General features: G+C 67.7%; 56 protein-coding genes and 2 pseudogenes (2 of these 58 cut by a window edge). 29 read left to right on the top strand and 29 right to left on the bottom strand.

Going from position 1 to position 56,090, the window contains the following annotated elements; genetic code table 11:
* Together LL236_RS10385 and LL236_RS10380 are read left to right on the top strand one after the other, a co-directional pair.
* Positions 1–113, top strand: the 3' portion of a protein-coding gene (locus LL236_RS10385; protein WP_228178669.1) for a hypothetical protein. The gene continues 106 nt to the left of window position 1, outside the view; the window shows 113 of its 219 coding nt (coding positions 107–219); the start codon falls outside the window, past its left edge; its stop codon occupies positions 111–113.
* Complete coding sequence (locus LL236_RS10380; protein ID WP_308017260.1) at positions 110–388, top strand: DUF4386 family protein; 279 nt, start codon at positions 110–112, stop codon at positions 386–388. The genes LL236_RS10385 and LL236_RS10380 overlap by 4 nt, the downstream gene beginning before the upstream one ends.
* Positions 389–425: 37 nt before the next feature.
* Here the strand turns inward: LL236_RS10380 and LL236_RS10375 are convergent, their stop codons facing one another.
* The 3 genes from LL236_RS10375 to LL236_RS10365 all read right to left on the bottom strand — a co-directional run bounded on the left by LL236_RS10375 (position 426) and on the right by LL236_RS10365 (position 5,292).
* Positions 426–1,043, bottom strand: coding sequence for a GyrI-like domain-containing protein (locus tag LL236_RS10375; protein WP_228178668.1), 618 nt, complete (start codon positions 1,041–1,043; stop codon positions 426–428).
* Complete coding sequence (locus LL236_RS10370; RefSeq protein WP_228178681.1) at positions 1,040–2,632, bottom strand: MFS transporter; 1,593 nt, start codon at positions 2,630–2,632, stop codon at positions 1,040–1,042. The genes LL236_RS10375 and LL236_RS10370 overlap by 4 nt, the downstream gene beginning before the upstream one ends.
* 674 nt (positions 2,633–3,306) lie before the next feature.
* Positions 3,307–5,292: an NHL repeat-containing protein gene (locus tag LL236_RS10365; RefSeq protein WP_228178667.1), complete on the bottom strand. Its 1,986-nt coding sequence runs from the start codon at positions 5,290–5,292 to the stop codon at positions 3,307–3,309.
* 253 nt (positions 5,293–5,545) lie between these two features.
* Between LL236_RS10365 and LL236_RS10360 the strand changes: the two genes are divergently transcribed.
* Positions 5,546–5,998 (top strand): hypothetical protein, encoded by a 453-nt coding sequence (locus LL236_RS10360; protein WP_228178666.1) that lies wholly within the window; start codon positions 5,546–5,548, stop codon positions 5,996–5,998.
* Between the two features lie 430 nt (positions 5,999–6,428).
* On the opposite strand, the gene LL236_RS10350 is transcribed toward LL236_RS10360, so the two are convergent.
* Positions 6,429–6,854 carry a TIGR02611 family protein gene (locus LL236_RS10350; protein WP_228178665.1) on the bottom strand — a complete coding sequence of 142 codons (426 nt, stop codon included), beginning with the start codon at positions 6,852–6,854 and terminating at the stop codon, positions 6,429–6,431.
* Between the two features lie 55 nt (positions 6,855–6,909).
* The gene (locus tag LL236_RS10345; protein WP_228178664.1) at positions 6,910–7,602 is read right to left on the bottom strand and encodes an HNH endonuclease family protein; all 693 of its coding nucleotides are present in this window, start codon (positions 7,600–7,602) and stop codon (positions 6,910–6,912) included.
* Positions 7,603–7,734: 132 nt separating this feature from the next.
* On the opposite strand from LL236_RS10345, the gene LL236_RS10340 reads away from it, so the two are divergent.
* Positions 7,735–8,418 (top strand): YoaK family protein, encoded by a 684-nt coding sequence (locus LL236_RS10340; protein WP_228178663.1) that lies wholly within the window; start codon positions 7,735–7,737, stop codon positions 8,416–8,418.
* A 15-nt stretch (positions 8,419–8,433) separates the two neighbouring features.
* Here LL236_RS10340 and LL236_RS10335 read toward each other — a convergent pair whose 3' ends face one another.
* Together LL236_RS10335 and LL236_RS10330 are read right to left on the bottom strand one after the other, a co-directional pair.
* Complete coding sequence (locus LL236_RS10335; RefSeq protein ID WP_374198026.1) at positions 8,434–9,612, bottom strand: PQQ-dependent sugar dehydrogenase; 1,179 nt, start codon at positions 9,610–9,612, stop codon at positions 8,434–8,436.
* Complete coding sequence (locus tag LL236_RS10330; RefSeq protein WP_228178661.1) at positions 9,609–9,794, bottom strand: hypothetical protein; 186 nt, start codon at positions 9,792–9,794, stop codon at positions 9,609–9,611. The genes LL236_RS10335 and LL236_RS10330 overlap by 4 nt, the downstream gene beginning before the upstream one ends.
* Before the next feature lie 132 nt (positions 9,795–9,926).
* Here LL236_RS10330 and LL236_RS10325 point away from each other — a divergent pair, with 132 nt between their 5' ends.
* On the top strand, positions 9,927–11,165 hold the full coding sequence (locus tag LL236_RS10325; RefSeq protein ID WP_228178660.1) for an FxLYD domain-containing protein: 1,239 nt from the start codon (positions 9,927–9,929) through the stop codon (positions 11,163–11,165).
* Between the two features lie 43 nt (positions 11,166–11,208).
* On the opposite strand, the pseudogene LL236_RS15145 reads toward LL236_RS10325, so the two are convergent.
* Positions 11,209–11,888: pseudogene (locus tag LL236_RS15145) on the bottom strand (hypothetical protein).
* Between the two features lie 81 nt (positions 11,889–11,969).
* Entirely contained in the window at positions 11,970–12,431 is a 462-nt protein-coding gene (locus tag LL236_RS10315; protein ID WP_228178659.1) for a hypothetical protein, read from the bottom strand.
* Between the two features lie 123 nt (positions 12,432–12,554).
* Here LL236_RS10315 and LL236_RS10310 point away from each other — a divergent pair, with 123 nt between their 5' ends.
* From LL236_RS10310 to LL236_RS10295, 5 genes and pseudogenes are all read left to right on the top strand, one after another.
* Complete coding sequence (locus LL236_RS10310; protein WP_228178658.1) at positions 12,555–13,124, top strand: GNAT family N-acetyltransferase; 570 nt, start codon at positions 12,555–12,557, stop codon at positions 13,122–13,124.
* Positions 13,125–13,152: 28 nt separating this feature from the next.
* Positions 13,153–14,193 carry an LLM class flavin-dependent oxidoreductase gene (locus tag LL236_RS10305; protein WP_228178657.1) on the top strand — a complete coding sequence of 347 codons (1,041 nt, stop codon included), beginning with the start codon at positions 13,153–13,155 and terminating at the stop codon, positions 14,191–14,193.
* Between the two features lie 66 nt (positions 14,194–14,259).
* A pseudogene (locus LL236_RS15030) lies at positions 14,260–14,664 on the top strand (NAD-dependent epimerase/dehydratase family protein); the annotation flags it as partial.
* The gene (locus LL236_RS15025; RefSeq protein ID WP_308017259.1) at positions 14,663–14,992 is read left to right on the top strand and encodes a hypothetical protein; all 330 of its coding nucleotides are present in this window, start codon (positions 14,663–14,665) and stop codon (positions 14,990–14,992) included. The pseudogene LL236_RS15030 and the gene LL236_RS15025, both read left to right, overlap by 2 nt.
* 111 nt (positions 14,993–15,103) lie before the next feature.
* A complete protein-coding gene (locus tag LL236_RS10295) occupies positions 15,104–17,170 on the top strand; it encodes an ATP-binding protein (protein WP_228178656.1) in 2,067 nt (688 codons plus the stop codon).
* Here LL236_RS10295 and LL236_RS10290 read toward each other — a convergent pair.
* Entirely contained in the window at positions 17,167–17,733 is a 567-nt protein-coding gene (locus LL236_RS10290) for a ribonuclease H family protein (RefSeq protein WP_228178655.1), read from the bottom strand. The two genes, LL236_RS10295 and LL236_RS10290, sit on opposite strands and share 4 nt — an antisense overlap.
* A 63-nt stretch (positions 17,734–17,796) precedes the next feature.
* Positions 17,797–18,480 carry a hypothetical protein gene (locus LL236_RS10285; RefSeq protein ID WP_228178654.1) on the bottom strand — a complete coding sequence of 228 codons (684 nt, stop codon included), beginning with the start codon at positions 18,478–18,480 and terminating at the stop codon, positions 17,797–17,799.
* A 129-nt stretch (positions 18,481–18,609) separates the two neighbouring features.
* Between LL236_RS10285 and LL236_RS10280 the strand changes: the two genes are divergently transcribed.
* Positions 18,610–19,083: a hypothetical protein gene (locus tag LL236_RS10280; RefSeq protein WP_228178653.1), complete on the top strand. Its 474-nt coding sequence runs from the start codon at positions 18,610–18,612 to the stop codon at positions 19,081–19,083.
* A 27-nt stretch (positions 19,084–19,110) separates the two neighbouring features.
* On the opposite strand, the gene LL236_RS10275 is transcribed toward LL236_RS10280, so the two are convergent.
* The 3 genes from LL236_RS10275 to LL236_RS10265 form a co-directional block, all read right to left on the bottom strand.
* On the bottom strand, positions 19,111–21,714 hold the full coding sequence (locus LL236_RS10275; protein ID WP_228178652.1) for a LuxR C-terminal-related transcriptional regulator: 2,604 nt from the start codon (positions 21,712–21,714) through the stop codon (positions 19,111–19,113).
* Positions 21,715–21,722: 8 nt separating this feature from the next.
* A complete protein-coding gene (gene pgi / locus LL236_RS10270; protein ID WP_228178651.1) occupies positions 21,723–23,423 on the bottom strand; it encodes a glucose-6-phosphate isomerase in 1,701 nt (566 codons plus the stop codon).
* 76 nt (positions 23,424–23,499) lie between these two features.
* Positions 23,500–25,065 (bottom strand): carbohydrate-binding protein, encoded by a 1,566-nt coding sequence (locus tag LL236_RS10265; protein ID WP_228178650.1) that lies wholly within the window; start codon positions 25,063–25,065, stop codon positions 23,500–23,502.
* A 134-nt stretch (positions 25,066–25,199) separates the two neighbouring features.
* On the opposite strand from LL236_RS10265, the gene LL236_RS10260 reads away from it, so the two are divergent.
* Positions 25,200–26,147, top strand: a complete 948-nt coding sequence (locus LL236_RS10260; protein WP_228178649.1) for an aldo/keto reductase — start codon at positions 25,200–25,202, stop codon at positions 26,145–26,147.
* A 134-nt stretch (positions 26,148–26,281) separates the two neighbouring features.
* Here LL236_RS10260 and LL236_RS10255 read toward each other — a convergent pair whose 3' ends face one another.
* The 4 genes from LL236_RS10255 to trhO all read right to left on the bottom strand — a co-directional run bounded on the left by LL236_RS10255 (position 26,282) and on the right by trhO (position 30,791).
* A complete protein-coding gene (locus LL236_RS10255) occupies positions 26,282–27,781 on the bottom strand; it encodes a DEAD/DEAH box helicase (protein ID WP_228178648.1) in 1,500 nt (499 codons plus the stop codon).
* Positions 27,782–28,038: 257 nt separating this feature from the next.
* Positions 28,039–29,133 carry a fatty acid desaturase family protein gene (locus LL236_RS10250; RefSeq protein ID WP_374198025.1) on the bottom strand — a complete coding sequence of 365 codons (1,095 nt, stop codon included), beginning with the start codon at positions 29,131–29,133 and terminating at the stop codon, positions 28,039–28,041.
* 384 nt (positions 29,134–29,517) lie between these two features.
* Entirely contained in the window at positions 29,518–29,721 is a 204-nt protein-coding gene (locus tag LL236_RS10245; protein ID WP_228178646.1) for a cold-shock protein, read from the bottom strand.
* Positions 29,722–29,855: 134 nt separating this feature from the next.
* A complete protein-coding gene (gene trhO, locus LL236_RS10240) occupies positions 29,856–30,791 on the bottom strand; it encodes an oxygen-dependent tRNA uridine(34) hydroxylase TrhO (RefSeq protein WP_228178645.1) in 936 nt (311 codons plus the stop codon).
* A gap of 48 nt (positions 30,792–30,839) precedes the next feature.
* On the opposite strand from trhO, the gene LL236_RS10235 reads away from it, so the two are divergent.
* Entirely contained in the window at positions 30,840–31,265 is a 426-nt protein-coding gene (locus LL236_RS10235) for a DUF3054 domain-containing protein (protein ID WP_228178644.1), read from the top strand.
* Positions 31,266–31,284: 19 nt separating this feature from the next.
* Entirely contained in the window at positions 31,285–31,932 is a 648-nt protein-coding gene (locus LL236_RS10230) for an LON peptidase substrate-binding domain-containing protein (protein ID WP_228178643.1), read from the top strand.
* Between the two features lie 40 nt (positions 31,933–31,972).
* On the opposite strand, the gene LL236_RS10225 is transcribed toward LL236_RS10230, so the two are convergent.
* The 4 genes from LL236_RS10225 to LL236_RS10210 form a co-directional block, all read right to left on the bottom strand.
* Positions 31,973–32,470, bottom strand: a complete 498-nt coding sequence (locus tag LL236_RS10225) for a DUF427 domain-containing protein (RefSeq protein ID WP_228178642.1) — start codon at positions 32,468–32,470, stop codon at positions 31,973–31,975.
* Positions 32,471–32,705: 235 nt separating this feature from the next.
* On the bottom strand, positions 32,706–33,629 hold the full coding sequence (locus LL236_RS10220) for a response regulator transcription factor (RefSeq protein ID WP_228178641.1): 924 nt from the start codon (positions 33,627–33,629) through the stop codon (positions 32,706–32,708).
* An 87-nt stretch (positions 33,630–33,716) separates the two neighbouring features.
* Entirely contained in the window at positions 33,717–34,766 is a 1,050-nt protein-coding gene (locus LL236_RS10215; RefSeq protein ID WP_228178640.1) for a zinc-dependent alcohol dehydrogenase family protein, read from the bottom strand.
* Positions 34,767–34,807: 41 nt separating this feature from the next.
* Positions 34,808–35,185: a hypothetical protein gene (locus tag LL236_RS10210; protein ID WP_228178639.1), complete on the bottom strand. Its 378-nt coding sequence runs from the start codon at positions 35,183–35,185 to the stop codon at positions 34,808–34,810.
* 115 nt (positions 35,186–35,300) lie between these two features.
* Between LL236_RS10210 and LL236_RS10205 the strand changes: the two genes are divergently transcribed.
* From LL236_RS10205 to LL236_RS10190, 4 genes are all read left to right on the top strand, one after another.
* Positions 35,301–36,386 (top strand): AAA family ATPase, encoded by a 1,086-nt coding sequence (locus LL236_RS10205; protein WP_228178638.1) that lies wholly within the window; start codon positions 35,301–35,303, stop codon positions 36,384–36,386.
* A gap of 85 nt (positions 36,387–36,471) precedes the next feature.
* Complete coding sequence (locus LL236_RS10200; protein WP_228178637.1) at positions 36,472–38,289, top strand: pyruvate kinase; 1,818 nt, start codon at positions 36,472–36,474, stop codon at positions 38,287–38,289.
* Positions 38,290–38,346: 57 nt separating this feature from the next.
* On the top strand, positions 38,347–38,670 hold the full coding sequence (locus LL236_RS10195; RefSeq protein WP_228178636.1) for a hypothetical protein: 324 nt from the start codon (positions 38,347–38,349) through the stop codon (positions 38,668–38,670).
* Between the two features lie 79 nt (positions 38,671–38,749).
* Entirely contained in the window at positions 38,750–39,325 is a 576-nt protein-coding gene (locus LL236_RS10190) for a beta-class carbonic anhydrase (RefSeq protein ID WP_228178635.1), read from the top strand.
* Between the two features lie 31 nt (positions 39,326–39,356).
* On the opposite strand, the gene LL236_RS10185 is transcribed toward LL236_RS10190, so the two are convergent.
* Positions 39,357–39,794 carry a YchJ family protein gene (locus tag LL236_RS10185; RefSeq protein WP_228178634.1) on the bottom strand — a complete coding sequence of 146 codons (438 nt, stop codon included), beginning with the start codon at positions 39,792–39,794 and terminating at the stop codon, positions 39,357–39,359.
* 75 nt (positions 39,795–39,869) lie between these two features.
* Here LL236_RS10185 and LL236_RS10180 point away from each other — a divergent pair, with 75 nt between their 5' ends.
* The 3 genes from LL236_RS10180 to LL236_RS10170 are packed head-to-tail and all read left to right on the top strand — an operon-like array spanning position 39,870 to position 42,699.
* The gene (locus LL236_RS10180; protein WP_228178633.1) at positions 39,870–41,342 is read left to right on the top strand and encodes a ferredoxin reductase family protein; all 1,473 of its coding nucleotides are present in this window, start codon (positions 39,870–39,872) and stop codon (positions 41,340–41,342) included.
* A 23-nt stretch (positions 41,343–41,365) separates the two neighbouring features.
* Positions 41,366–41,893, top strand: a complete 528-nt coding sequence (locus LL236_RS10175) for an FMN-binding protein (protein WP_228178632.1) — start codon at positions 41,366–41,368, stop codon at positions 41,891–41,893.
* Entirely contained in the window at positions 41,890–42,699 is an 810-nt protein-coding gene (locus LL236_RS10170) for an FAD:protein FMN transferase (protein WP_228178631.1), read from the top strand. The genes LL236_RS10175 and LL236_RS10170 overlap by 4 nt, the downstream gene beginning before the upstream one ends.
* Here LL236_RS10170 and LL236_RS10165 read toward each other — a convergent pair.
* On the bottom strand, positions 42,674–43,660 hold the full coding sequence (locus LL236_RS10165; RefSeq protein ID WP_228178630.1) for a sensor histidine kinase: 987 nt from the start codon (positions 43,658–43,660) through the stop codon (positions 42,674–42,676). The genes LL236_RS10170 and LL236_RS10165 overlap by 26 nt on opposite strands.
* Complete coding sequence (locus tag LL236_RS10160) at positions 43,657–44,334, bottom strand: response regulator transcription factor (RefSeq protein WP_228178629.1); 678 nt, start codon at positions 44,332–44,334, stop codon at positions 43,657–43,659. The genes LL236_RS10165 and LL236_RS10160 overlap by 4 nt, the downstream gene beginning before the upstream one ends.
* A 135-nt stretch (positions 44,335–44,469) precedes the next feature.
* On the opposite strand from LL236_RS10160, the gene LL236_RS10155 reads away from it, so the two are divergent.
* From LL236_RS10155 to LL236_RS10145, 3 genes are read left to right on the top strand one after another with little or no spacing between them, the layout of a single operon-like run.
* The gene (locus LL236_RS10155) at positions 44,470–45,018 is read left to right on the top strand and encodes a hypothetical protein (RefSeq protein ID WP_228178628.1); all 549 of its coding nucleotides are present in this window, start codon (positions 44,470–44,472) and stop codon (positions 45,016–45,018) included.
* Between the two features lie 41 nt (positions 45,019–45,059).
* Positions 45,060–45,812: a hypothetical protein gene (locus tag LL236_RS10150; protein ID WP_228178627.1), complete on the top strand. Its 753-nt coding sequence runs from the start codon at positions 45,060–45,062 to the stop codon at positions 45,810–45,812.
* Between the two features lie 50 nt (positions 45,813–45,862).
* Complete coding sequence (locus LL236_RS10145; RefSeq protein ID WP_228178626.1) at positions 45,863–46,789, top strand: 5'-3' exonuclease; 927 nt, start codon at positions 45,863–45,865, stop codon at positions 46,787–46,789.
* Here LL236_RS10145 and LL236_RS10140 read toward each other — a convergent pair.
* The 4 genes from LL236_RS10140 to trpD all read right to left on the bottom strand — a co-directional run bounded on the left by LL236_RS10140 (position 46,761) and on the right by trpD (position 51,146).
* A complete protein-coding gene (locus LL236_RS10140) occupies positions 46,761–48,056 on the bottom strand; it encodes an MFS transporter (protein ID WP_228178625.1) in 1,296 nt (431 codons plus the stop codon). The two genes, LL236_RS10145 and LL236_RS10140, sit on opposite strands and share 29 nt — an antisense overlap.
* Before the next feature lie 243 nt (positions 48,057–48,299).
* Positions 48,300–49,292 (bottom strand): PHP domain-containing protein, encoded by a 993-nt coding sequence (locus tag LL236_RS10135; protein WP_228178680.1) that lies wholly within the window; start codon positions 49,290–49,292, stop codon positions 48,300–48,302.
* A 155-nt stretch (positions 49,293–49,447) separates the two neighbouring features.
* A complete protein-coding gene (locus LL236_RS10130) occupies positions 49,448–49,942 on the bottom strand; it encodes an aromatic ring-opening dioxygenase LigA (protein WP_228178624.1) in 495 nt (164 codons plus the stop codon).
* Between the two features lie 142 nt (positions 49,943–50,084).
* Positions 50,085–51,146, bottom strand: a complete 1,062-nt coding sequence (trpD, locus tag LL236_RS10125) for an anthranilate phosphoribosyltransferase (RefSeq protein WP_228178623.1) — start codon at positions 51,144–51,146, stop codon at positions 50,085–50,087.
* A 103-nt stretch (positions 51,147–51,249) separates the two neighbouring features.
* Between trpD and ctaE the strand changes: the two genes are divergently transcribed.
* The 5 genes from ctaE to LL236_RS10100 form a co-directional block, all read left to right on the top strand.
* Positions 51,250–51,894 (top strand): aa3-type cytochrome oxidase subunit III, encoded by a 645-nt coding sequence (gene ctaE / locus LL236_RS10120; RefSeq protein WP_228178622.1) that lies wholly within the window; start codon positions 51,250–51,252, stop codon positions 51,892–51,894.
* A gap of 24 nt (positions 51,895–51,918) precedes the next feature.
* Positions 51,919–52,722 carry a cytochrome bc1 complex diheme cytochrome c subunit gene (gene qcrC, locus LL236_RS10115; RefSeq protein ID WP_228178621.1) on the top strand — a complete coding sequence of 268 codons (804 nt, stop codon included), beginning with the start codon at positions 51,919–51,921 and terminating at the stop codon, positions 52,720–52,722.
* A 41-nt stretch (positions 52,723–52,763) separates the two neighbouring features.
* Positions 52,764–53,843: a cytochrome bc1 complex Rieske iron-sulfur subunit gene (gene qcrA / locus LL236_RS10110; protein WP_228178620.1), complete on the top strand. Its 1,080-nt coding sequence runs from the start codon at positions 52,764–52,766 to the stop codon at positions 53,841–53,843.
* The gene (gene qcrB, locus LL236_RS10105; protein ID WP_228178619.1) at positions 53,840–55,714 is read left to right on the top strand and encodes a cytochrome bc1 complex cytochrome b subunit; all 1,875 of its coding nucleotides are present in this window, start codon (positions 53,840–53,842) and stop codon (positions 55,712–55,714) included. The genes qcrA and qcrB overlap by 4 nt, the downstream gene beginning before the upstream one ends.
* Before the next feature lie 163 nt (positions 55,715–55,877).
* Positions 55,878–56,090, top strand: the 5' portion of a protein-coding gene (locus tag LL236_RS10100) for a rhodanese-like domain-containing protein (protein ID WP_228178618.1). Its footprint extends 192 nt past the window's final position; 213 of the gene's 405 nt are visible here — the first part of the coding sequence; the start codon lies at positions 55,878–55,880; its stop codon lies beyond the right edge, outside the window.

Genomic DNA, 56,090 nt, shown 5'->3' with positions numbered 1-56,090 from the left:
CGGGAGCGATCCCCGGCAGCAACCTGCCGATCACGACGAGCCCCGACGGCGCCTTCGTGGCATCCCTGGCCGGAATGCACGCTGCATCGTCCTTGTCGGACAGGGTCTGGTGATCGGAGTCAACACCCTCGTGTTGTCGTGGCTCCTGTGGCGTTCACGCGCCGTGGTGCGCGGGATCCCGCTCCTCGGTGCAGTGGGCGCGACCCTGGTCCTACTCTCGGACGTTGCGCAGCTGTTCGGGGGCATCGACCAGTCGAACGTTCTCGTCGGGCTTGCCGCGGCGCCCATCTTCATGTTCGAGCTGTGGTTCGCGGGCTATCTGCTGTTCGTCGGATTCCGCCCACGCATCGAGCGCGCAGCGATGGCCGAGTCGGCGCCGGTCGCGTGATCGCCACGGGTCCGGCAGTATTCCTGCCGGACCTCCGTCAGTCGATCGCGCGCACCGGCTGACGCAGGATCGTCTTCAACTTCTCGGGGGCGACCCGTCGCGGATCACTGAGATAGACCTCGTGGTGCGGCCCGTTGAACGTGAGGTTCTGCGCCGGCATCAGCTCCGCGTGCAGGCGCCGTAGCGTCAGCGTCTCCGCATCATACGAACCCACGTGCAGGATCTGGAGCGACAGCCCCTCCTCGATCGTGCGCGCAGCGACCCTGTCGATCGGCAGCTCGGGCTTCTTGCGGACTGCGGTGTCGAGTCCGACACGGATGTCGGCATCCGTCACTGCCGGCGGCAACGGGATCAGCATCGTCCAGTCCCACGCATCCTTGCGGCGCTCGGCGAAGCTCGACGGGTCGTCGCTGGACCACAACCCCTCGAGCGGACCGACGACGAAGTCGTCACCCGAGCGGGCCCGGAAGGCGAACTTGATGGCATACCCCGACGCATAGAGGGCACTCACTGCATCCGTGTACTCGGCTGCCGTGTTGGGGTCGCCGTGACCGTCGATGGCCAGATAGGTCAGGGGCGGCACCGTCACGCGCACGAAATCGTGGGACCCGGGCGCGTACAGATCCTTCCGGTCCTTCTTGAGGTCGTACTTCATCCTTGCCCTCCCGTGCGGGCATCGGATGCCGAGACCGCCGCACCCGTCGACCGTGCCGCAGCACGGCGAACGACGAGAGCACCCACGAATCCGAGCAGCAGGAACACCGTCGCCACGAGAAGTGACCAACGTGTGGCATCCGCGAAGCCGTTCGAAAGCGCCGTCACCGCCGCCGCAGTCTGGTCACCGAGCGGACTGCTCGCCCCCTCGGCACGCAACTGACTGATCGTCGTTCCCGCGGACTGCCGGGTCGTGTCGGCGAGCTGGGTCGCACTCGACCCCGTGATGCCGGCATCAGTCAGCGCGGCCGGCAGCGTGAGCGCGAGGGCGACCGCCAGCGCCGCACCCGCAAAGGCCGTACCGAGGGCCGACCCGACCTGCCGAACCGTGCTCTGGGTTGCCGACCCCTGACCCGAGACATCGACGGGCACGTCCTGCAGCACCGTCCCGGTCAACTGCGCGGACGCAAGCCCGAGCCCCAGACCGTAGACGACCAACGGGATCGCGACGATCCACCCCGAGCTGGAGCCGGTGATGAGCAGAGCGAGGACGGCGACACCGACCACCTCGAGCCCGAGTCCGATCAGCACGGTTCCGGGCGAGCCGAAGCGCGCCGCCAAGTGCCTCGCCGATGCGCCCGAGAAGAACGCGCCGAGCGCCATCGCGGCCAGGACCAGCCCCGCGCCCATGACATCCAGGCCGAGCGCATTCACGAGATACAGGGGCAGCACGAAGATGATCGCGAACTCCCCCACTGCCACCATGGCTGCCGTGACGTTTCCCCAGGTGAAGGTCGGGAGGCGAAAGAGATTCAGATCGAGGATCGCGGAACGGCGCACCTTCTCGCGGTGACGCTCCCACACCACGAACAGCACGAGCGCCACGACAGCGACCGCGAAGGCGATCGGGACCACCGACACCGGGGCATCCGCCGGCCACTGCCATCCGAAGACCGAGAACTCGCCTGTCGGTGCCCACCAGCCCAACTGCGGCCCCTCGATGACGGCGAACACGAGTGCGCCGAAGCCGATCGCGCTCAGCAGCGCGCCGTCGACATCCGCTCCGGGCCGCCCCTTCGCGCCCTTCGTCTCGGGCACCGTGAGCAGGCCCGCGATGAAGACCGCAGCTCCGAGCGGAATGTTCACCAGGAAGATCCAGTGCCACGAGGCCCACTGGGTGAGGGCGCCACCGGCCAACGGACCGATGGCAGCGGCTCCCGAGATCACCGCACCCCACACCCCGAACGCCGCGCCCCGGTACTTGCCGCGGAACACCGCATTCACGGTCGAGAGCGTCGAAGGCATGATCAGAGCGGCACCGATCGCCTGCACGGCGCGCGCCGCGATGAGCGGCCCTGCGGCATCCGCCATCGCTGCCAGGATGCTGCCGCCGACGAAGACGACAAGACCCACCTGGAACAGGAGCTTGCGTCCCCATCGGTCGGCAAGCTTGCCCGTCGAGAGCAGGAGAGCTGCCAGCAGCACCGCGTAGAGGCTGTTGACCCACTGCGCGTCGGTGAGGTCGAGCCCGATGTCGGCGATGATCACCGGGAGGGCGACGCCGACGATCGTGCCGTCGAGGACGATCATCCCGAGCCCCGTGGACAGCACCGCGAGGGCCAGCCATTCACGGCGGGTGGGTGGTGTCACGCGAAGGTCCGTGCTGGTGCTCACGATCCGAGCCTGGCACAGACCCCCTCGACGAACCCACACCTTCTTGGGCCCGATCGCGCGAGCCCATCCTGCCGAACCCACACCTTCCCGCGCGAACCCACACGTTTCGGTGGTCAGAACGTGTGGGTTCGGCACGGATGCTGTGGGCTCGCGCCCAAGGGTGGGCTCGCGCGTCAGAGGGGGCTGCGGGGGCGGGCAGGGCAACGACCCCCGACCTACCGAGATACAGCGGTTTCGGGGGCGTGCCGTCGATTCGGGGACCTGACGGTTACCCCTGGGCACGTCGTTGTGGGTCGAGAAACGTAACATCCGCGGGATGCCCCGCGCAAGCATCCGCCTCATCCCTTCATGCCTGCTGGATGCCCCTGGTCGCCCCGGACCACCGCCGAACCCACACCTAACTCGGGAACCCACACGATCCTTCGGCAGAAAGCTGTGGGCTCGGTACGGATGCTGTGGGTTCGTCCCCCATGCACCGCTCAGGGACAACTCGGCTGAAGGAGGGACAACTCGGCTGGAAGAGGGACAACTCAGCTGAAGGAGGGACAACTCGGCTGGAAGAGGGACAACTCAGCCGGAGGAAGGACAACTCAGCCGGAGAAGGGAGGGACCTCGACGGGGGCGGCGAGACCGACGAAGGCGACGATCTGGTGACCGCCGGGGTTCGTCTGCAGCGGAACCTCTTCCCAGTTGTTGGCGATCCACAGGTTGCCCGACGGGTCGACGATCAGTCCCGTGTTGCGGACGAGGCCGTCGAACGCGTACCCGGCATCCGGCGAGATCGGGTCACCCGTCGACAGGCTGCCGGGGCAAGTGTCGGGCGAGGTCCCGCAGAACGCCGACACGCGCTGGTCGGAGAAATTCGCGACCCAGACGTTCCCGTTGCCATCGGTCGTGATGCCCCACGGCCGGGTGATCCCGCCACCGCTGAAGGGGCCCGACACCGTCTGCCCGTCGGCGTCGATGAGCGCGATCGAACCGGTCGGCCCCGACGAGATCGGCCGCGTCGGGCACGGGAGGGTCGTGGAGCCGGAGTTGGCGACCCATACGTTGCCCTCCGGGTCGGAGGCAACACCCATCGGCAACACGAACTCATCCCCTGCAAGCGGCGCGTCACCCACGAGCGTGCCGTCGTAGTTGAAGACCGCCACCGAGCTGCTCGCGATGCCGCTCACGACGACGTGCTGCCCGGTGTCGACAACACCGAACGCCTGGTCGAGACCGACATCCAGGGTCATCGCCTGCTCGGGATCGCCCCCGGGATACACGGTGACCGTGCCGGTCTGGCAATTCGCGTTCCACACGTCTCCCGCGGCAGTGACGTCCATGCCTTGCGGCCACGCCAGCTCACCGGCGGTGAACCCGGTCACCGGCGGTGAGAGCGGCTCGCCCTCGATCGAGAAGAGCGACACACTGTTGTGCGGCGGCTGCTCGGTGCATCCTTCGCCGGCGAAACCGAAGTTGCTCACCCACAGCTGACCCGACGGATCGAAGGCGATGCCGAAGCCCGAACCACTCAGCCCGCCTCCCGTGTACTTGCCGACCATCTCGCCGCCGGGCGCGAACTTCAACAGCAGGTCACTGCCGCACGTGGGGTCCTGCGGGTCGGCACCGTACTTGTAGTTGTTGTTGACCCAGATGTTTCCGTCGGGGTCGATGGCGAAGTTACCCGGACCGTCGAGGGTCTGCCCGTCGCCGTCGAAGCGAAGCGCGAGGGTCCAGGCGGCAGGGGCCGCCATCAGACCCGGGCGGTCTCCCGCCACAGTCAGCGACAGGTCGTACAGTGCGGATGCGGCAGCGCTGGGGTCGCGCGCGATCTGAGCGAAAGCACGGAACGTATCGACGGACCGCTGATCCGACCGAGCGCTCGCGGCGTCGACAAGGGCGCGGCACGCGTCAGCATCCACGACGCACGCACTGAGGATGTTGGTGAGCGAGGTGAACGTCGGAAGCGCCTCGGTCTGCGTGCCGTTGGGCGCAGAGGTCAGCACCGCCCCGTAATCACCGGTGGACGCGTCCACGAGGTTCGTGTACATCGCGGCGGCATTGGGAAGGCCCGGCGCAGAACCTTCGACGCCGTCCGGAGCGGTGAACTGCGCGAGCGCATAGCCGGCTGCAATGGTCGTGCGTTCGTTGAGGACGACAGCTGTGGCATCCGCGGGGATGATGGCGGCGAAGGTCGCGGTCATCGTCGTGTCGTCACCGCCGGGGGCGGTCGCGAGCAGGTAGACCAGATCGTCGCCCCGCGAGACGGAACCGAGATCGACGACGAACTCACCGTCGCGATCGGATGACGTCGACCCGATCTGCGACGCCGGCTCGCCCTCCGCACCAGCCGACCATGCCGAGACCTCCCAGCCGGATACTGCTGCCCCGTCGACGACGGGAACGACGGCACCGCTCACGGCGGATGCCTCACCATCGGGCTCGGCAGGTGCCCAGCAGCCTGCCAGCGCGAGCACGGATGCCGTCACGAGCGCGACGGCGCCGATCATGCGCCGCCCCGGGGATCGGGTGCTCGTTCGGTCGTCGGACTCGATCGGGTGGGGCTGGTCTTGGCGCACAAGGTTCCGCATCGAATTCACTCCGTCAGGTGTCTGGGTCCGGTCGTCGGGTCCGTCCCACGCGGCAGGTTAGCAGCGCCCGGTGGCCGGCGTGGGCGAGGTTCAGGTCGAGATTCGGTCACGAATCCCTCTGTGTTTTCGCTGACCGCTCCCCGCCGCGGCCCTCTCGCTCCGGGCAGCCACGCGGGTCGAGTAGGAATCGAGAAGCGCCCGACCGCAGCAGCCCGTACCTTCGATGTCAGCGGCACCAGAAAGGACCCCACGAATGGCCGACAAGCGTGACACCTCAACGGATGGCTTCAGCGACGCAGAACGCGAGGCGATGAAACAGCGCGCCGCCGAGCTGCGCGAGCAGGCCGCCGGCGGCACAGGCTCGGCGAAGAAGGAGAAGGAAGCGCGGGCCTGCGTGGATGCGATCGCCGCACTGAACGGCACAGACAAGGCGGTCGCGGAGCTGCTTCACCGGATCGTGCGGGAAGAGGCACCGCACCTGGACCCCAAGACCTGGTACGGGTTCCCCTCGTACGCGCGAGACGGCAAGGTCGTCGTGTTCTATCAGCCCGCGTCGAAGTTCGACACCCGCTACGGCAGCGTCGGCTTCAACGAGGACGCCCTGCTCGATGACGGCGCGATGTGGGCCACAGCCTTCGCCGTCGTCGAGGTCACCGACGAGGTCGAGGCGACCCTGCGTGATCTCGTCCACCGCGCCGCCGGCTGACGCAGCGCAAGACCGGTGGCCGTCTCGCCAACGCCGGTGGAACGCACGCGCCGCGACGATGCGTGATTGGCGTGCGCGTTTCGTGACGCTGCCGCGGGAGGAGGGCGCTACGGTCAATCCCATGGCTGCCCCACGCACCCGCCGTGCCCGCGTTGCGCGCCGCCGCGCCCGACGTGTCGCAGCATCGGGAAGCGACCTCACCGACGCCGAATGGATACTCATCCGCGATGCGTGGGGGCGGTGCGCGTACTGCGGACGCGCGGGTCTCGCCCTCCAGAAGGACTGCGTGCTTCCGATCTCGCGCGGCGGCCGCTCGACAACGTGGTTCCGGCCTGCGGCAGCTGCAACGCGAGCAAGTGCAACGCAGAAGTCACGAGCTGGATGCGTCGACGGCGGCTCGACGAGCGGGCGTTCCTCCTCGCCTGGGCTCTTATTCTGCGCGAGCTTCGCGAGCGGCACGAGCCGCGCGGCGCTGACGCCACCACTGCCAGAACCGGTCCAGCATCCGCTTGACCCAGCCCGACAGCCGGCGCGCCCAGTGGAACTCGGTGCCGAGCACCGCGAGCCCGAGGAACACGATCAGCCAGCCCGGTCCCGGCAGGGGAACGAGTACGAGTCCACCGAGGGCCATGATCGTCCCGACCACGGCGACGCCGACACGGTAGGCGATCTCGACCCGCGGATGCCGCGCAACCCACGCGCGCGCTGTGCGCAGCATCCGTCTGATCGGGCGGTCCTCGCGCTCGGCGTCCGCGATCTCCGCACGGATATCCTGCTCCAGCGCCGTGGACCCGTTGCGCCCGGTCGGGGCGTCCAGATCGGGCATGGTGCGTGCCGAACCAGAGATGGGGGGCATGGCGACGACGCTAACAAGCGAAGTCGCGAGGTCCCTGGGTACCGCGTCAACGGGGTCAGCAGCGCGTCAGGGCTGAGCGCGCCGCCTCCCGATCGGGGCCGGTGATCCCGAGGTCGTAGGCATCGACGACGCTCACCCAGGCGATCACATATCCGCACACGGATGCCGCAGCCGGCGGCATCCACTCGGCCGGGCCCGAGTCGCTCTTGGCGGAGTTGATCTCATCCGCCGTCACCACCAGGTTCGCCGGGTCGTTCGCGAAGACGAGGCGCTCGGCATCCGACCACCGATCAGCGCCGTGGCGCCACGCCCACGCCAATGCGACGATGTGGTCGATCTGCACGAGAGGGGACGTCTGCTCCCCGGACGTGAAGCTCTCGGTGTGCCCGTCGTAGGGATCGACGAGCACCCCCTCGAGGACCTTGCACTCGCCACTCCCCTCGCGAAAGACCACCGCCGACAGGTCACGGGCGAGGACATCGTTGCGGGTGTCGCACCCGTTGCCGTCGACGTCGGCCCAGCGCTCTCCGAACAGATCACGCTGGTATGGCGCGTCCACTACCCCCGAGACCGTCGGCAGCCGCGACAGCATCTCCTGCGCCGACGCGGCATCGATCGCCGGCGCAGTCACCGGGTTCCGCCGCGCCTCCGCGCCCGGCCGAGAGGCGGCGCTCCAGCTGATCACCGCGATGACGACGACCCCCGCCAGAGCGGCGAGAATCCCGAGCACGATCACCGCTCGTCTCACAGGGTGTCCGCCGGTTCTTCCACGCCCTCGACTCTAGGTCTGCCGACAGACATCGCTGGCCACGAGCCGGATCGACGGGCCGATACTCTGGGGCAGGTCGGTGTGGAGGAATGCGCCGCCGGAAGGGTCGTCGTGGTCAGGTCGCTCACGCGTTTCCGGCTGGCCATCGCCGTTGCACTCGCGATCCTCGCCGGATACATCGACGGCATCGCCTTCGTCTACCTCGGCGGATACTTCGTCTCGTTCATGAGCGGCAACACCACCCAGTCGGGGGTCGAGCTGGCAGGCGGGGACCTCGCCGCCGCGGGCTTCGGGTTCCTGGTGATCCTGGGCTTCGTGCTCGGGGTGATGGGTGGCACGATCGTCAGCTCCCCCGGTCGCGATCGCGGCGGGATCATCCTCGTCGGCGTCGCCGGCGTCATCGCGATCGGCGCCCTCCTCTCGGGTGCGCCGCCGGTCGACCCGAACGCCCTCACCGGCGCAGCACTCATGGGGGTTGCCCCCACAGCCGTCTGCCTCTCGTTCGCGATGGGGGCCGTCAACACCGTCTTCAGCGGACGCGGTGAACCCTCGTTCGGCATCACCTACATGACCGGAGCCCTGGTGAAGATCGGCGAGGGGATCGTCGGCGCGTTCCGCGGTGGCGATCGCACGAGCTGGCTGCGCTATCTGGCGCTCTGGCTCGGGATCGCCGTCGGCGCCGTCGGCGGCGCCGCCGTCTACGCGACCGTGGGGTCGCCGGCGCTCTGGCTCGGCGTCATCGCGGCGGTCGTCCTGGCCGGCATCCTCGTCGCCGCGCGCCCGCGTCCGGCCTGAGAGGAACACCGCGGATCAGGGGGCTGCTTCGACGATCTGAACACTCAGGAGGCGATCGTCGTCGCCCGACGGGGAGCCTCGACCGTCGGTGTTGTTCGTGAGCAGCAGCAGCTCGTCTCCGTCGATCACCGCGTCACGGATGCGGCCGAACTCCCCGACCCACAGGGGTTGCGGGTCGCTCAGGGCACCGCTCGCGTCGACGTCGACCTGCCAGACGCGTTCACCCCGCAGCGCGGCGACGAACAGGGTGCTACCGGCGGCGGCCAGTCCGCTGGGGCTTGCCTCGTCCGTCGTCCACGTGACCACCGGATCGATGTACGCCGGGTCTCCGGCCGGGCCCTCGTGCACCGGCCAGCCGTAGTTCCCGCCCGCGACGATGCGGTTGATCTCGTCGGTCGCGTTCTGCCCGAACTCGGTCGCCCACATCGTGCCGTCGGCGGTCCACGCAAGACCCTGCACGTTCCGGTGACCGAGGGAGTACACGGCATTGCCGAACGGATTGGACTGCGCGGGTATCCCGTCCACTCCGACGCGCAGGATCTTCCCCGCCAGCGACGCGGGGTCCTGCGAGGCCCCGGTGTTTCCCGCATCCCCGGTGGCGATGTAGAGGTACCCGTCGGGGCCGAACGCGATGCGTCCGCCGTTGTGGTTCCCCGCCCTCGGGATCCCCTCGAGCACCACCTCTGCCGGGCCGAGGCTGCGTTCTCCCGGCTCACCCACAAGCGGCATCCGGATGACGCGATTGTCGCTCCAGCTCGTCAGGTACGCGTAGAGCCAGGGTTCGGCATCCGTCTCGAGGACGGCGAGACCGAGCAGACCCCCCTCTCCGCCGACGTTCACGTCCGGGACGGTGCCGATCGTGCGGGTCGACCCGCTCGCGTCGACCTCGAGCACCGCGCCGCCCCGCAGACTCACGATCCGGGTGCCGTCGGCGAACGGGACGATCGACCACGGCACCCGCAGCGACCCCGCCAGCGCGGCCGGCGCACCAGCCGTGCGCCACAGGGCGGTCTCGACCGGCACGGTCGGGGTCGGACTGGATTCAGCGACGAGGGGGCTGCGGGCATCGGGGGTGGCGGAGGCAGAGGTAGAGGGAACGGGTCCAGCGCCGCCGACGCACGCGGTCAGGGTGAGCGTGGCCGCCATCGCTCCCCCACCGAGGGCAGCGATCCGGAGCCGGCGACGCACGGTCATTCTGAGGACGACGACCTCGCGAACACCGCGTGCAAGACGAAGTAGACGACGACGGCGACGACGGCGACCACCGCGAGCTTGAGGATGAGCATCGCCACACCCCACAGCAGTTCCACGAGCAGCCAGGCGATCACGATCGCGGCGATGACTCCGAGGACGGTCCAGAGAGTGCCTTTGTTCATGGTCCCAGCCTACGAAGCCCTCACTCTCGCGGCGCGGGAAATGCGCTTTTGCCCCGCAGGCCAGGCCGCTAACGTCAGTACTGCGGCGGGGGAATGCCGCGGCGCTCAGCGTCCAGTGAAGGGGAGAGACCGATGTCGAACGACACACCCGCCGGCCTGGAAGAACCGCAGAACCCGGCGCCGGACGCAGCCGAACCACCCGTGGCGCCGGCACCGGAGCCCGCTGCCGCGCCCGAATCGCCCGCTGCCGCGCCCGAACCGCCCGCCGCCGTGCCCGCGGCACCGCCGGCGTACGCGCCACCGGCTGGGTATCCCACGGCCCCAACGACACCGTATGGAGCTCCGCCCGCCGCTCCGGTCTATGGGGCCGCACCCGGGGCGCCCGGCTACGGCGTTGCTCCGGGCGCTCCCGGCTATCCGCCGGCAGGCTACGGCGTCCCGCCGGCACCGCCGAAGGCCCCTGACACCCGGCCCAAGACGCTCGCGATCATCGCCCTGATCCTCGCGATCGTCGGTGTCGTGATGGCATTCATCCCGTTCGTGAACTGGATCGCCGGGCTCGTCCTGCTCGCGGCGTTCATCATCGCCCTCATCGCCCTCATCAGCAAGAAGCAGGGCGGCACCGGCATGAGCATCACCGCCCTCATCCTCTCGGTCGTCGGCGGGATCATCTCGGTTGTCATGATCGCGCTGTCGTTCCTGTGGATCGGCGGCGCCGTCCTGAACGACGCGATACAGGACGAGATCGCGCAGGAGACGATCGCGCCCGAAGACGACGAGCCCGCGGATGACGTCACGACCGCCCGGGACATCGTGATCACCGACGGGTCGTTCGGCCGGTACGAGTTCGATCCCGAGACGTGGTGGTACGTCGTGATGTTCGAGAACCCCAACCAGGACTACATCTTCGACTTCGCGAGCATCGATGTCGAGGCGATCGGCGCGGACGGCACGATCCTCGACACCTCGAACGAGTACCGCGTCATCTTGTCGGGTGAGGCCGCGCTCGTCGGCGACTTCTACGAGGTCGGGGCCGGCGAGATCGTCGACCTCAACGTCATCGGCCCGACCGCTGCCGACGCGATCCTCTCCCCCTTCGCCGAGACCGGTGAGTTCACGCTCGGCGACCTCGCCGCGACATCCGATGACTTCTCGACAACCGTGACCGGCACGGTCAGCGGGGACTTCGAGGAAGACCAGGAACTCGTGCAGATCACCGTGGTCGCCCGGGACACCTCGGGCCAGATCATCGGCGGGGCATGGACCTATGTCGACCGCTTGCCCAGCGACGGCACGAAGGTGCAGTTCGAGGCGACCTTCTGGGATCCCCTCCCCGAGGGCACGGTCTTCGAAGCATTCGCCTCCCTGTAGGTCTGATACCGAGCTCCGAGGGTCAGCTGACTCCGGGCACGGGTCACCCCAGCTCGAACGTCGTGATGCCGAAGACGTCGTCGATCGGGAGGTCGAGGGGCTTGCCACGGTACATGCGGGCCGTCTCGAACACCGGGCGCATCCCGAGGCTCTCCGCCAGCTGCACGGCCTCCGCGTTGACGGTGGGTGGATCGAGGAAGATCGCCGCCCCGGGCGCCACGCCCTGGACGAGGCCCTCGATCAGCTGCGCCGCGGTGGCGGCATCCTTCGCGAACAGCGGCCGACCTTGAATCCATCTCGGCACGGTCGGATGACCCCGTACCCCGCGACGTCGCCGACGGTCCCGTCGCCTGCCGTTCCGTCGTCTGAACCACGGACGGCGACCAAGGCGCGGTGGCTGGAGTCGGTGGTCCAGGCACGGAGGAAATCGCTGCGCTTCGCGCCGAAGTGCGCGGCGTCGTAGCGCTCCAGAGCCGAAGGATCGACATCCGCTGCCGGCACGAGCGTGATGCTCCGCCGCCCGTTCGTCGCGACCACCCGCAGCGGAGCGACCCCCGCGTACCGGACGTTGCGGTGGGCGAGGACGAACCCCGACCTGCGGTAGTTGTGCTGCTGATCGACCACACCGTCCAGGCCGACGGTACGGACGTCGGCCAGGTGATCGAGCCCGGCATCCGAATGACCCGGATTCCAGCCCTCGCGGGCTGCCCACTCCACGGGCATCGCCATCTCATCGAGACGGAGGGGACGGATCTCGAACGTCACAGTGCTGTCCTCACAATGGCTGTCCTCACAAAGCGCCGCTCACCAGCCCACCATCGCGAGACCGATCACGCCGGCGAGCACCCCGAGGAACACGACCAGGTCCGTCCACGTCGCCACCTGCTCGGCGAGCTTCTTGCCCGGCTTCGCGATGTGTCGCACCCCGGCCAACAGGAGGAACAGGGCGCCGGGAACGGCCAGGAGCACCCCCCAGCTGGGCAGGAACGGAATCGCGAGCGCGGTCAGTCCCATGCCGAGGTTCGCGTAGCCGAGTTCCTGCACCACCTGGTTCGCGTCGGTCGCGTCGATCTCCAGGATCTTGCGGGTGCGGTCGGGCTTCATGATCTGGCTGAGTCCTGCCAGCCCGAGACGGATGCCGACGCCCCAGAACCCCCACCACAGCCCGAAGACGAGCCACGGATTCCCGCCGGCGACGAGCAGCTGGATGCCGCCCGAGACAAGCGGCAGGATCAGCGTCTGCAGCAGGATGATGAGCACGTACATGGGCACACTCCGGGTCACGCGCCGTGATCGACCGCGCCTCTGCGGCGATCGTGCGGCGATGACACTCACGTTAGCGACTCCGGCGACTCGCGGTGGGCATTGAGGCCGCGGGAGAATACGAGCATGATCCGACGCGCCGGACCCGCCGATGCCGCCGCTCTGCACGAGCTGGCCGCCGCGACCTTCCCCCTGGCCTGCCCGCCCGGTTCGACCGCCGAGGACCAGCGCCGCTTCATCGACGATAACCTCAGCGAAGCATCCTTCACCTCCTACCTGAGCGACCCCGGCCGCGTGCTGTTCGTCGACGTGGATCCCGCGGGGCGGCTGGTCGGCTACACGATGCTCGTCGCTGCCCCACCGACGGATGCCGACGTTCGCGCCGCACTCGGCCTCAATGCACCGACCCCAGACTGGAGCGTCAGCGAGCTTTCGAAGTGCTACGCGCTCCCGGGCGCCCATGGCACCGGCATCGCAGCGGGGCTCCTCCGAGCCACCGCCGAGGAGGCAATCACCCGCGGCGCGACCCGGATGTGGCTCGGCGTGAATCAGGAGAACGCTCGCGCACAGCGCTTCTACGCCAAGCAGGGTTTCGTGCGGATCGGCACGAAGCGCTTCCAGGTCGGGGATCGCCTCGAGCACGACTACGTCCTCGCTCTCGACCTCGCTCTCACCTCGGTCCATTCACCGGAATAGAAACCACCCCTCGAAGGTTGACACCGACATGCAGCGATTCGGAACCCTCTCGTTCGGCCACTACGGCCCCCTCGGCGGCGGACACATCCTCACTGCGCAGGACTCGATGCTCCAGGCGATCGATCTGGCCCAGGGCATGGATGATCTCGGCGTCAACGGCGCGTACTTCCGTGTGCACCACTTCGCGAGGCAGCAGTCGTCTCCCATGCCGCTGCTCGCCGCCATCGCAGCGCGCACGCAACGCATCGAGGTCGGCACCGGTGTCATCGACATGCGCTACGAGAACCCCCTGTATCTAGCCGAAGAAGCGGCATCCGTCGATCTGATCAGCGACGGTCGACTCGCTCTCGGCGTCAGCCGGGGGTCACCCGAGACCGTCGTCCGCGGCTACGAAGCGTTCGGCTACACCGGTTCGACAGATCCTCGCGGTGCGGACATCGCTCGTGAGCACTTCGACCTGTTCTTGAAGGCGGTCGAGGGTGCCGGACTGGCCGAGCGCGACGCCATGAGCCCGTTCGGCGGCGGCTCCGGGATGCAGCGCATCGAACCGCACTCCCCCGGGCTGCGCTCGCGCATCTGGTGGGGAGCCGGCAATCGCGACTCCGCCGAGTGGGCAGGACGGATGGGTGTCAACCTCATGTCGTCGACCCTCCTCACCGAGGATCGCGGCCTCCCCTTCGATGAGCTTCAGGCACAGCAGATCGACGCGTTCCGCGAAGCCTGGCGCGGCGCAGGTCACGCTGGCGAACCGCGCGTGTCGGTCAGCCGCAGCATCTTCCCGATCACGACAGCCGAAGACGAGATGTACTTCGGCGGCCGCCAAGACGGCGACGGCGTCGGCTACATCGACGGGATGCGCTCGACGTTCGGGAAGACCTACGCAGGTGCTCCCGATGTGCTCGTCGATCAGCTAATGGCGGATGCCGCCGTGCAGTCGGCCGACACCCTGATGCTCACGATCCCGAGCCAGCTCGGGGTTGCGTTCAACCTGCGGATCGTCGAGGCCTTCGCGACCCACGTGGCACCGGCCCTGGGCTGGAAGTCGACGCGGGACACCGTCACTGCCTGACTCGGCGCGGTAAGCCCGCAGCGAACCAACACACATCGATCGGTCCGTCTCTGGTTGGCTGACGACGTGACTCGGGTGCTGGTGCTGGGCGGTACCGCCTGGTTGGGAGCGCGCGTCGCCCGGGCGTGGCACGAGCAGGGCGCTGAGGTCGTGTGCCTTGCCCGAGGGAGCGCGGGATCCGCTCCCCCGGGCGTGCGCCTCGTCCGCGCCGACCGCACGCAGCCCTCGGCGTACGACGAAGTGACCGGCCCGTGGGATGAGGTGATCGAGCTCTCGTACGCGCCCGAACTCGTGACCGGCGCACTTCGAGCGCTCTCACACGACGCCGCCCACTGGACCATCGTCTCGAGCGTTTCCGTCTATGCGCGAAACGACGAGCCGGATGCCGATGAATCGGCTGACCTCGTGGACCCGCGCGACCTTTCTCAGTATGCGGATGCGAAGGTCGCCGCCGAGCGGGCGACGGTGGATGCCATCGGGGATCGGCTGTTCATCGCCCGGCCTGGGCTCATCGTCGGGCCCGGCGATCCCTCTGACCGGTTCGGGTATTGGCTACTGGGCGGGCCCGCGGTCGCTGCCACTGTGGCTGCCTGCCGCATCCGCCGGGTTCGCCAGGCGGCGCGCCGACGCCTTCGGCTCCACCGGCGGGACAACCCGTCCACTCGCGATGACAGTGACCCGGACGCTCGAAGACGAGCTGAAGCGGGGTGTCGATCGCCCCCGGCGAGCGGGACTGACCCAGGCCGACGAGTTCGAGATCATTCGGACCATCATGGCTACGCGGAACGACACCGAGTAGACGCCCCGCCTGGACATCGGCTTCTTGCTCCGCCGGGCCGGATACCGAAAGCACCGCTGCGGGCCAGAGTGGGCTCCGCCGCTTCGAGCAGGAGCGGGGTAGGTTTTCTTCATGGATGGCCGTCTCCTTGCGCCGCACAGCGCGCAAGGATCAGCGCCCACGAAGGCGCTTCCCTGGTGGATGTGGATTCTCGCGGCCATCGCGATCTTCGTCCTCTCCCAGCTCAGCGTGCTGGTGACACCCCAGGGTGGCAGCGTCGCCGCATGGTGGCCCGCGGCCGGCGTGTCGGTGCTGTTCATCCTGTGGACGCCTCGGAGGCAGTGGTGGACGTTCGTGCTGATGGTGGCGCTGGTCACCGGAGCGGCCAACGCTGTGGCCGGACGTCCGCTGGCCGTGTCTATCTGCTTCGGCATCTCCAACGCCATCGAAACCGGCGTGTTCACCCTCCTCCTCCAGTACCGGCTTCGACACCGTCTTGTCCTGGACAGGGTGAGCGCTGCCTGGCGGTTCGCCCTCGCCACGATCGCGGCCTCCAGCCTGCTGGGGGTGTTAGTGGGAACGGTCCTCGCACAATCGGCATCCGACGCAGCGCTCCTCGGTGCGCACGCCGCGGCATCGCACGCGGCGGCGATCCTTCTTCTCGCCCCCTTCGCGATCCTCCCGCCACACATCGGGCAGCCGACTCCGGCAGGCGAGATCGTCGCTCAGACACTCGTGCTCACCGGCATCCTCGTGGTGCTCACAACCGTCGGCTCAGGGCTGCCGCTGACTTTCCTTCCGGTGGGAATCATCGCGTGGGCGGCATTCCGCTTCCCGATCCGAGCTGCCTACGCCGAGACGCTCATCGCGAGCGTCATCGTCCTGGCGCTGACGGTCCTCGGGCTCGGTCCCTTCGCGGGAGCGGGTCTCACTCCGGAGGTTTCCGCGCTTCTGACGATTCTCTTCATCTTCATGGTCGCCAGTACGAGTATGTTCATGTCGGCAGCGAGCTACCAGTTGCGCACCGCCATCCGCTCCGCGCGGAGCACGACCGAGCTGGTCACGAGCGGCGTCGTCGACTCGAGGGTCGGCGTACTCGTCGTCGAGCACGAGGGAGACGCCTGGCGGGTGCGGCTGTCCAACACGGCATCCCGTACCATTGCCGGTTCTGAGATCGATGCGGACCGGCGATGGCGCGCGGGCGCGCTCCTGCGCGCCATGGCCGAGAGCCTGCGCGAGGGCCATCTCGTCACACACTCGACCCCCGACGGCCGCGTGATCAGCGTCGATGCGTCGAGAATCGCGGGGCTCGCCGAACGTGTGTCGGTCCAGTTCCTCGATGTCACCGAGAACGCCCGGGCGGTCGAGGTGAGGATCGCCGCAGAGCAAGACCGCGCAAGGGCACTCGCCGCACAGCTCGACCTTGAACGGCGCCAGATCGACTTCATCGCGACAGCAAGTCACGAGCTTCGCACGCCGATCACGAGTGTGACCGGATACTTGGAATTGGTCGAGGAGGCGGGCGAACTGCCCGCGCAGTCTCGAGAGTGGCTTGCGGTGGCCTCACGCAACGCCCACCGCCTGCAAGAGCTCATCGAAGACCTCCTGATCGCCGCCCGCGACAAGCGCGCGCGCACCGCCTATCTTGACGTTGAGGTCATCCGCGTCGGGGATCTGATCACCGACGCGCTGAAACCGTTCGACGACATCGCGCGTGCCCGGGGCCTCACCGTCACAGTGAGCGCGCATGCCGGCACCGTGCGGGGGTCACGCCAACAACTCACCCGGGCACTGCGAAGCCTCATCTCCAACGCGGTGAAGTTCACACCCACGCACGGAACCATCCAGATCCTTGCCGAGGAAGAAGTGATCGCCGCATCCCCGGACGCGAAAACCCCGCTTGCCGGAGTTCGCATCGTCGTCTCCGATGACGGACCCGGCATCGAAGCGAAGGACCTTCCGCACGTCTTCGAGCGGTTCTACCGCACCGCCCACGCCGAGGCGACGAATACTGCCGGGTCGGGGCTGGGCCTGTCGATCGCCAAGGACCTCGCCGAAGCCAACGGGGGGCGCGTCGAGATCTCATCCACGGTCGGGCAGGGCGTCATCGCCAGCCTCGTGCTTCCTTCAGAGGCGGCCGATGCGGCAAGTGGACCGGTCGACCGAGCGCTCAGATCAGCCGGCACCCCTCCTGCCTAGCGGCGCGCGCGGTCGGCCGCAGAGCGGGGCGGATCAGTCGCGACATCGAGGCGATCCAGACCACGCAGCGACGTCCACACGAGCGCCTCACCCTTCGCCGCATGCTCGGAGGCGCGAACCGCCCGCTCGTCGGCCCAGCTGTTGAGGCGGTGGCCGCTGTGCCCGCGGACGTGCTCGAGCACGACGTCGGGCATCCCCGAGGCACGTCGCGCGTCGCGCGCTGCGATCAGACGCTCCAGGATGTCGCGGTTCGCGACGGGCTTCTTGGCGCTTGTCACCCAGCCGCGTCGACGGTGACCGTCCATCCACGAGGAGTAGGTGTCGATCGCGTACTTCGAGTCCGCCTGGATGATGAGCTCGGTGACATCCGCGTGATCGGTGATCGCGTAGAGCAACCCGAGCAACTCTCCGATGTTATTCGTGCCTTCGGGCAGGGACCCTGCGGCCCAGTTGCCGTCCTCACCGACCCACGCCCAGCCAGCCGGACCGGGGTTGCCCTTGCACGCTCCGTCGGTCGCGACGATGTAGCGGTCGGTCGGATGCGGCGCAGCGGGTTCAGGCACGCGTTACAGTCTCGCATTCTCGAGGCCGTGGCGTGAGGACATCACCCCGACGATCAGACTGACCTACGAGACCCGATCCCACTGCAGATCCACCGATCCGCTTCCCGTCTGATACGGCACGGTGAGTGTCGTCGACGTGCACGCGATCGTGCCGGCAGAACTGAGCATCGGGCTCGATTCGATGAGGCTGTTGGTCAGATCCCCGACGTCGAACGCTTGACCGTCTAGCTGGGCGTCGACAGTCAGCGAGCTGTCTGTCTCGGTGAGCACGAGAGTGCCACCCTCGACCTGCCAGGAGCCGGTGACTCCACCCGTGACCACCGCGCGAGGCTCGATCGTCACGGGACCGGCATTCACACTCAGCACGAATCCGTAGTCAGGCGCGTAGGAGTATCCACCGTCGGCACCGAGTGTCAGGCCGATCGTCCCGAACGGCACGATCTCCAGCTCGGGGATCGACGCGGCGACGGCACTGTAGAACGCCGTCACCTGTATCTCATCCAGCACCCACTGGCCCGGGACGCAGTCGACAAGACCTGCCTCCGCTACATCGGTGCCCCCCGTCGATCCGCCGTCACCGGTTCCCGAACCATCGGTGTCGTCGGAACCGTCGACGCCGCTGGCCGCCGCGTCGAACGTCGGTGTGGGGCTCGGCTCGCCCAGTCCTCCACTGCAGCCGGTAAGAAGCGGAGCGCCCGCGATGAGAAGGAGTGCCGCGATCGCAGCGGGGCGTGAGACGCAGATCATGTGTACGAGAGTCGATCAGGGGTCTCGCCGTCGCAATGGGCAGTTGATGCCCATTGCGACAGTGCGCCCCCGACGGGAGACTCTCCTCGTCCGCCGTCCGGGAACCCGCCCCTCAGAATCGAGCAACCCATGAATCGCCCTGTCCTCATCGGCATCTCCGCAATCGTCGCCGGGATCGTTCTGGCCGGGTGCGCAGCCACATCCCCCTCGACATCCGCCGAGGAGGAATCGGCCGGCGAGGTCGTCGCCGTCGAGCAGGACTCCAGCGACCAGGAGGAAGCCGATGGCGATGCGGATGACACCTCCGCCGTCGTGACAGTCGCATACCCCGAGGGGTGGCCCTCCGAGCTTCCCGTCCCCTCCTGCGACCTCGTGAGCGCCAGCACATACGGATCGGGATTCCCCGCATCCGGGGGGACCGCCGCTCTCGTGTTCAGCTGCGCCGACGGCGAGGGAGAGGGGTCGGCGCTGCTGGACACGATCCGCGGGCAGTACACCGCGACCTCCGATCTCGGTACCAGCGGCTTCTTCGAGGACGAGACGTGGCAGCTGCAGGTCGGGTACGACGCATCCGAGATCCGCTACAACGTGATCGCTCGATAGCCGACGCGGCTCGAGGTAGGGCACGACCTACGTCTGCCCGCCGGCGGTGGGGCGGCCGAGCTCGACCAGCACGTCCCGCAGCTCATCACGCGACGAGACGCCGAGCTTTCGGAACACCGAGTTCAGCTGATTGTTCACGGTCGACGGAGAGATCCCCAAAGCCTGCGCGATCTCTCGCGTCCGCTGCCGATCCGCGGCCCTGGCTGCGACGTCCAGTTCACGGCGGGACAGAACCGGGCTCTCGCGGCGACGACGCAGCGGCGCGTCGACCTCACTCGCCCACGCACCGAAGAGCCGGTCGAGCCGATAGCGGGTCTCGTTGGAGGGCCGCATTGTGCGGGCAAGACTGATGGCATCGAGCGCCGTGGGAGGCATGCCCGCGCTCGCGAGCCGCGCTGCCGGCTCGACGACGGCCGCTGGTCGACGCTCACGAAGTGCGACGGCGAGATCGCGCAGGCTCGTGTAGAGCCCGAAGTCGGGTGGTACATCCCGACAGATCTCCTCCAGCATGGCGGCGGCGCGATCGACCACCCCCAACCGGAGGCACAGTCCGAGCGAGATGGCGGCGACAAGGCGGAACCCGACGTCGATGGCCTGCCGTGCCGCGCGTTCGACGACAGTGGCCGCTTCCTCAGCGTCACCGTCGTCCGCGAGCAGCCACGCCTCCACCTCGGCGATGACCATGAGTGCCTTCGGCTCGTTCCGCTGGTCAGGACTCAGGGCGTCGAGCAGCCGCCGCGCTCGTCCCGGATCCCCGCCCTTGGCGGCGGCATCCGCCTGAAGAGCGACAGCCAGTGGCAGCACTCCCATCCCGTCACGCCAACGGAGTTGGTCGACAGCGAGCGCGGCCAGTCTGCTGGCCTCCCGCAGGCGCCCGTTGTAGCTACGGTGTTCGGCCAGGGTGCAGGTCCACAGCCCGACGCCCTCTCCCGCGTCGATGCGGCGCGCGGTGGCGAACTCGGCGGCCTTCTCGCCCTCGCCGCGCGAGAGCATCCCGATGTACTCGGCGAAGCCGAGCATCATCGCCGCGCTCGCGTCGAGTCGGCCCAGTTGATCACCGAGCCGGCGGAGGATCTGCTCGGCTTCATCCCCGAGCTCGGTCCTGCCCGCCATCGACTCGTGCATGATGGCGGCCATCGCCTCTCGAATGCGGACATCCGGAGGACCGAGGGACGAGCTCCCCTCCGGCAGCGGTGCGCGATAGGCTTCCCCCCGAACCGCCCGCCACAGCCGAAGATCGGCATCAGTGCCAGAGACGGACTCACGCGGCAAGGAACGACGGATGCGTTCGGCCTGTTCGATGGCGGCGCTGACCTCGAAGCACCGGAACGCCAAGTGCTCGCCCCGGTGCGCGGCCAGTCGTGCCCACTCCTCCGGGCGGCGTGCACACTCCTCGGCACTCATGAACGAATCGTCGGCCCGGCTCCGGTCTCCCGTGAGAGATGCGGCGTCGGCCAGAACGACGTGCCCTCGGAAGCGGATCGGCGCGCTCGGGTCCCCCACAGCGGTATGCGCGTACTCCGCCGCGTGCACCAGATCGCCGGTCGCGAACGCATACTCCGCCGCCCACGCCGCTTCGGTCGAGTCGAGCTCGCCCCGTCGCCACTCGATCCGGCACGCAGCCAGACGCGCGGCGTCACCCTCGAGTGAGCGCAGGAGCGCGACGCTGTCTGCGAACACGTCCTCCGCCGTGTCGTCACGCTCGAGTGCCTCAGCGATCAGAGGATGCGCGATCCGCAGATCACCATCGGAGGTGTGGACCACGAGCCCGCTGAGTTCGAGGTGATCGAGCACATCGGGGGTGAGCGTCGTCATCGCCCCGGAAAGCAAGGCGTCACGGCGAATCGGCTGCACGAGGGCGACCAGCTGGAGGGCACGGTGGACCGCGGGGTCGAGAACCTCCAGGCGCTGGGTGACCGCGTCGAGCAGCTCGGGCGGTGTGCGACCATCCTCGATCACCACGACGCCGTCCGACAGACGGACCGCGCCGTCGCGAACTGCCGCCTCGACGAGCGCGCGGATGTAGAGCGGATTCCCTTCGGTCCGGGACAGTAGCCTGTCGAGGTCACCATGGCGGACCTGCCCGTCGAACCTTCGCTCGAGCAGTTCGACGGCTTCGTCCCAACTCAGTCCCGGGACGTCGACGCGCTCGACCAGCCCTTCGTCCAGCAGCCGACGTATCCCATCGGGCAGGGGCTCACCGAGACGGGCCGTCAGGATCGCCGGCACACCGAACCCCCGCACGAGCTGATAGACCACGGCCGCCGAGATCGAATCGAGTCGGGGTGCGTCATCGACGAGCAGGATCTGCTGCTCGGGATGCGCGCCGAGTTCAGCCACCAGCGCGGCGACCGCGCGGTGCGGATCGGCCGGCAGCCCCCTCGTAGCGAGCGTCGGAGCCCATGCAGCCAGCGAGACGCCCGACAGCGCGCTCAATCCGATGACGGTGACCGTCTCCGGCGCCGCCGCAGCGTCGGCGAGTTGGCGGGCCAGCACGGTCTTCCCGACCCCAGCCTGGCCGACGATGAACACCCCGTGCGCGGGGATCCGGTCGAAGCGAGGTGCGAGGTTCTCGACCAATGCGACACGGTCGACGATCGGCCACTCCGTTCGACGACCGCGCGCGGGCATCGGGTGACTCATTCCTCGCGGGAGCGGACTGCCTCGCGATGCTCGCGGTAGTACTCCAGCAGCGCGCGAGTCGAGGCATCCTGCGCTGCAACGGCGTCCGCATCGCCCTCGATCGCCGGAGCGATCTGCAGCGCGAGTTGCTTGCCGAGCTCGACACCCCACTGATCGAACGAGTTGATGCCCCAGATCGTGCCTTGCGTGAACACGATGTGTTCGTAAAGTGCGATGAGTTGACCGAGCACCGAGGGCGTCAGCGCGGGCGCGAAGATCGACGTCGTCGGGCGGTTACCCGGGAACGTACGCGCAGCGACGAGGGCGCCGGTCGAGCCTTCGGCCTCGACCTCCTCGGCGGTCTTGCCGAATGCAAGGGCCTTGGTCTGGGCCAGGAAGTTCGCGAGGAAGAGCCCGTGCACGTCCCGGCCGGCGTCCTGAAGCGGGTACGCCGGGTTCACGAACGCGATGAAATCCGCCGGGATGAGCCGCGTGCCCTGATGGATGAGCTGGTAGAAAGCGTGCTGCCCGTTCGTGCCGGGCTCACCCCAGAACACCTCGCCGGTATCGGTGACGACCGGTGAGCCGTCCCACCGCACCCGTTTGCCGTTGGACTCCATCGTCAACTGCTGCAGGTACGCCGGGAAGCGATGCAGTTGCTGAGCATACGGAAGCACCGCGTGGGTCTGCGCACCGAGGAAGTTCGTGTACCAGACATTGAGCAGGCCCATCAGGACCGGGACGTTGCGCTCCAACGGCGTCGTCGCGACGTGGACGTCGACGGCGTGGAAGCCCGCGAGCAGGTCGCGGAAGGCATCCGGCCCGAGCGCGATCGTGAGCGAGAGTCCGATCGCCGAGTCGACCGAATACCTGCCACCCACCCAGTCCCAGAAGCCGAATGCGTTGTCGGTGTCGATCCCGAAGGCGGCGACCTTGTCGAGCGCGGTCGATACGGCGGCGAAGTGGTGCGCGACGGCATCCGTCTTGGCTGCATCCGACCCGTCGATGGCGCCGGATGCCGTGAGCCCCGCCCACAGCCAGTCCCGCGCGAGTCGCGCGTTGGTGAGGGTCTCGAGGGTTGTGAAGGTCTTGGAGGCGACGATGAACAGAGTCGTCTCGGGGTCGAGGTCCGCCGTCTTCTGCGCCATGTCGGTCGGGTCGATGTTCGAGACGAACCGTGCCTCGATCCCGGCTGTTGCATAGGGACGCAGAGCTTCGTAGACCATGACGGGACCGAGGTCGGAGCCGCCGATGCCGATGTTGACGACGTGCGTGACCTTCTTGCCGGTCACACCGACCCACTCCCCCGACCGCACGCGGTTGGCGAAGGCATCCATCGCGTCGAGAACCGCGTGCACGTCGGTATCGACATCCTGACCATCGACGACGAGCGCGGGGGTCTCACCTGCCGGGCGGCGCAGCGCCGTGTGCAGCACCGCGCGGTCCTCAGAGGTGTTCAGGTGCACGCCGGCAAGCATCTGGGCGAACCGCTCGGCAACGCCGGTCTGCTCGGCCAGCCGCACGAGCGAGGCGAGGATCTCATCGGTGACGAGGTTCTTCGACAGGTCGACGTGCAGGTCGGCGAGAGGGTGGCTCAGGCGTTCGACGCGACCGGGGTCGGTGTCGAACCAGGCGCGCAGATCCGGGGCGAATCCGGATGCGGCATCGGTGAGGGCGGACCAGGCGGGCGTGGTTGTCGGATCGACGGGTGCGTTCACCGTTCACACGCTACCGAACAGAGCCGCCGGAGTCAGGAGCGCCAGCCGTGACAGATAGCTCCTCGCCACGCATCCGTCACCCGATCGCGTCCAGGAATCCGTTCGTGTACGACAGCGATGAGGTGCCACTGGCCACCGAGTTGCAGGTGATCGAGACCCACGGGGTCGGCGGCGAACAGGGCACGTCGCGATCGAGGGACCAGAAGTGGATGCCGGCAAGCCCTTGGGACTGTGCATACGCGGCGACGGTCTGCACATCGGCGAGTGTGAAGATCTCATCGCGCACGTCGTTCATGCCGATCATCGGCGTGAGCTCGATCTTGTCTGTCGGAACTCCAAACGAGTGCTGCAGGTTCGTCGCCGCCTGGATCGCCGAGGCGCCCATGTCACATATCCCGCCGCTGACCACACACATCCCCGGCCCCGCGGCGCCGTAGTCCATCACCATCAGGTTCACGGTGTAATTGCGAAGGTTCGAAGCCTGAATTGCCCGGACTGTTGTCGCGCCCGTCGCGTTCAATCCGCCGTAGCTGCCATCGCTTGCCGCGAGAGTCGCGAGCGTGAACGAGAACCGCAACTGCGGATAGCTGTCCTGAACGCCGGCCGCGGCCGCGACAAGATCGCGGATGCCGGACGCCGACTGCCCGGACTCGATGTCGAAGTCGACACCGATGAGATGATCGGATGCGTACCGCTCGATGAACGAGGTCATCCCAGCGGCCGATGAACAGTGGAACGCCCCCGCCGCTCCGCCCGTGGAGACGACGTAGTCGATGCCAGCCGCTGCCAGAGCGGGAATGTTCGCATCGGCGAAAGCCTGGGCAGCAACGCCGCCCCAGTTCTCGCTTCCGCAGGTTCCGGTCGCGAAAGCCAGCGTGACGGCATCCAGGTCGGTCGCGTCGCTGCCCAGCAGCCCGCTCGCACCGACGAGCGGCTGGGAGGAGCCACCCACAGCCGTTCCCATTGCCGAGGTGTTCCAGTTCATGCCGACCGTGACGTCCTTGTAGGGACTGAAAACGAAGTCGGGTGCGACGCCGGGCGTACCGGTCGGTGTCGGTGTGGGCGACGGAGTAGAGGTCGGTGTCGGGCTCGGCGGGGCGGTCGGTGTTGCGGTCGGCGTCGGCGAGGCGCTCGGGGTGCCGCACGGACCCTGCGCGGTCCAGGGCTGGCCAGTCCCGCTGACGCCGTTGTGGGTCGCCGGATCATCGCCGCGCGACCACCAGTTTGCTCGGTACAGGATGCCGCCTTGAGTGGCAGTATTGCCGGCGACGTAGGTCGATCCCGCGCTCCAGGCCGCAACGGCGCACGCACCCGTCGGCGTCGGCGAAGCTGTCGGTGCGGATGTCGGCGTGGGCGCGGGAGTGGCCGCACCGCACGCACCGATCGAGGTCCACGGCTGGCCGGTACCGGTCACGCCGTTGTTCGTGACGGGATCGTCGCCTCTGGTCCACCAGTTAGCCCTGTACTGGGTGCCGTCCTTGCTGGCCGTGTCTCCCCCGACGTACGTCTCTCCCGACGACCACGCCGGAGCACAGGAGGCGGCATCCGATCGCGCTGCAGGCACGATGGACAGCAGCATGCCAGCAAGGAGCCCCAGTAGGGCGAGAACGGCAAGGCCAGGACGGGCGAAGCGAACGATCATGGTGTCCTCTCGGGTGCAGACGCTGATTCGGGGTGGGCGTCGCGAGCCACACGCTAGCGATGACGCACGTGTCGTCACCTCGATGACACGGTGAGAAAAGTCCTCATGTTTCGGGGCGGTGCCAGGATGGAGTCATGACCCGCATCGGAACCAGCGACCTCGACGTCTTCCCACTCTGCCTCGGTGGCAATGTGTTCGGCTGGACCGCCGACCGAGACGAGAGCTTCGCGATTCTCGACGCGTTCACCGAGGGCGGCGGCGACTTCGTAGACACAGCCGATGGATACAGCGCGTGGGCTCCGGGTAACACCGGAGGCGACAGCGAGAGAATCATCGGAGCCTGGCTCGCTGCCCGTCCGTCCGCAGAGCTGACCATCGCAACCAAGGTCAGCCGTCACCCCGACTTCCCGGGCCTGAAGAACGTCCGCGGTGCCGCCGAGGCGTCGCTGCAGCGTCTTGGCGTCGAGACCATCGACCTGTACTACGCACACTATGACGACCCCGAGGTTCCACTGGCCGAAGCAGTGTCAGCTTTCGGAAAACTCGTCGACGATGGCCTTGTTCGCACGATCGGCCTGTCGAACTTCACGCCTGATCGCATGCGCGAATGGATGCTGACCGCCGCCGATCTGGGCGTTGCTCAGCCTGTCGCGCTGCAGCCTCACTACAACCTCGTGCACCGCAACGAGGTCGAGGGCGAGATCGCCCCGATCGCTGAGGAGTTCGACCTCGGCATCCTGCCGTACTACGCCCTCGCCAGCGGTTTCTTGACCGGAAAGTACCGGTCGCCGGATGCCGACGGTGGCGCATCGCCGCGGGCCAAGGGTGCAGCGAAATATGCGACTGCGCAGGGACTTCAGGTGCTGCAGGTCGTGGAGCGGATCGCCGCGTCCCACGCGAGCACGATGGCCGCGGTGTCGCTGGCCTGGTTGCGCGAGCAGCCGCACGTTGTCGCTCCGATCGCCAGCGCGTCGCGCGTCGAGCACGTCGCGGATCTGCTGGCGAGCGCGACGCTGGAGCTCACCCACGATGAGCTCGAAGAGCTGAGCGTCGTCTCGGAGTGGACGCCGAGCGACATCTGAGGCGCTCCGGCGCCGCTCTTCGGCTGACCCTGCGTCAAGCGCGAGGGGTCGCAACACGCCGTATCACGCTGTGCGTGTGCGGTGTGTCGCGACCCCTCGTGTCAGACCTGATCCCTGAGCGGGCGCTCCGGCGCTTACTGCGCGGCAGGACGCTGGCCGGCGCCGCGACCACGCGAGCCGCGGCGACGTCGGGCGGGCGCACCGTCGGCCCGCTGCAGGTTGCGCTCCGCTGCGGACCCCTGGTCGGCAGCGTGACGCGGATTGTGGGCATGGGTGGGCTTGGCCGTGTGTCCGGGCTTCGCGGAGCGTCCCGGCTGAGCGCCACGACCCGAGCCGCTGCGCTGTCCGCCGCCGGAGCGCTGTCCACCGCCGCCAGAGCGCTGGACAGCGCCGCCCGACCCACCAGAGCGGGCACGAGGCGTCGACGCGGCGGGGGCGGTCACAGGCAGCATCCGGTGAGCGGCGCGCGGTCCGACCAGTTCGTCGACGGCTGCCGACGATGCCTTCACCGACTCGGCGTCGACCTGGATACCCGCCTTCTTGAGCAGCTGGGCGATCTCGCGACGCTGGGCCTCGAGGCCGACCGTGACGACGGTCCCCTCGGCACCCGCGCGTGCCGTGCGACCCGACCGGTGCAGGTACGCCTTGTGCTCGACGGGAGGATCCACGTGGACGACGAGCTCGACCTGGTCGACGTGCACGCCGCGGGCTGCGACATCCGTCGCTACCAGCACCCGGACGCCGTCGTTCTCGGGAGACGCGGAGAACGCGGCGAGGTTCCGGTCCCGCGCGTTCTGCGAGAGGTTTCCATGCAGGTCGACGGCGGGGATGCCTGCCGCGGTGAGCTGTTTGGCCAGCTTCTTGGCCTGGTGCTTGGTGCGCGTGAACAGGATGCGACGTCCCTGACCCGAGGCGAGCTCGCGGATGAGCGCGGTCTTCTCTTCAGTTCCGGGGATCAAGAACACGCGGTGGGTCATCTCCCCCGCGGGGACGCTCGACTCGTCGACCTCGTGGCTCACCGGCGAGGACAAGAACCGGCGAGCGAGCACATCGATGCCGCCGTCGAGAGTCGCGCTGAACAGGAGGCGCTGACCGTCGGCCGGCGTCGCGGCGAGGATCCGCGTGACGCCCGGGAGGAAGCCGAGGTCGGCCATGTGGTCTGCCTCGTCGAGCACGCTGACTTCGACGCGGTCAAGGCGCACGATCTGCTGCTTCATCAGGTCTTCGAGGCGCCCGGGGCACGCTACGACGATGTCGACGCCAGCGCGCAGCGCCTGCTCCTGCGGGCGCTGGCTGACGCCGCCGAAGATCGTCGTGACCCGCAGGCCCACGGCGTTTGCCAGCGGCTCGATGGTCGCGGCGATCTGTGTTGCGAGCTCCCGCGTGGGGGCCAGCACCAGACCCCGCGGACGCCCGGAGGTCAACGGGGTCGCGGACGCCGCGATGCGGGCCACCAGCGGCAGCGCGAACGCGATCGTCTTGCCACTGCCGGTGCGGCCGCGGCCGAGCACGTCGCGCCCTGCAAGGGAATCGGGCAGCGTGTCGCGCTGAATCGGGAATGCCTCGGACTTGCCCGAGGAACTGAGCACCTCGGCGAGCACTGCGGGCACGCCAAGGTCAAGGAAAGTAGTCATGGGGATGCTTTCGTGATTATCCGCACACAGCTGCATGACCCGCGCAAAGCGGCGCAGGGCTGTGGTGAGCGGAGGATTGGCGACGGCGCGGGTTCGCGCATCGTTTCGCCGTTCGAGAAGAGAGCCGGACCGTCAGGCCGGGATGCGTGTCGACGACGCCGGCAGAGATCGAGAACGATGTCCGCCGTGAACGACCCTACCAGTGATACCTGGGCGCTGCGGTCGGGCCGCGCCCCCGCACCCCGGGGCCGGAAGGCTCAGACCCTCCGGTACTCCGAGACCATGGGGCAGTCGAACGGGTCGCGGGCTGCCAGTCCCACACGGTTGAGGTAGTCGATGACGATCGCGTACGAACGCCAGAGCGAGGTCTCGGTATAGGGCACGTCGTGGGTCTCGCAATAGTCGCGCACGACCTCGCGAGCTTGTGCCAGGTGCAGGCGCGACATGCTCGGGAACAGGTGGTGTTCGACCTGGTAGTTCAGGCCACCCATGAGCCAGGTAGCCCACCATCCGCCGGCGACATTGCGTGAGGTTCGCACCTGCTTCGAGAAGAAGTCGAGCTTCGCGTCGGGCGCGATGATCGGCATCCCCTTGTGGTTCGGTGCGAACGAGGCACCCATGTACACACCGAACACGGCGACCATCACACCGAAGAAGGCGAAGGCCATGCCCAGCGGCAGGAGCAGGAAGATCGGCACCAGCACGACGCCAAAACGCAAGCTCAGGATGCCGAGCTCGGTCCACCGGCCCTTGACCGGCCCCCGTGAGAGCAGGTGACGGAAGCTCAGCGCGTAGAGATTCAGCCCCTCCAGCGTCAGGAGCGGAAAGAACAGCCACCCCTGCTTGCGCGTGACCACGCGCACGAGACCGCGGGATGCTGCGGCGTCAGTCTCGAGGAAGGAGATCGTGTCGACCTCGATGTCGGGGTCCTTGCCGACACGGTTCGGGTTGGCGTGGTGACGCGAGTGCTTGGAGTCCCACCACGAGTAGCTCATGCCGACGATGCCGCCGAGCACTCGAGCGAGCCGGTCGTTGGCGGGCCCGCTGGAGAGGATCTGGCGGTGCGCTGCCTCGTGGGCGAGGAACGCGACCTGAGTGAACAGGATGCCGAACGCAGCCGCCACCAGCAGCTGAAGCCAGCTGTCGCCCAGAACGATGAATCCGGTGATCGCGCCGCCGAAGCCCGCGGCGATCGCGGCGCCAACTGCCGCATAGAACCACGGCGTGCGCCGGAGCAAGCCGAGTTCACGGACCACCTGCGACACCTGCGTGTAAGCACGGGCGACCGGCGGGAACTCATCCGTCCCGGCGTAGGTCTGGCGAACCGGCCCGAGACGAGGAGAGTCGGTCACGACGGGAGGACCGGAAGATACGGAGGATGACGACACAACGGCACCTGACTTCGCTTGTGCGCCGCACATCGTGCGCGCCGCGGGATGGATGCCAAGGGCAGTTGCCGTTCGCTGTACCCACACTACGGAGAGCGATATGTCGGCATCCGAATACTCACGTGTTCACACGACATCGTCAGGCTCCCGGCAGTCGGGGACGGTCTCGTCGCCGCGCGGATGTAGGCCAAATCACCGAGGTAGGACGATCCGGCGCCGAAGCCTCCGACCGTCGGAAGATCTCCTACCTCCGAGAGGTCGGTGGCAGGCCTTCGTGAGACGGATGCTCCGCGGAAACGACGAACGCGCCGACTCCGACATCGGAGCGGCGCGTTCGAGGGGATTGTGTCAGAGTGCGCGGATGTTCGCAGCCTGCAGACCCTTGGGGCCCTGCTCGGTGTCGAACTCGACCTTCTGCGCTTCCTCCAGGCTGCGGTAGCCGCTGCCGGCGATCGCGCTGAAGTGCGCGAACACGTCGGCGGAACCGTCATCGGGAGCGATGAAACCGAATCCCTTCTCGGAGTTGAACCATTTGACGGTGCCGGTGGCCATATCGTCTTTTCCTTCGTAAACCTCCGGATCGCAGTGCGCGACCCGCACGTCGGTGGCCGACGCGGGACTCACACTACGGCACCGGACGCCGACGGCATAAGGATGTTGTGATCTCGTGACGAAGTGTTCCGCGATCAGTTACGGTCGGCCACCGCCCCAGCCGGCCGCATGACGCCGGCGTGGCGGGAGCACAGGGCGGATGCGGCATCCGTGCATTCCTCGCAGTGCACGACGCGCACCCGGCAGTCCCCCTCGGCACAATTGACCATGCGCGAGGTCGCCGCACCGCACGTGACGCATGCCCCGATCGTCGCGGCGTCGGTCCCGAAAGTGATCGACTCACGCCCGTCGAAGACGTAGAGCGCACCCTCCCACAGCCCGGTGTTGCCGAAGCTCTCGCCGTACCGGACAATTCCGCCATCCATCTGGTACACCTCCGAGAACCCGCGCGAGACCATGAGGCTGGAGAGCACCTCACAGCGGATGCCGCCCGTGCAGTACGTGACGACGGGCTTGTTCTTGAGGTGGTCGTATCGGCCCGACTCCAGTTCCGCGACGAAATCGCGCGTCGTGGCGACATCCGGCACGACGGCGTTCTTGAAACGCCCGATCTCGGCTTCGAAGGCGTTGCGGCCGTCGAAGAAGACGACGTCATCGCCGCGCTCCTGGACGAGCTTGTGCACGGCACCAGGCGACAGGTGGGTGCCGCCGCCGACGACACCGGTCGGGTCCACACGCAGCTCGCCGGGGGCGCCGAAACTCACGATCTCATCGCGCACTTTCACCGACAGGCGCGGGAAGTCGACGATCCGCCCGTCGGAGTCGAGGCCGCTTCCCTCCGACCACTTGAAGTCGATGTCACCGAAGCCGGGGTACTCGCGCGTCTTGCGCCAGTAGGTCTTCATCGCGCCGAGCTCGCCGCCGACAGTGGCGTTGATCCCGTCCTTCGAGATCAGGATGCGGCCGCGCAGCCCGAGAAGCTCGCACAGGTCACGCTGCCACAGCCGGACCGCGTTCGGGTCGGTGATCGGCGTGAACCGGTAGTAGAGCAGGATCTTCGACAGTGCCACCGCACAAGGTTAGCTCGGCGACCCGGCCCACCCGGGCACACTGGAGGCATGAGCGCAGACCCCGAACCGAACCGCCCCTCCCCCGCACTGCCGGCTCCGCGCACGGTCGCGATCGCCCTTGTCGTCGACATCGCGTTCGTCGTCATCTTCGCCGCGATCGGGCGGGCGAGTCACGGCGAAGAGGTCGTCGGTCCCGACGGACTCGGCCTGGCACAGACGACCTGGCCCTTCCTGGTCGCTCTTCTGGTCGGATGGCTCACCATGCGGCTCTGGCGCATCCCCCTCGCGATCCTCGGCGCCGGTGTCGCCGTGTGGCTCTACACGGTGATCGGCGGCATGCTCCTGCGCGCCATCAGCGGTCAGGGCGTGCAGACGGCCTTCGTGATCGTCGCGTCCATCGTGCTCGCGGTGTTCCTCGTCGGGTGGCGCGTGGTTGTCGCGCTGATCCTGCGGCGACGGAGCCCGCGCTCGTAATCGCTGGTTGACTGGGTGCATGGCGGATGTCGCGATGTTCCCGCTCGGGACGGTGCTGTTCCCTCACACCCCGCTCGCACTGCGCATCTTCGAGCAGCGCTACCTCATGATGCTCGGTCGGGTCCTCGACGACGAGGAACCGTCATTCGGTGTGGTCCTGATCGAACGCGGCAGCGAGGCGGGAGGCGGGGACCAGCGGTTCTCCGTTGGCACCATGGCCCGGATCCTGCAGGTCGACCCGCGGGCCGATGATCTGCACGTGATCGCCGTCGGGGGCACCAGAGTAGCCGTGGACCGTTGGCTCGAGGACGATCCGTACCCGGCGGCATCCGTGACACCCATTCCGGAACTGGAGTGGAGCGATGAGCTTGCGCCGTTGCACGCGCAGGCTGAGCAGATCGTGCGTCGAGTCCTCGCCCGTGCTGCCGAGTTCAGTGACGTGCGCTGGGATCCGAACGTCGAGCTCTCGGAGGACCCTGTCGAATCGGCGTGGCAGCTCGCGGCCATCGCGCCACTGGGACAACTTGACCAATTGCGGCTCCTGGGCGCGACCACGCTCGGAGGCCTGTTGCGCGATGTCATCGATCTGACGCTGGACGCCGAGGTTCTTCTGACAACCGGGCCCGAGATCGACGACCTCGGCGACATCGACCTCAGCGGCACCTGACATCGCGGCACCTGGTTTTCTGCTCCGGAGCTCAGTCGAGCTACCAGCCGGCGGAACCCGGGACGCCCTTGAAGGGACCCCGGATCTCGCCCGTGACCCAGCCGCCGTAGAAGGTTCCCGGCTGGGGTGTGACGAGCTCGCCGTCGACCGTGCACCGGTCCATCGGAGCGGGATATAGCGCGACGCGGCCGGCGAGGTCTTCGAAACCACGGGACGGCTCAGGATAGGTCCACCCGACGCGCGGGGCCACCCGCCCGTTCACCGTGACATCGAAGTACGCAGCCCGTCCTTTGAACTCGCAGAACGATGCGCCCTCGCCCCGGCGGAGCACCCCGGGAACGAAGGCGTCGATCGGAAGGTAGTAGACGGGAGGATGGCTCGTCTCGAGCACGCGGACGACGTCCCGCGTGTCCACGATCACCTCACCTGCGAACTCGACCACGATGCGGCGGTCGACGTGCTCCAGACGCGGCGGCCGCGGGTAGTCCCAGACCGACTCCTGGCCGGGGCCTGTGGGATCAGGGCTCGGTGGTCGCATAGGTGCCAGCGTACGCCGCAGACGCGTCTAACCTTCAGCTACGCGAAATGTCGTATGGCCGGATCTGGATCGTCCTCGTAGCGTCGTAGGCGGAGGGGAGCGTCGCAGCATCCGGGATCGTCGTGGGTCCCGCGCCGCGAGGCTCAGGGACTGCACCGGCGGTCCACCCATCGATCTTGGCCCCCGAGGCCGTCGATGGTCCGCCGGTGCAGTGTCCGCGGGCTCCCGGCCGACGTCAGCGCGAGAGCAGCGGCTGGTCGAGGATCCCCGCGGCCTCGGGGTGGACAAGGCGCATGACTGTCGCGGCGACGGCGGCGCGGCTGGAGACGCCAAGCGTCGCATGAACGGCTTCAAGATGTTTGCGCACGGTTCCCGTGGAGATCTGCAATGTGGTTGCGATCTGGGACGTCGCCGCACCGCTCGCGACCAGGAGGGCGATCTCGGCCTGCCGTGCAGTCAAGCCCGCCGATCGCAACGCCTTATGGGCTCGCAACTGCGCGTCATCGATCGTCAGCTTCTGCGGGCTCTCACTCAGTGGCTCCAGTGGAGCAGGCGCCACGGGCGGTGCCGCGGCCGCTCTCATCGTCGGCCCGTCGGCATCCGTAAAGGGCCAGACGAGGTTTCCCTCGGCTCTGCTGACCAGGCGATAGCTGGTCTCGAGCAAGGGCGCGATGGTCGAGAGCATCGCTGCTTCACGGTGCCCGCAGGGGTGGGTGGCGGCACAGTCGATCGAGATCACCATCGAGGTGCCATGGGACGTCGGGAAGATCAACACCGTCTGGCGACGAACACCGTTGGGTTCGTAGAACGAGCGGTAGAGCTCGGTGCGCGCGAAGGCACGCTCAGCTCCATCCACATCCCACGTGGTCGGCCCGACCCGCTCGCCAGAGATGAATCCGCCGAACAGCGGATGTTGCCAGGCGAACTTCTCGAACGCGGGCCCGTACTGGGCGATCCAGCCTGACGGGAACGGCGGCGCTGGCTCGGAGACCACCCGACGCCCGGCGACGTCGATCTCGGTGCACGAGGCCCCTTGGCATGGGAACAGTCGGTAGAGCCCGGCACTCACGCGCGCGGCATAGTCCCGCGTGTCGTGTGAGCCGGCTACCGACTCGAGGACGTCGAGGATCGCCGCGTAATCCTGCGCCTCGAGCTGCATCCGAACATTGTTACAGACAACGTCGGAAATGGCGCCCGACGAAAGTCCCCGCTACAGATGCGGGGGCTACGGGCTACGGGCTACGGGCTACGGGCGCAACAGCACCTTCGTCGCACGACGTTCGTCCATCGCCGCGTACGCTTCAGCGACATCGTTCAGCGGAAGCTCGAGATCGAAGACCTTGCCGGGCGTGATCGACCCCGACCGCACGTCAGGCAGCAGCTCTTCGATGTATCCCCGGACCGGCGCGACACCACCGACGACACCGACGTTGCGGTTGAACATGTCGCGAATAGGCAGCTCCGGACCGCCAGCCGGCACTCCGACGAACCCGACTCGTCCGCCGGGGCGCGCGGATGCCAAGGCCTGAGCCATCGACTCCTTGGTCCCGACGCACTCGAGGACCCGGTCGGCGCCGATCCCCCGCGTGAGCTGTCGCACGGCAGCAACGCCGTCATCGCCGCGCTCGGCGACGACGTGGGTTGCGCCCAGTTCCCAAGCCAGCGCTTGACGCTGCGGGTTACGAGACATCGCGATGATCTCGGCAGCGCCGAGTCGCTTCGCGGCGATCACACCGCACAGACCCACAGCCCCGTCGCCGACAACGACCACCGTGTCACCGGGCTGCACACCCGCACTCACGGCGGCGTGGTGGCCGGTTCCCATCACGTCAGCCAACGACAACAGGCCCGGAATCTCCTCGTCAGCGACGGGACCGGGCACGACCACGAGTGTCCCGTCTGCCAGCGGCACGCGGACCCGCTCACCCTGACCGCCGTCGGCGAAGCCGCCGAGCCGGTCATCCTGGCCCCACCATCCGCCGTTCAGACAGGACGTACTCACCCCGTTGCGGCAGTTCAGGCAGGTGTTGTCGCACACGTAGAACGGCGCGATCACGAAGTCGCCGGGCCGCACCAGCTCAACCTGATCCCCGACGGAATCGACGACGCCGATGAACTCGTGCCCGATCCGGTGTGGCTCGTCGGTGGGCGCGATTCCGCGGTACGACCACAGGTCTGAACCGCACACGCACGCCGCGACGACGCGAACTATCGCGTCGCCACCGGTCGACAGCACCGGATCGGGGACGGCCTCCAGTCGGACGTCTCGGGCACCATGAATGACGGTTGCACGCATGGCTCGAGACTATGCCCCGCGAGCAGTTCGCGGGGCATCCGTCACTTCTTCTCGGTGACCTCGACGGTGAAGGTCACGTCCTGAATGCCGCCGTCGCTGTTGGACAGCACGACCTCGGTGGTTCCAACGCTGAGCGCCTTCACGCCGGGGTTGAAGGTTGCAGAGCCGTCCGTGTATCCGGCGACGAACTCGGCGACAGCCGGGTCGGCTACCTCGCCGCTGTAGCTTTCGACCGCCAGATCGCCGGTGTTGATATTCAGCACCTGGTCGACGATCAGCTCGACAGTCTCTCCCTGGAGGTCCCCGGCGTCCATCGTCACGGGCGCGATGACGGGCTCGTTGCTTTGCGAGCAACCGCTCAGGGCGATCGACACAGCGAAGACTCCGGCGACAACTGCACTCAATGCTCTGGTTCTCATGACTGTGAGTCTGGCAGTCTCACCTGCGGGCAGTAGTGGGAAACGCCAGAACCGCGCTAGAACTGTTATCAAGCGTCGTGGCGACGACCCGAGCCGTCGGCGCAGGGAGGGATCGATGCGCGCGACCGACTCGCTGTCCATCCGTGGGCTGGTCGGTCTCGCGAAGGCCGAAGCCAAGCGCTGGGGCTCTGATCACGCGACAGTGACGCACGCGGCATCCGCGTTCGCGCAGAACTGGACCGGCGAGTTCCGGGATGCCTTCGGCAGTGACGGCGAGGCGCTGCTTCACCGCCTTCTCGCTGCCGGCCAGACGATCGGCAACGAAGCCGAGGTGCGCAACATGATCACGGCATCGCCGGATGCCGCGGCCCTGGCAATGCGGTTGCAGGCGGCCCTGCGGGGAGACCTCGCGGTAGCCGACCTGTTGCCTGAGGAAAGCTCCCCGACCCGTCCCCGCGCCGATGACACCGAGCAATCCGAGGCATCCGACGGGGAGGCGCCCCCGGCGCGCACCGATCCACTGGCGGGTCTTCTTCGAGGACGCGAAGCCCTGGATGTCGCCGCGTACCTCCTCAGCGACCAGCCACTGATCCCCGCTCTCGTGGGTCGACGCGGCTGCGGCAAGACCAGCCTTGCGGCAGAGATCGCGCGCCTTCTTCTCGACCTCGAGGATCCGCTGCCGACCCTCTTCTTCGATCCCGGTACGACAGTGGATGGTGAGCCGGCGATGCTGCTGCGCGATACGCTGTCGGCGCTGACCCGCCGAACGGTCGTCGTCGTCGAAGACGTCGACGAGCTCGCGCGCCTGGGAACAACGGAGCCCGACGTGTCGATCCTGCGTGAGATCTGGCAGTCCGAGCGCTTCCCGCTCGCTCGCCTGGTCATCACTGTGACCGCGCCGTACGAGAAGCGGATTGCGCAGTTCTACGGCGCGTTGTCGGATCGCCTGGTGATCGTGGAACTGCAGCCCTGGGACGAGAACGTCGTGCGGGGCTTGGTCGTGCCGGTGGCAACACATCTGGCCGAACAGTACGGCGTCGTCATTGATCATGCGGCAATCGAGGCTGCGCTTCAGCCCCCGACCGAAGCTGACACCTTCGACCACCCGGGGCTGGCCATCGCGCGTCTGGATGTCGCCTGCGCCCGGACGATGATCGCAGGCGGGAACACCGTGACCGTCGCCGACGTCATCCCGGGGTGAGCGAGCTCCACGCGCCGGATATTCACGCCCCGGGCTCTGCCACAGCGCGCGCCGGAGAGCTAACGTCGAAGGTGGAGGTCGGACGATGCTCAATACTGCTCGTTCTCAACGGCTCGACGCGCTTCGTGCCGAACTCATGGACCTCCGCTCTGCGGTCGAGGATGCCGAGCGAGCGGCATCCGCTCCCCTGGCCCGCGTACATCCCGTCCATGCTGCCGGCGCCGCCAATCTCATCCGCTATGTCGCCCTGCGTTCACGGGACCTGCGTGACCTGCAGGATCGCCTCACCGCAGAGGGGCTCTCATCTCTCGGGCGGATGGAAGCCGATGTTCTGCGCAACCTTGATGCGGTAGTGGGCACGATCGACGCGGCCCTCGGAGTGGCCGCGCAGGGCGATCACAAGAGCCCGGAACCGGATGCCGAGCCTCGTCCGGCCACTCCCCTGAGCGTGAACGCGGCAGCGCTCCTGGGCGGTACGGTCGACGACCGCGACACTCGGATCATGGTCACACTGCCGAGCGAAGCCGCGAACGATCCCGCCCTGGTCGCCCGATTCGCCCGAGCCGGCATGGATGTCGCCCGCATCAACTGCGCGCACGACGATTCTGCAGCGTGGGAGCGGATGGCCAGGCACACGCGGGCCGCGGGGACCGGCATCCGTATCGCCACCGACCTCGCCGGGCCGAAGCTGCGCACCGGTTCCCTCGAGCCGGGGCCACGCGTCGTCAAGGTGTCTCCCGCGCGCGACGCTCTGGGACGCGTGATCGAGCCGGCGTCGGTCTGGCTGGTCGCCCCGAGCGCTGACGGGTCGGCTCCACCCCCTGGGGAGATTCCCGTCACGGATGCCGCGTGGCTTGCTCGCCTTCGGATCGACGACACCGTCGAATTCACCGACACCCGCGGGCGCTCGCGGTACATGACCGTCGTCGCGGTGCGCGATGGCGGGGCGCGGATCGAGGGCGACCGCACCGCGTATATCGGAACCGGGACAGTGCTGGATGTCGATGGTCGCGAGACCCGGGTCGGCGCGGTGCCCTCGGTCGACCAGGCGCTGCGGGTCCATCGGGGCGACATCGTCGAACTGCGTCCGGATGAGGAACCGGGATTCACGCACGAGGGACGACACCACGTCGGCTGTACCGTGCCCGAAGCGCTCGACGTGATCCGCGTCGGCGACCGGGTGCTCTTCGATGACGGCAAGATCGAGGGCTTCGTGCGCGCCGTGGCGGTAACTGACGGCCGGCGCGTCGCGGAGGTCGAAGTCACCCTGGCCTCGCCGCGGGGAACGAAACTGCGTGCCGAGAAGGGCATCAACCTTCCGGACACCGACCTCCCCATCTCGGCGCTCACCGACGAGGATCTGCGAGCTCTCGATGACGTCGTCGGATTCACCGACATCGTGCAGCTCTCGTTCGCGCGCTCCCCCGGCGACGTTGCACGCCTATTCGACGAGCTCGACTCGCGGGGTGCCGGGCACCTGGGCGTCGTTGTGAAAATTGAGACGGTGCGCGCCTTCCGGGCGCTGCCCGAAATCCTCCTTGAGCTCATGCAACGGCCACGGGTGGGCATCATGATCGCCCGCGGCGACCTGGGTGTGGAGGCCGGCTGGGAGCGGCTCGCGGAGGTGCAGGAAGAGATCCTCTGGCTGTGCGAGGCGGCGCACGTTCCGGTGATCTGGGCGACGCAGGTGCTCGACTCCCTCGCCGGTAACGGGGTGCCTACGCGCGCGGAGGTGACGGATGCCGCGGCCGGCGAACGCGCTGAGTGCGTCATGCTCAACAAGGGGCCGCACATCGAGGAGGCCATCGAAGCGCTCGATGACATTCTGCGGCGGATGCACGGGCACCTCGAGAAGAAGCGCCCGCTGCTGCGGCGGCTGCGCGCCTGGTCCCACGAAGGCTGAATCTGCCTGCCGCTCGTCCTCAGCCCTGGCCGGGTCGCAGTGCGCCACACTGTGTGCATGGATGCTGCGCCGACCGCGTTCGTCGCGACTGTTGTCGCCGACACCGCGACCACCAAGCTCGACGCCCTGACGATCATCGCGAACGCTGCCGAGGGCGTGATCTCGGATGCGGGCACCCCTCGCGCCGCCGTTGCGCTGCCCTCCGGCGCTCGAGCGCTGATCGAGATCCCGAAGTTCGGTGAGCCGCCACCCTTGACGATCGACGTGTTGTCGACCGACTCGGCCGACGCGGCGCGTTCCGAGGCCGAATCGCTGTGCGAGGTCATCGCCGCGGTCACGGGCTGGGAGGTTCGGGTACTTCCTGACCGGCTGCGCCACTGATCGTCACAGACAGTCATACAGCGCACCTCGGGCTGGGTGAGACCTAGCGTGGTACTGTCCCACCCACCCGAGGAGTGTCATGTCAGTTCTGTCCGAGGTGCTCGAGGCCAACGAGTCCTACGCAACCGCATTCGACAAGGGCGATCTCGCCCTGCCGCCCGCGCGCGGGTTCGCCATCCTCACCTGCATGGACGCCCGGCTGGACCCCGCCAAGTACGCCGGGCTCAGCGAAGGCGATGCCCACGTCATCCGTAACGCCGGGGGACGCGCGTCCGACGACGCCATCCGGTCCCTCGTGATCTCGTACAAGCTGCTGGGCACGAAGGAGTGGTTCGTCATCCACCACACCGACTGCGGCATGGAGTTCTTCACCGACGAGGTCATCCGCGGACTGCTCGCGAACTCCCTCGAGACCGCCGAGCTGCGCGCTGACGGCTTCGTGGACGTCGGCACCGGCCCCGGCTCCGCCGAGGCCGCATACATCGACTGGCTCACGATCAGCGACCAGGCCCAGGCCGTCGTCGACGATGTGGCCCGCATCAAGGCCCACCCGCTCGTCCCGGCGCGCATCCCGGTCTACGGCTATGTCTACGACGTCCGCACCGGTCGCCTCATCGAGGTGCCGGCAGCGACCACAGCAGGCGCAGCGTCCTGAGGACAACCGGATCGGCCGGTCTTGGCATCCGTTACGGGATGCCGGAGCCGGCCGTTTCCGCTTCCAGGTACCACCAGCGGCCGGCAGCGAGGCGGAACCGGCTGCGCTCGTGCTGCTCCTCCGCCTCGGCGCCGCGCCGCCAGCGCGCCCGGAATTCGACGATGCCGCCGGTGGTCCCGGCACCGACCGCGGGGGCGTCCAGGATGCGCAGTCCGACCCAGTGCACGTCGGGGTCAATGTCGATCCGCTCGGGCCGCGTTCGGGGGTGCCAGGTGTCGGCGAGGTAGCGAGCGTCACCGAGCGCGAACGCGCTGTACCGCGAGCGCATCAGCCGTTCCGGGCTCGGCGCCGCCTCGCCCCGGTGCAGCGGTCCGCAGCACCTTCCGTAGACGTTGCCACTGCCGCAGAGACAGGGATCCTGGTCGGCCGGGCGACGGATGCCGGACTGTGCCGCGGATCCGAAACTCATGTGAGAAGTCTATGAACCGCGAGCGCGGAGGCTTTCCTTAGAGCAGTCTCAGAGACCGGCCACCACGCTGTCCCCATGACCACGGCGACCCCGTCTCGCACCACCGTCACGGCACCGCATCCCTCTTCGCGGCTCCCGCAGCCTCTTACCTCACCGCGGGCGACCACCAGCGTGCGCGGCAGCCGTCGGGGGCGCTCTGCCCGGCGGGCATGGAATGTCGCTGCGACAGCCGTCATTTGGCTCACGAGCCTGTTCGTTCTTGCTCTGTGGGTGGCCGGCGGCGGCATCCAGGACCTGTGGGGATTCGACGCGGCGGCACTGAACAGCCTGGGCCGCCTTACCGGGCTCGCCGCGTCGAACCTCCTCCTCTACCAGGTGATCCTTCTTGCGCGTATCCCCCTGTTCGAGCGCGGGTTCGGCCGTGATGGCCTCACCCAGATGCACCGACTCGTCGGCTTCTGGTCTTTTTCGCTCATGCTCGCCCACATCGCACTCCTGGTGCTGGGGTACGCGGAAGCGACCGATGTCAACGTCGTCGTCCAGTTCTGGGAGTTCGTGTGGGATTACCCGGGGATGCTTCTCGCAACCGCCGGCACGATTCTCATCATCGTTGTCGCGATCACCTCGATGCGTCGCGCTCGAGCGAAGTTGCGCTACGAGTCATGGCACCTGCTGCACCTGTACGCCTACCTGGGTGTCGGGCTGGCGCTGCCCCACCAGCTGTGGACCGGCGCCGACTTCCTCTTCTCCCCCGTCGCCACCGCCTACTGGTGGGGCCTGTGGGCTGTCAGCGCCGCAGCGATCGTCGTGTTCCGCATCCTCGTCCCCCTCGCGCGCTCGCTGCGTCACCGGGTGCGGGTTGCCGACGTTCGTCCTGATGGCGTGGGCGGTGTGGCGGTGACGATGACCGGACGACGACTGGATCGCCTCGGTGCCCGCGCTGGCCAGTTCTTCATCTGGCGCTTCCTGGATGGTCCGGGCGCCTCGCGGGCTAACCCGTTCTCGTTGGCTGCGGCTCCCGACGGCCGCAGCCTGACGATCTCTGCCCGCATCGTCGGTGATGGCACCGCCCGCCTGGCACGACTCGCTCCCGGTACCCCCGTCCTGCTGGAGGGACCGTACGGCACGATGACCGGTGATGCCCGCACCGGCTCGAAGCTTCTGATGATCGGTGCCGGCGCCGGTGTAGCACCGTTGGTCGCCCTGCTCGAAGCCGAGGACTACGCGCCGGGCCAGGCGACGCTGGTCACCCGCGACCACTCGACACAGGCAGCGCTGCGCACGGAAGCAATCGGCACGCTCGTCGCGCACCGAGGCCTCCGACACATCCCGCTTCCGGGGCCCCGAGCCCGGACAGCATCCTCGTGGCTGCCGGCCTCGCACGCCGCGTGGACGGGCTCCGATGCGCTGCGCCATCTCGCGCCCGACCTCGAGGACTACGACGTGTTCCTCTGCGGACCCGCGCCATGGATGAAGGCCCTCGAGCATGACCTGCGCGCCGCGGGAGTTCACCGCACCCGCATCCATTCCGAGTCCTTCACCGTCTAACCCCTCACCCCACGGAGCCTCAGATGAAGCGCATCGTTTACGGACTTCTTGCCACCCTGAGCGGCGTCGTCCTCCTGTTCAGCTACCGCACCTCGCTTGAGGCCGTCATGCCGGTTGCCGCCGACGACACCGCGGGCAGCACGACAACCGTCCCGGCGCCAGCGTCGACGTCATCGAGCTCAGCTGACGCCTCGGGTTCGACCGGAACATCCACCCCCTCGGCATCGCCGTCCCCGTCGACGACCACCACGCAACAGAACACAAGCGGCCTTGCCGACGGCACATACACGGGCGATGCGGTCCGCACCCGCTACGGCAACGTGCAGGTCCAGATCACGGTCAGCGGGGGCGTGATCACCGAGGTCCAGGTGCCGCAGTACCCGAACAGCAATCGCGAGGATCAGCAGATCAATGCCCGCGCACTGCCGGTGCTGATCTCCGAGACGACAAGCGCGCAAAGTGCGTCGATCCGCATGGTCTCGGGCGCCACCTACACCAGCCAGGGGTACACGCAGTCCCTCCAGAGCGCGCTGGATCAGGCACAGCAATGAGTTCCGACGAGCCTCGCGTCTGGGTCCAGACCATCATGGGAACTGTCGTCTCGGTCCACGCCTACGGCACCACCGCGTTCGTGAAGGATGCCGAGACCGCAGCATCCGTGGCTCGTGCGTTCAACGAGCTTCGCGAGGCAGACAGAATCTTCTCGACCTATCGCGAGGACTCGGAAATCAGCCGTCTCCGCCGCGGTGAGATCACACTCGACGATGCGCATCCGCTCGTTGCCGAGGTCGCCGCGGCGTGTCTGAACGCCGAGCAGCGCTCTGGCGGCCGGTTCTCGGCTACCTGGCGCGGTTGGTTCGACCCGACCGGCTACGTCAAAGGGTGGGCGGTCGAGCGGGCGGCACGGATGCACCTTCTGCCGCTCCTGACCGCGGGCGGCGCGACAGCCATCGGCATCAACGCGGGCGGTGACATGCAGGTGGGCACGGCGCCGGGCACCGACTGGGTGTGGCGCATGGGCATTGCCGACCCGCACCGGGCCGGTGAGGTTCTCGCGATCATCGACGTGGTCGATGGCGCGGTTGCGACCTCGGGGACAGCTGAGCGGGGTGTGCACATCCTGGACCCCCGCTCCGGCGAGCCGGCGACCGGCGTTCGCAGCGCGACAGTCGTCGCCGATTCCCTGGCCGAGGCAGACCTCTGGGCAACCGTCGCGGTTGTCGCCGGCGACGACCTGTCGTGGGTTTCAGCGGCGCTCTCGCGGTCGGGCATGACGGTGACCGATGACGGAGGCGTTCGCCGGTGGCTGGGCACGACGGAGGTGGCGGTGGTCACGCGCGAGCACTCGGCAGCGTGATGAGAAAGGTCGTGCCGCTCGGTGAGGTCGACTCGACCTCGATCCGGCCCGAATAGCGAGTCAGCACGTCACGCACCAGCGCGAGCCCGAGTCCGAACCCGCGACGCCTGCCCGTCTCAGACCCACGGGCGAACCTCTCGAAGATGCGCTCCGCGTCGGCCGGGTCGATCCCGCTGCCGTGATCGCTGACGCGGATCTCCACGTCGTCACGGGCAGTTGCAGCAGCGATCGTCACCACGGCTCCCCGCGGACTGTGCTGGATCGCATTGTCGACGACAGCCATCAGAATGCGAGTCAGGGTGGGAAGCGGCATCCGCACCGCCCGGTCGCTCGAGAAGACCTCGAGCGACACCGCGCTGTCATCCGCGAGCGGCCGGAGGCGGGAGACCGCGGCATCCATCGCATCACCGACCGGCGAGACAGCAGTCGTCTCAGCCTTACCCTCGGCCGCCATCAACAGATCGGTGAGCATGTCGTTCATTGCGTCAGCGTCGGAGCGCAGCTGATCGAGAGCTTCGGCGACATCTCCGCCGCGTTCCAGCCGACGCTGCGCGATCTGGATGCGACTGGTCAGGGTCGTCAGCGGCGTGCGCAGTTCGTGACTGGCGTCGGCCACGAAGTTCCGCTGCAGCCGCAGCGCCTCGCCCAGCGGCTGCACGGCGCGGCGGGCAGCGAACCATGCGATCAGCGACAGGATGAGCACGCCCAGGATGCCGAGGCCGATCACCCACGGCAGCACCCGGTCGACGTCAACCACGAGGTCATCGCCAGACCCCCGATGGCCGCCGGGGAAGGGCGTTGCGTGCTCGTTGTTCTCGACACGCGCGCGAAGCAAGATCACGGCAACCAAGACCGACACACCGAGCGCGACGACGATCGCCGACACCGCAGCAACCCACACCCCCACCGAGAAGGCGGCCCGCTGCACGCGACGCCGGTCGGCAGCCTCCGGAGTGGTCATGACGGCTGCCCGACCCGGTAGCCGCGAGCGCGCACCGTCTCGATCATCTCGGGAACCGACTTGCGCCGGATGTAGTGGACGTACGTGTCGACCGACCCCGGCGTATCACCCTCGTGGAACACGGCACCCAGGATCTCTTCTCGACTGAACACGTGCTCGGGGCTGGCGCTGAGCACATCCAGCAACGCGGTCTCGGTCGTGGTGAGCGCGACCCGGCCGCCCGACGGCCCGTACAGCGCCTGGGACTCGGGGACGAACACCCACTCGCCGAGCGTGCGGCGGTGCTGCTCTGCACGGTAGCCGCGCACGAGAGCCCGGATGCGGGCGAGCAACTCACCGTAGTCGAATGGTTTCACGAGGTAGTCGTTGGCGCCGGCATCCAAACCCTCGACCCGGTCATCGACGGCGCCGAGGGCGGTCAGCAGCAGGATGGGCGTCGTAATGCGAGCGGTGCGGATCGCGCGAACCAGATCGATTCCGTCGCCGCCGGGAAGCCGCCGGTCGATAACCATCACGTCGAATCGCTGCTGCAGGGCGCGGGACCGAGCCGACGCGACGTCTGCCGCGTGAACGACGGTATGGAACTCCGAAAGCACCTCGATCGTCATCTGGGCGACGTCCTGATCGTCTTCGACGTACAGCACGTCGGCGTGCGGCCCGCTGTCGTACGGCATGATGCCTCCCGAGCCAACGCTAGCGCGCCGACCTATCGGTTCTCTGGAGTACCGGCATCCTCCCCAGGTGAGCACGTGGATCGTGGACTGTGGATAGTGCCGCCGAGACGGATGCCGCGGGCTACCGTGGTGGACATGAACCGCCGCCGTCCGTTTCGAGCCGCGTCGATCGTGATCGCCGCGATGCTCGGTGTCGGTGCGCTGGCCGGCTGTGGGCCGACTGATCCGTCACCCGCCCCGACGCCCACCGGGTTCGCTTCCGAGGAGGAAGCATTCGCTGCCGCGGAAGCCACCTACCGGGCGTACGTGGATGCCTTGAACCAGGTCGACCTCAGCGACCCCTCGACCTTCGAGGAGGTCTATCGCTGGACCACGGGCGATGCGAATGCAGCCGAGCGCGAATCGCTTAGCGGAATGCACGCGAACGGCTGGACTGTGTCGGGCACGAGCGAAGTCACCGGTTTCAACCCGAACTCCTGGGATGCGGATGCTGGCACGATCGACGGAATTGCCTGCCTTCGCGTGGCAGATGTCATGCTGACTGATCGCGATGGCAACTCAGTCGTGAGCACGGATCGTCCTGATACTCAGTCGGTGATGATTGTGGCAAGCGTCTCCCCCGACTCTCCGACGGGTGCACTGCTGTCGGTCGTTGATGGATCGAATAGCGAACAATGCGGTTAGCCATCCTGATAGTGCTCACCGCGTTGAGTACGGCCTCTCTGATGCCGACCGCCGTCGGAGGCTCCGGATGCGCGAGCAACTCCGCATGGTCGGGCAATTGCAGCGTCTCCAACAACGGGAGCCAGGTCGACGTCGGCGGCACCGCGAACCAGCCGGGCTCCGGCGGGGGATCCGGGAACGGCGGCACAGGCGGCTCGCAGGGCAGTGGCAATGGCGGCTCCAGCGGCGACTCCGGAACCACCGAGAGCTCCCCGGCCGCAGAGGAGTGCCCCATCGTGGGATGCCGAGGCAACTACACAGTGGTCACGTATCCGGACGTGACGATCGACGATCTCGCGAGTTTCGTTCCGGCGCGTCCGAGCCTCGGTGGCGAGCCCGCCGGTTTCGGGGTCGTGGGGACCCCCACGAACATCGTGGCCGGGGCATCCACGCACACCCTCACCGGCCCGCTGCTCGGATGGGACGTGACAGTCAGGTTCCGACCGGCCGGCTACGTGTTCGACTACGGCGACGGTTCAAGCGCCCGCACAACGACCGGGGGTGCCACCTGGGCGTCGCTCGCACTCCCCCAGTTCAGCCCGACGTCAACCAGTCACGTCTACCGCGAGCGCGGAACGTACACCGTCTCTCTCACGCTGCAGTACGCGGCTGACGTCGACTTCGGCAGCGGCTGGCGCCCGGTTCCCGGCTACGTCAATGCCCCGGCTCCGCCCTACACCCTCGAGGTTCTCGAGGTCCGGACGGCCCTGGTCGACCGCACCTGCGCCGAGAACCCCACCGGCCCCGGCTGCTGAGCCCTCCGTCGGCCGCTCGCATCGTCGGCGGCGCATGCCAGGATGGGCGCGTGGCAGAACGATTGATGTTGCTCGACTCCGCGTCGCTGTATTTCCGGGCGTTCTACGGCGTACCCGACACGGTCAAGGCGCCGAACGGGATGCCGGTCAACGCGGTTCGCGGATTTCTCGACATGATCGCGAAACTCGTCACAACCTACGAGCCGACGCACCTCGTGGCCTGCTGGGACGACGACTGGCGCCCCCAATGGCGGGTCGATCTCATCCCGTCGTACAAGACGCACCGCGTCGTCGAGGTCGTCGAGGGCGCCCCGGATGTCGAGGAGGTCCCGGATCCCCTCGAGGTGCAGGTGCCGCTCATCCGCAAGGCACTGTCCGCCCTCGGGATCACGATCATGGGCGCCGCCGAACACGAGGCAGACGACGTCATCGGCACCCTCGCCACCACAGCAACGATGCCCGTCGACATCGTCACGGGTGACCGCGACCTCTTCCAGCTCGTCGACGACGAGCGCAGCATCCGTGTCATCTACACGGCGCGCGGCATGAGCAACCTCGAGCTGGTCACCGACCGCACCGTCGTGACGAAGTACGGAGTGCTGCCCAGCCAATACGCCGACTTCGCGACGCTTCGCGGCGACAGCTCCGACGGGCTGCCGGGTGTAGCCGGCATCGGCGAGAAGACGGCCGCTACGCTCCTCGCTGCGCACGGCGACCTTGCCGGCATCATCGGCGCCGCCGAGCGCGGCGAGGGAATGTCGGCCGGCGTTCGCGCCAAGATCACCGCGGGGCTCGACTACCTCGAGGTCGCGCCCACGGTCGTCGAAGTCGTCCGCGATCTCGACCTTCCCGCGCCTGACACGCACCTGCGACCGCTCGACGACGATCAGCGTGCAGCGGCGGTGACCCTCGCCGAAACCTGGGCGCTCGGCACTTCGGTCTCGCGGGTCATCGAGGTGCTCGCCACGACACGATGACGGCCGCCACCAGCAGCACACAGTAGGCGAGCACGACGACGAGGGATGCCAGCAGCACGGCATCCCACCCGCCGGTCACCTCGTGCAGGGCCCCCATCGCCGGTGCAGCCAGCGCCGCGGCCGCATAGCCCCCGCCCTGCACCAGCGCAGACATCCCGGCGGCTTCGGCATCCGAGCGGGCGATCGCGACGATCGTGCTGAAGATGACCACGAAGCCGCCGGCGTGGCCGATGGCCCCGAAGCTCAACCACACCGCGGCCCACTCTGGCGCGATGATCATGCCCAGTGTCAGCAATATCCACGACGCGCCAATGGCGATCGCAGGCACGATCCGCGGCGTGAACCGGGCCAACAGCGGAACGATGAACGCCCCGACCACGGCAACACCGTGGAAGAACGCTGTCAAGCCTCCCGCTGCTGCTGCGCTGACACCGAGATCGTCCGCAATGAGTGTGGGCAGCCAAGTCGCGAACCCGTAGTACACGGCAGCTTGCCCCGCGAACGCCAGAAGAAGCATCCACGGAATCGGGTTCCGGAACATCGAAACACCCTGCGTCGCCCCTCTCCCGAGCGGCACCGGTACCGGGCCGGTCAGCGTGTCGGCCTCACGGTCGGCCACGGATGCCACGGCGGGACGCTGTGCGCCCGAGAACCGCTCGCCCCAGAGCTCCCCGCGCGCGGCAGCCCGGCGCAGATGCAGGCCCCACAGCAGCATCCCGGCGATCGTAATCACCGACCACGCGACCAACGCGAGGTTCCATCCGATCACGGAGGCAATCGGCACCGTCAACAGTGACGTCAGCAGCGATCCCGCGTTGAGCATGGCGACGTAAGCAGCTGTGACCAGGGCTACCCGCTCGGGCACGACATCACGGCGGATGATGACGGGGATGACCACATTTCCGACCGTGATGGACGCGCCGATCACGATCATTCCGGCGAGCATCCATCCGAAGCCCGGAACGGCACGCAGGAAGGTGCCGAGCAGCACCCCCGTGAGGGTGATCATGAGCGCGAGCTCCGCCCCGGCGCGACGGATGACGAGAGCTGCCACCGGGGTCAGCAGCGCGAACATCAGCACAGGCGCGGTCGTGAGCAATCCGGCCGTTGCCGCACCGATGCCGAGATCGCTTTCGATCTGCCGCAGCACAGGTGTCGATGAGACGATGGGTCCGCGAAGACTCAGCGCGGCGACGAGGATGCCGGCGATGACGAGCCCGGCGGCTCCTCCGGCGGCACCGGGAGCGATGCGTCGGTCAGAAGCCACCCGTCGAGTCTAGGGTCGCGTTATCGGCTTCCCGCGTCACGCACGTTGCATCATTCATACCCCCAGGGGTATCCTTGAACATAGACCGTCACAGACCCCGGAAGGACATCTCCCATGTGCTCTCAGATTCGTTGCTCCTCGTGCGGCAAGATCACCTGGACCGGCTGCGGCATGCACGTCGAGCAGGCCCTCGCCGGTGTTCCCAAAGATCAGCTCTGCACCTGCAACTGACGTCGCGCCCGCTTACCTCCGCGTGGCGGTCCACTCCTGCAGGCGCGCCAGTGGCCACGTCGTGACGATCCGGTCAGCCGGAACCCCGACGCGCTCCGCCCGCTCGGCGCCGTAATCCAGCAGCGACAGATGACCCGGCGCATGCGCGTCGGAGTCGATCGAGAACAGGCATCCCTTCGCCAGGGCGAGCGCGATCAGTTCGTCCGGCGGATCCTCGCGTTCGGGACGCGAATTGATCTCGACAGCGACACCGTGTTCCGCGCACGCATCGAAGACGCGATCCGCGTCGAACTCCGACGGCGGCCTCGTCCCCCGCTGGCCGCTGACCAGCCTGCCGGTCACATGCCCGAGAACATCGATCCTGCCGCTTCGCACGGCGCGCAGCATCCGTGTCGTCATAGGGCCGCGCTCCATCCGCAGCTTCGAGTGCACTGATGCCACGACGATGTCCAGTGAGCGCAGCAGGTCATCCTGCTGATCGAGCCCGCCGTCTTCGAGGATGTCGACCTCGATGCCCGTGAGCAGGGTGAACCGATCGTCGCGGAAGCTCTCCACGATCGGGATCTGCTCCCGCAGCCGCTGCGCCGACAGGCCGTTTGCAACCCGAAGCCGGGGCGAATGGTCGGTGAGCGCGAGGTACTCCCGCCCGAGCTCACGCGCCGCCTTCACCATCGCCGCAATCGGCGTCGTGCCGTCCGACCAATCGGAGTGGCTGTGCAGGTCGCCGCGCAGCAGCGCGCTGAGCGCAGAGGGCCGGATGCCGGCCCGTTCCCGCAACTCGGCGAGATAGTCCGGCACGCGCCCCTCCCGGGCCTGGACGATCACCGCGAGGGTCGAATCGCCGATCCCCTTCCGGCGCCGCAGCCCCGCGGTGTCGGCCAGCTGCGCGGCATCCAGCCCCTCGATCGCTGCGGCGGCAGCACGAAACGCTTTCGCCTTGTAGCGGATCGCCCGCTCGCGCTCCAGAAGCAGGGCGATCTCGATCAGCGCGTCGTACGGCTGCAGCTCCGGCTCGCTCATGCCGCCCAGCCTGACACGCCCCACCGACCGCGCGCATCGCCTTCTGCAGGTAGGCAAAATCCCGGGCGTAGGTCGATTGCTGTCGCGATCGACCTACGCCCGGGAGAAGTCCTACCTCCGCGAGGAGGGGCGTCGGCGCGTCAGGGGGTGACGGCCGCGCGCTTGACGACGACAGGAGCGCTGGCGAGACGGTGCAGTGCCCAGCCGAACAGGATGGAGAGCACACCGATACCCATCGCGAACGCGGCGACACCGAAGCTCACGACTGACGTGAACAGGGATGCCCGCAGGAACGACGCGTTCATCATGGTCGCGCGCACCGGGTCTTCGCGGTCGAGCTCGGCGTAGGTGGCGCCCCCGGATGCCTCGAGAGCGTGATGCTGAATGATGTCGGCCTGCACATAAGCGGTGAAAGGGCCGGCAACGGTCTGCCCCTGGAACGCGATCGCGTCGTCGGGGATCGTGATGTTCTCGGCGCGCAGCTGGCTCGAGACGGTGGCCCACACGATGATGCCCACGATGATGAGCAGGGCGCCGCCGACGATGCCGAGGATCCCCACCACCTTCACGAGACCGAGGTTGCGGGCAGGCGCCTGAACGGTGTCAGTGGCGCTGGCTGTGTCGGTGGCGGACATGGCAGATTCTCCTTCAGGGACGTGCGTCGTCGGGGGGGGGATTCGGCGGTGTATCTCACCGTCGACGTCCACGTTACGAAACCCGTTCCCGTACGGAAAGTGACGTAGGTCCTCCGGCAGGATATTCGGTGAATGACCCAGGTCAGGGGGCAAGCGCCACAGTCGCCTCAGCCCACGCCTGCAGCTTCGCTGCCGCTGCGCCCGAATCGACGGCCGCCGCAGCATCCTCGCGGGCGTCCCGCAGACGCTCCACGATCGGCAGCTGCGCCTGCGCGGCATCCTGTGACAGCCGGTACGCCACGATCCCCGCCGCCGCGTTCAACAGCACGATGTCACGCACCGGCCCAGCGTCTCCCGCCAAGACACGCCGAACGATCTCGGCGTTGTGGTCGGGCGCACCCCCGCGAAGGTCGTCGAGGGTCGCGAGCGGGATGCCGAGATCCCGCGGATCGAGATCGTGCTCGTGGATGTCGCCGCGCGACACCTCCCAGATGCGGCTGTGTCCGGTGGTGGTCAGTTCGTCCAGCCCATCGTCGCCGCGGAACACCAGCGCTGTCGCGCCGCGCGTGCGGAACACGCCGGTGATGAGGGGCACGCGGTCCAGGTGCGCAACCCCCACCGCATTGGCCTCGGCACGGGCGGGATTGCACAGCGGGCCGAGGAAATTGAAAACCGTGGGGACCCCGAGCTCGGCGCGCGTAGGCCCGGCGTGTCGGAAACCCGGGTGGAACGCGGCGGCGAACGCGAAGGTGATGCCCGCCCGGTCGAGGACCTCGGCCACGGCATCCGGACTCAGCCGCAGATCGACGCCGAGAGCCGACAGCACATCGGAAGACCCGGATGCCGAACTCGCCGCCTTGTTCCCGTGCTTGACGACCGGGATTCCCGTGGCCGCCGCGACGATCGAGGCCGTCGTGGAGACGTTCACGGTGCGGTGGCGGTCACCACCGGTTCCGACGATGTCCAGAACGTGAGGATCCACCGGAAGCGGCAACGCGGCCTCCAGGATCGCGTCGCGGAAACCCACGATTTCGTCTACGGTCTCGCCCTTGGCGCGCAGGGCGATGAGGAATCCTGCCAACTGTGACGGCGTCGCCTCCCCCGCCATGATCTGACGCATCGCCCACGTCGACTCCGACACGCTGAGGTCCTCGCCCTCGAGGAGCGCACTGATGATCGAGGACCAGGACGGCTGCTGGGTCATGGCTCCGAGCGTAGCGGGGCGGGCAACTGAGGTGCGCCTAAGTCGCAAACCACCTCACATCAGTGGTGGCTCATGCGAAACCTCAGGCAAATCTTCAGCCATAATGAAGAATGTGACCACCAGCTCAGCGACGTACTCCCAGGCCATGCGGTCGGTCAAGCGACCCGACCCGGTCGCAGTTGGAACCATCGTGTGGCTCGGCAGCGAAGTCATGTTCTTCGCCGGCCTTTTCGCGATCTATTTCACACTGCGAAGCACCTCCCCCGACCTGTGGGCCCAAGAGACCCAGCTGTTGAACGTCCCGTTCGCTGCGGTCAACACCACGATCCTGGTGCTCTCATCCGTCACCTGTCAGATGGGTGTGTTCGCCGCTGAGCGTTTCCAGCCGTACACGGTCAAGACCAACCGGTTCCGCGACCGCTGGGGCATGGTCGAGTGGTTCTGGCTGACCTTCGCTCTCGGCGCCATCTTCGTGTCGGGCCAGGTGTGGGAGTACGCCCAGCTCGTCGCCGAAGGGATGCCCATCCAGGCGAACGCGTACGCCTCGGCGTTCTACCTGACGACCGGCTTCCACGCCCTGCACGTGACCGGTGGCCTCATCGCCTTCCTCCTCGTGATCGGACGCGCCTTCGCGGTCAAGAACTTCGGCCGCAAGGAGATGACCTCGTCGATCGTCGTGTCGTACTACTGGCACTTCGTCGACGTGGTCTGGATCGCCCTGTTCTTCGTCATCTACTTCCTCAAGTAACCCGAGCGGAGCTGAATCACCCTCATGGCACGACAGACCAAGCGCCGCTCGACCGGCCGCCGGAGCCCCTGGGCAGCGACCGCACTGATCGGCATCGGACTGCTCATCACGGGCGGCGTCTACGCGGGCGCCTCCGCTGCGATGGCGGCCACCGAACCCGACACCGCCACGGCGACCAGCCTGACGATCGAGGACGGCAAGAAGCTGTTCCAGGCCAACTGCGCCACCTGCCACGGCCTTGACCTGCAGGGCACCGAGAACGGCCCCTCGCTCTATGGTGTCGGCGCCGTCGCCGTCGACTTCCAGGTCGGCACGGGCCGGATGCCGCTGCAGATGCAGGGTCCCCAGGCCCCCCAGAAGCCGGTGCAGTTCACCGACGAGCAGATCCTCGCGATGGCCAACTACGTGCAGTCCGTCGCTCCCGGTCCCGACTTCCCGGACCCCGAGATCCTCGACGGTGAAGGCGACGTCGCACGCGGAGCTGAGCTGTTCCGCATCAACTGCGCAATGTGTCACAACGTCGCCGGCGCCGGTGGCGCCCTGACCGAGGGCAAGTACGCTCCCGCCCTGACCGAGGTCAGCGCTCTGCACATTTACGCCGCGATGGTCACCGGCCCCCAGAACATGCCGGTGTTCAACGACATGTACCTGACCGACGAGGACAAGCGAGACATCATCTCGTCGCTGCTGTACATCCAGCAGACCGAGTCCCCCGGTGGATTCAAGCTCGGGTCGCTCGGACCGGTCGCTGAGGGTCTGTTCATCTGGATCTTCGGGATCAGCACCCTGATCGGCATCACCGTGTGGATCACGGCGAAATCCAACTGACCCCGTATACCGAATACGTAGCAAGACGCTAGAGGAGCACCATGGCACACGAGGACGACCCGCACGGCCTCGACAGGGCGTCGTACCAGCCCTCGTCGGGAACGGCCGTCGCCGTCACCGACCCCGTGCGTAACCCCGAGCTTCCGCCGCACCGTGAGCGGATGACCGACAAGGACCCGGCGGCGATGAAGCGCGCCGTCCGCACGATCTACACGCTCTTCTACATCTCGGTAGCCGGGTCGCTGTGGGCAGTTGCCGCCTACATGATCTTCCCGATCGAGAGCGGCGAGATCCCGGCGATCCGCGACAACAACCTCTTCATCGGCCTCGGCATCGCCCTCGCGCTGCTGGCTATTGGTGTCGCCGCGATCCACTGGTCCAAGGCGGTGATGTCCGACAAGGAGCACACCGAGGCCCGCCACCCCACTCGTGGCACCGACGCGACGCGTGCCGGCGCCGTAGCCGTCTTCGAAGCCGCCAACGAGGAGTCAGGATTCGGACGACGCACCGTCATCCGCGGCGGCCTCTTCGCGGCCCTGATCGCCTCGATCCTTCCGGCGATCACCCTCTTCCGTGGTCTTGCCCCCGAGAACACTCCCGAGCGCCCCAACGCGGGCAACCCGGTGTACCTCCTCAGCCACACCATGTGGAAGCCCGGCATGCGTCTGGCCAAGGACCCCGAGGGCACGCCGATCAAGGCATCCGAGGTCACTCTCGGCTCGGCGGTGCACGTGATCCCCGAGCCGCTCGCCGAACTCAGCCACGAAGAGGGCTACCTCGAAGAGAAGGCCAAGGCGATCGTGCTGCTGGTGCGCATGCTGCCCGAGCAGATCACCGAAACACCTGAGCGGGCGACCTGGTCGTACGACGGCATCGTCGCTTACTCCAAGGTCTGCACCCACGTCGGCTGCCCCGTGGCTCTCTACGAGCAGCAGACACACCACCTGCTCTGCCCCTGCCACCAGTCGCAGTTCGACGTCTCGGACGGCGCGAAGGTCATCTTCGGGCCCGCAGCACGTCCGCTGCCGCAGCTGCCCATCGAAGTGGATGACGAGGGTTACCTCGTCGCGCAGAGCGACTTCACCGAACCCGTCGGCCCGAGCTTCTGGGAGCGCCATTGAGCACCGCCACCGCTACTGACGAGACGGCCGTCGGTACCACCAGAGAAAAGCCGCTCGGCGGCCGATTCGTCGGCGCCACCGCCAACTACCTCGACGAGCGCACCAGCCTCTCGGGACTGGTCAAAGAGCTCGGTCGCAAGATCTTCCCCGACCACTGGTCGTTCATGCTCGGTGAGATCGCGCTGTGGAGCTTCGTCGTCGTCCTGCTCTCGGGAACGTTCCTGACGTTCTTCTTCCAGGCCTCGATGGTTCCCACCCACTACACGGGCGCCTACATCCCGATGCGTGGCGTGGAGATGTCGGCGGCGCTGGACTCGACCCTGCGGATCTCGTTCGACATCCGCGGCGGTCTGCTGGTGCGCCAGATCCACCACTGGGCAGCGCTCGTGTTCATCGCCGGTATCGGTGTGCACATGCTGCGAGTGTTCTTCACCGGCGCGTTCCGCAAGCCGCGTGAACTGAACTGGCTGATCGGCTTCGTGCTGTTCGTCCTCGCGATGGGTGAGGGCTTCACCGGCTACTCGCTCCCCGACGACCTGCTCTCGGGCAATGGCCTCCGAATCATCGACGGCATGATCAAGGGCATCCCGCTGATCGGCACCTGGACCTCGTTCCTGCTGTTCGGCGGCGAGTTCCCCGGCATGCAGATCGTCGGACGCCTGTACACACTGCACATCCTGCTGCTGCCGGCGATCCTGGTCGCGCTGCTCGCGGCACACCTGATCCTCATGATCATCAACAAGCACACGCAGTTCGCCGGCCCCGGCCGGTCGAACGACAACGTCGTGGGCTACCCGATGCTCCCGGTGTACGCCTCGAAGATGGGTGGATTCTTCTTCATCGTCTTCGGTGTGATCGTGCTGATCGCATCCCTCTTCACGATCAACCCGGTCTGGAACTACGGTCCCTATGACCCCTCGCCGGTGTCTGCGGGTACCCAGCCTGACTGGTACATCGGATTCGCCGACGGTGCGCTACGTCTCGTGCCGCCGCACCTCGAGACGGTCTTCTGGGATCACACCTGGTCGTGGAACATCATCCTGCCGATCACGGTGCTGGTGCTCTTCATCGCCCTGGTCGCGCTCTACCCCTTCATCGAGGCGTGGATCACCGGCGACAAGCGCGAGCACCACATCGCGCAGCGTCCGCGCAACGCCCCGACCCGCACCGCCATCGGCGCCGCCGGCGTCACCTTCTACGCGGTGCTGTGGGCAGCGGCATCCTCCGACATCATCGCCACCCACTTCTGGGTGACGATGGAGGGTGTCATCCACACGCTGCAGGCTCTGCTGTTCGTGGGTCCGGTCATCGCCTACTTCGTCACGAAGCGCATCGCTATCGCGCTCCAGAAGAAGGACCGCGAGATCGCCCTTCACGGCTACGAGTCGGGCCGCATCGTCCGCCTCCCCGGTGGTGAGTACATCGAGGTTCACCAGCCCGTCGACGAGTACGAGCGCTGGAAGCTCGTGGACTTCGAGACCTACGAGCCGCTGGTCGTTCGTCCGAACTCGCGTGGGCAGATTCCGTGGCACCAGAACTTCCGTGCCTCGCTGTCGCGCTGGTTCTTCGAAGACCGCCTCGCTCCTGTCACGCAGGCCGAGGTCGACGAGGCGCTCTCGCACCAGCACCACGAGCTCGACCACATCGCCGAGCAGGAGGATGCCGAGATCCAGGCGATGCACGAGCGCGCCGGGGTTCCGGATGCTCCGCACCACCCGATCACCGACGGCAAGCAGTCCGAGACGGCTGTTCGCCCGACGAACGTGATCGTCACTGACGAAGTCGTGGAGAACACGGCTGCCGATAAGGGCACGTCGAACACGGATGTCGATCCTGACGACGACGTTCACCCCAGCGGCGACACGAAGTAGTCCCGAATCAACCAGTGCGCGGGCCCGGCATCCACGGATGTCGGGCCCGCGCCGTTGCCCGCATCTCACTGCAGCGGGCAATGGCAGGATCCGGCCGAAACGTGGCCGCAGGAGGGTGCCTGCGGCGCTCTCAATGTCATGACTTGCCTCTAGTGTCGGCATCATGAGCAGCGCAGACTTCTTCGCCACCCGCCTCGCCCACGAGACCGATCCGTCGGACGTGTACGCCGCTCAGAAGGCCGGAGAAGACATCGTGCTCGTCGATGTGCGCGGCGTCGACGCCTGGCGCCAGGGACGCATCACCGGCGCGATCCATATGCCCTACCGCGAGATCGCGGAGCGCGCCCCGCGCGAGATTGCCCCGGACGCCACTGTC

Source organism: Microbacterium schleiferi (assembly GCF_020781975.1).
Taxonomy (GTDB): domain Bacteria; phylum Actinomycetota; class Actinomycetes; order Actinomycetales; family Microbacteriaceae; genus Microbacterium.
The sequence above is the reverse complement of the archived record's forward strand: the minus strand, read 5'-3'. Positions and strand labels throughout refer to the sequence as shown.

Bases quoted from the DNA above. Each gene is read 5' to 3' on its own strand.
- LL236_RS10280 (WP_228178653.1), top strand. From the start codon at position 18,610: ATGAATCGCCCTGTCCTCATCGGCATCTCCGCAATCGTCGCCGGGATC.
- LL236_RS10195 (WP_228178636.1), top strand. From the start codon at position 38,347: ATGGATGCTGCGCCGACCGCGTTCGTCGCGACTGTTGTCGCCGACACC.
- LL236_RS10285 (WP_228178654.1), bottom strand. From the start codon at position 18,480: ATGATCTGCGTCTCACGCCCCGCTGCGATCGCGGCACTCCTTCTCATC.
- LL236_RS10150 (WP_228178627.1), top strand. From the start codon at position 45,060: ATGCCGACCGCCGTCGGAGGCTCCGGATGCGCGAGCAACTCCGCATGG.
- LL236_RS10220 (WP_228178641.1), bottom strand. From the start codon at position 33,629: ATGCAGCTCGAGGCGCAGGATTACGCGGCGATCCTCGACGTCCTCGAG.
- LL236_RS10225 (WP_228178642.1), bottom strand. From the start codon at position 32,470: ATGCGACCACCGAGCCCTGATCCCACAGGCCCCGGCCAGGAGTCGGTC.
- LL236_RS10260 (WP_228178649.1), top strand. From the start codon at position 25,200: ATGACCCGCATCGGAACCAGCGACCTCGACGTCTTCCCACTCTGCCTC.
- LL236_RS10265 (WP_228178650.1), bottom strand. From the start codon at position 25,065: ATGATCGTTCGCTTCGCCCGTCCTGGCCTTGCCGTTCTCGCCCTACTG.
- LL236_RS10175 (WP_228178632.1), top strand. From the start codon at position 41,366: ATGAAGCGCATCGTTTACGGACTTCTTGCCACCCTGAGCGGCGTCGTC.
- LL236_RS15025 (WP_308017259.1), top strand. From the start codon at position 14,663: ATGCCATCGGGGATCGGCTGTTCATCGCCCGGCCTGGGCTCATCGTCG.
- LL236_RS10365 (WP_228178667.1), bottom strand. From the start codon at position 5,292: ATGCGGAACCTTGTGCGCCAAGACCAGCCCCACCCGATCGAGTCCGAC.
- LL236_RS10295 (WP_228178656.1), top strand. From the start codon at position 15,104: ATGGATGGCCGTCTCCTTGCGCCGCACAGCGCGCAAGGATCAGCGCCC.
- LL236_RS10155 (WP_228178628.1), top strand. From the start codon at position 44,470: ATGAACCGCCGCCGTCCGTTTCGAGCCGCGTCGATCGTGATCGCCGCG.
- LL236_RS10305 (WP_228178657.1), top strand. From the start codon at position 13,153: ATGCAGCGATTCGGAACCCTCTCGTTCGGCCACTACGGCCCCCTCGGC.
- LL236_RS10130 (WP_228178624.1), bottom strand. From the start codon at position 49,942: ATGTCCGCCACCGACACAGCCAGCGCCACTGACACCGTTCAGGCGCCT.
- trpD (WP_228178623.1), bottom strand. From the start codon at position 51,146: ATGACCCAGCAGCCGTCCTGGTCCTCGATCATCAGTGCGCTCCTCGAG.
- LL236_RS10235 (WP_228178644.1), top strand. From the start codon at position 30,840: ATGAGCGCAGACCCCGAACCGAACCGCCCCTCCCCCGCACTGCCGGCT.
- qcrC (WP_228178621.1), top strand. From the start codon at position 51,919: ATGGCACGACAGACCAAGCGCCGCTCGACCGGCCGCCGGAGCCCCTGG.
- qcrA (WP_228178620.1), top strand. From the start codon at position 52,764: ATGGCACACGAGGACGACCCGCACGGCCTCGACAGGGCGTCGTACCAG.
- LL236_RS10375 (WP_228178668.1), bottom strand. From the start codon at position 1,043: ATGAAGTACGACCTCAAGAAGGACCGGAAGGATCTGTACGCGCCCGGG.
- LL236_RS10165 (WP_228178630.1), bottom strand. From the start codon at position 43,660: ATGACCACTCCGGAGGCTGCCGACCGGCGTCGCGTGCAGCGGGCCGCC.
- LL236_RS10200 (WP_228178637.1), top strand. From the start codon at position 36,472: ATGCTCAATACTGCTCGTTCTCAACGGCTCGACGCGCTTCGTGCCGAA.
- LL236_RS10325 (WP_228178660.1), top strand. From the start codon at position 9,927: ATGTCGAACGACACACCCGCCGGCCTGGAAGAACCGCAGAACCCGGCG.
- LL236_RS10180 (WP_228178633.1), top strand. From the start codon at position 39,870: ATGACCACGGCGACCCCGTCTCGCACCACCGTCACGGCACCGCATCCC.
- LL236_RS10185 (WP_228178634.1), bottom strand. From the start codon at position 39,794: ATGAGTTTCGGATCCGCGGCACAGTCCGGCATCCGTCGCCCGGCCGAC.
- LL236_RS10205 (WP_228178638.1), top strand. From the start codon at position 35,301: ATGCGCGCGACCGACTCGCTGTCCATCCGTGGGCTGGTCGGTCTCGCG.
- LL236_RS10230 (WP_228178643.1), top strand. From the start codon at position 31,285: ATGGCGGATGTCGCGATGTTCCCGCTCGGGACGGTGCTGTTCCCTCAC.
- LL236_RS10215 (WP_228178640.1), bottom strand. From the start codon at position 34,766: ATGCGTGCAACCGTCATTCATGGTGCCCGAGACGTCCGACTGGAGGCC.
- LL236_RS10330 (WP_228178661.1), bottom strand. From the start codon at position 9,794: ATGAACAAAGGCACTCTCTGGACCGTCCTCGGAGTCATCGCCGCGATC.
- LL236_RS10190 (WP_228178635.1), top strand. From the start codon at position 38,750: ATGTCAGTTCTGTCCGAGGTGCTCGAGGCCAACGAGTCCTACGCAACC.
- LL236_RS10255 (WP_228178648.1), bottom strand. From the start codon at position 27,781: ATGACTACTTTCCTTGACCTTGGCGTGCCCGCAGTGCTCGCCGAGGTG.
- LL236_RS10275 (WP_228178652.1), bottom strand. From the start codon at position 21,714: ATGCCCGCGCGCGGTCGTCGAACGGAGTGGCCGATCGTCGACCGTGTC.
- LL236_RS10360 (WP_228178666.1), top strand. From the start codon at position 5,546: ATGGCCGACAAGCGTGACACCTCAACGGATGGCTTCAGCGACGCAGAA.
- LL236_RS10245 (WP_228178646.1), bottom strand. From the start codon at position 29,721: ATGGCCACCGGCACCGTCAAATGGTTCAACTCCGAGAAGGGATTCGGT.
- LL236_RS10335 (WP_374198026.1), bottom strand. From the start codon at position 9,612: ATGACCGTGCGTCGCCGGCTCCGGATCGCTGCCCTCGGTGGGGGAGCG.
- LL236_RS10310 (WP_228178658.1), top strand. From the start codon at position 12,555: ATGATCCGACGCGCCGGACCCGCCGATGCCGCCGCTCTGCACGAGCTG.
- ctaE (WP_228178622.1), top strand. From the start codon at position 51,250: ATGAAGAATGTGACCACCAGCTCAGCGACGTACTCCCAGGCCATGCGG.
- LL236_RS10210 (WP_228178639.1), bottom strand. From the start codon at position 35,185: ATGAGAACCAGAGCATTGAGTGCAGTTGTCGCCGGAGTCTTCGCTGTG.
- LL236_RS10315 (WP_228178659.1), bottom strand. From the start codon at position 12,431: ATGTACGTGCTCATCATCCTGCTGCAGACGCTGATCCTGCCGCTTGTC.
- LL236_RS10370 (WP_228178681.1), bottom strand. From the start codon at position 2,632: ATGATCGTCCTCGACGGCACGATCGTCGGCGTCGCCCTCCCGGTGATC.
- LL236_RS10350 (WP_228178665.1), bottom strand. From the start codon at position 6,854: ATGCCCCCCATCTCTGGTTCGGCACGCACCATGCCCGATCTGGACGCC.
- LL236_RS10170 (WP_228178631.1), top strand. From the start codon at position 41,890: ATGAGTTCCGACGAGCCTCGCGTCTGGGTCCAGACCATCATGGGAACT.
- LL236_RS10160 (WP_228178629.1), bottom strand. From the start codon at position 44,334: ATGCCGTACGACAGCGGGCCGCACGCCGACGTGCTGTACGTCGAAGAC.